Below are 57,550 nucleotides of genomic sequence, written 5' to 3' on the forward strand. Positions count from 1 at the left end.
TTACTCAGCCTGGCCGGAATTGCTTCGGCTCAGGAACCGACCACTTCCCCTACACCGCCGACCCCGACAGCATCCGCAACACCGACAGCACCGGTTCCCGACAACGCTGTCCCCGTCAGCGGCAATCTCAACAACGGCGGCACACGCCTCGAGGGCGTCACCGTCCGTGCACTCGATTCTTCCGGCACGGAAGTCGCCACCGGAGAATCGGCATCGAACGGCCGTTGGGAACTGGCCGTGGCACCGGGCACCTACACCTTCGAGATCGTTGCCGACACACTTCCCGACGGGGTCAGTGTGCAAGCCGCTGTCGAACGCGAGGTGGTGGCCGGCCGCGCGAACACCGTGATCTTCTCGTTCGGCGAGGTACGTACCGCCTCGAATGTCAGCTTCGGCGAGAAGCTGATCCGCACGACGGTCGACGGTCTGCGGTTCGGCCTCGTGATCGCGATCGCCGGTGTGGGTTTGAGCCTGATCTACGGCACCACTGGCCTGACCAACTTCGCTCACGGCGAGATGGTGACGTTGGGAGCCGTTGCTGCCTGGGTGATCAACACGTCCTTCGGCGTTCCGCTGATTCCCGCCACGATCCTCGCGATCTTCGTCGGCATCGGCATCGGCCTGCTGACCAACGGAATCGTCTGGAAACCACTGCGTAAGCGCAAGACCGGGTTGATCGCGCAATTGGTGGTCTCGATCGGTCTCGCGATTTCATTGCGCTACTTGATCCTGATCTTCTTCTCCGACCGCGCCGAACCGTTCGACGACTACCAGGGCCAGGTCGAGAAGAACTGGGGCCCGATCGCACTGACCGACGCCAACGCGATAGTCATGATCGTCAGTCTGGTCGTCCTGGTCGGCGTCGCACTGCTTCTGCAGAAGACTCGCATCGGAAAGGCCATGCGTGCCGTCTCCGACAATCGTGACCTCGCCGCTTCGTCCGGTATCAACGTCGAGCGCGTGATCATGTTCGTCTGGGGTCTCGGCGGCGGATTGGCCGCCCTCGGCGGTGTGCTGTTCGGTATCTCCGAGCTCGGCGGACGCGTCCAGTGGGAAATGGGCTTCAAACTGTTGCTGCTCATGTTCGCCGGAATCACCCTCGGTGGTCTGGGAACCGCGTACGGGGCGCTACTCGGCTGCGTCATCGTCGGACTTCTGGTCCAACTCTCGACGCTCATCATCAACCCAGACCTCAAATACATCGGCGGACTTCTCGTCTTGATCGTGATCCTCGTGGTTCGCCCCCAGGGCATCCTCGGATCCAGACAAAGGATCGGGTGACGAACATGGACATCATGGGAGCTTTCCAGGTTTCCTTCGCCCAGCTGATCGGGCCGTCGGCAATCTTCTACGCACTGTTGGCAATCGGGTTGAACCTGCACTTCGGCTACGCCGGACTGCTCAATTTCGGTCAGATCGGTTTTGCCCTTCTCGGCGGCTACGGCGTCGGCATCATGACCGTGACCTACGACCAGCCGCTCTGGCTCGGCATCCTCGTCGGACTCACCGCAGCCGGGCTCCTCGCGCTCGTGCTCGGTATCCCGACGCTGCGTCTGCGCGCCGACTATCTCGCCATCGTGACCATCGCCGCTTCGGAGATCTTGCGTCTGATCTTCCGCTCGACCGCGTCGGATTCGGTGACCGGTTCCACTAATGGCCTGTTCGGTTTCGCAGACCCGTTCACCGCACTGAGCCCCTTCGACTCGGCCAAGCAGTACTCATTTCTCGGCGTGAAGTTCTACGGAGACGACCTCTGGTCGATGGTCGTGGGGTGGACGCTGGTCTTGATCTTGTGCGGATTTGTCTACCTGTTGACGCATAGTCCGTGGGGGCGCGTCCTCAAGGCGGTTCGCGAAGACGAGGACGCAGCGCGATCGTTGGGCAAGAACGTGTTCGTGTACAAGATGCAGGCGCTGGTTCTCGGCGGCGTGATCGGTGGTCTGGCCGGGGTGTTCAACGCTTTGCAGACCAAGTCCATCAACCCGGACTTCTACTCGACCGCGCAGACGTTCTTCGCGTTCGGCGCACTGATTCTGGGCGGGGCGGCAACGGTATTCGGCCCGGTGGTCGGCGCAATGTTGTTCTGGTTCCTCCTCGCCATCCCTGATGCCTTGCTGCGTCAGGCGATCTCCGGCGAGAATCCGCTGCTCTCGCTGACCGAACAACAGGTCGGGGCCACCAGGTACGTCCTGCTCGGATTGATGATTGCTCTCCTGATGGTCTTCAGACCGCAGGGAATACTGGGTAACAAGCGGGAGGTGCAACTCAATGCTTGACGCCGATACCAGAGCACAGATCTTTGCCGACGTTCCTCACCTTCCCGGATCGGCGAAACCCGACCCGGTGTTGGTCGCTGACAACGTCTCGCGGACGTTCGGCGGTCTCAAGGCCGTCGACGTCGATCACCTCGAGATTCAACGAGGGTGCATCACGGGTCTGATCGGTCCAAACGGTGCCGGAAAAACGACGCTCTTCAACCTCCTTACCGGATTCGACCGGCCGGACACCGGTACGTGGTCGATGGACGGTCAATCGCTGGGCCGCATGTATCCCCACCAGGTAGCCAGGAAAGGAGTGGTACGGACGTTCCAGTTGACCAAGGCGCTCTCCAAACTCACCGTGCTGGACAACGTACGTCTCGGTGCCACCGGCCAACGTGGTGAACGCATTTTTGCATCTCTCGTCCCGTGGATCTGGAAAGGCCAGGAACGCGAGATCACCGAACGCGCCAACGAACTCCTCGCACGATTCAAACTCGACACCAAGGCCGACGACCTCGCCGGTTCACTCTCCGGTGGGCAGCGCAAACTGCTCGAAATGGCTCGCGCACTCATGACCTCGCCCTCGGTGGTGATGCTGGACGAACCGATGGCGGGGGTCAATCCTGCTCTGACGCAAAGCCTGCTCGGACACATCAAGTCATTGCGCGACGACGGAATGACCGTCGTGTTCGTCGAGCACGACATGGACGTGATCCGAGACATCAGCGATTGGGTGGTGGTCATGGCGCAGGGCAGCGTCATCGCCGAATCCACCCCGGACGAACTCTCGTCCAATACAGCCGTCGTCGACGCATATCTGGGCAGCCACCATGACCAGGCCCTCGAGTTCGACGACAACGGAAATCCGGTGGGCGAGACGGCCGTTCTGGCCGCCGCCCTGGCTGAAGCCGAGGTCGAAACCCTCGAGACGGGCGGGGACCTGTCGGAACCCGACATCGACAACCTTCCGGCCGATCTCGCCGCGACGCTGGAATCGAGTCCCGAGGAACCGCGCGGAAGGCACGAGAAGCCATGAGCGAGAACCACGCACGTTCACTCACGCCTGCAGAGTTCGCCGCGACGGCCGAGGAGCATCAGCGACTGTCGGCAGGTGCCCTGCTCCGCGCCGACAGCCTCGTCGCGGGCTACATTCCCGGCGTCAACATCCTGCGTGAATGCAACTTCTTCCTGAAGGAAGGGGAAATCGTCGGGATCATCGGACCGAACGGCGCAGGCAAATCGACACTCCTGAAATCACTGTTCGGACTGATACCGGTACGCGAAGGGTCGGTCACCCTACGCGAGGACAACATCACGTCTGCGCCCGCTCACGTCCTCGTTCAGAAGGGAGTCGGGTACGTCCCTCAGACACAGAACGTCTTTCAGACTCTGACCATCGAAGAAAACCTCGAAATGGGCATTTATCTGCGGCCCAAGGCATTCGCGGAACGATTCGCCTTCGTGAGTGAACTGTTCCCTCTTCTGAGTGAACGACGAAAGGTGAAGGCCGGCGCACTCTCCGGCGGCGAACGCCAGATGGTCGCGATGGGCCGGGCCCTGATGATGGATCCGTCGGTGCTGCTGCTCGACGAACCGTCCGCGGGCCTGTCCCCCATGTTCCAGGACGAGGTGTTCATCCGCTGCAAGAAGATCAATGCTGCCGGTGTCTCGGTCATCATGGTCGAGCAGAACGCGCGCCGCTGCCTTCAGATCTGCGACCGCGGTTACGTACTCGATCAGGGTAAGAACGCGTACACCGACACCGGCGCCAATCTGATGAACGACCCCAAGGTGATCGAGTTGTACTTGGGAACGCTCGCTGGAAGCAAAGAGAAGTAGGACAGACACGAGAATGGGCCAGGGTCGCGAGACCCTGGCCCATTCTCGTTGGCTGCTTACCTGCCCACGACTTACTTGCCCACCACCACGAATCCTTCTGTGGTCAGGGTGTTCTCAGGGCCGAACTTGAGCTTTCCGTACGAACCGATGGACGGCTCCCCCGAATCGTTGAAGTCCAACTCACCGGTGATGCCGTCGTAGTCAATGTCGGTTCCCGCCTTCACCAACGGCAGGCACTCGACGTAGGACGTGCACTTGGTGCCGCCTTCGGTGACGCTGTTGATGTTGGCCGCGATGTCGGTACCGGCCGTCGACTTCGCCTGCTCGGCAGCGAGCGCTGAGATCACCACCGCGTCGTATGACTCTCCGGCGTAGTTGAAGTCGATCAGAGAGGGGTTCACAGCCTTCAGACGATCCTGGAAGGCAGCTCCGACGTCCGTCAGGGGCGTCGTTCCCTGCATGGTGTCGAGCAACGGCTTCGCCACGGATTCGCCGAGAGCGTTACCCATGTTGCCGTCGACGCCGTACATCGCCATTCCGTCCGACGGGCCGATGCCCACTTCGTGCATGCGCGTGATGATCTTCGCCGACTCTTCGAAGCCCACCAGTGCCACTGCATCCGGATTGAAGTTCTTGACTTGATCGACTTCGGAGTTGAACGACTGCGCGTTCGGGTCGTAGATGATCTTCTCGATCTGATCGGAGGGGACACCCGAATCGATCAGATTCTTTTCGATGTTGTCCGCCAGACCCGTCCCGTACGGGTCGTTGAGGGCCATGATCGCTACGCGCTGACCACCGTCGTCCGAAATGAGCTGTGCGACGGCCTGAGCCTGCAGTACGTCCGTCGGAGCGGTGCGGAAGTACATGCCCTTGTCTGGGTAGCAGACGAATTGGTCCGAGGTGTTGGCAGGCGAGAACATCACGACGCCTGCGCTGGCGATCTTGTCGATCACCTTGAGCGAGACCGAAGACGACGCGGCGCCGACGATGACCTGAGTGCCTGCAGCCAATTCGCGGTCGACGGTGGTATTGGCGGTGTCCGTTGTGGTGTCACCCGAATCGCCGGGAATCAGCTGGACCGGTTGGCCGAGAACGCCTCCGGCTGCATTGACGTCGTTGACTCCCAGCTGGGTGCCCGCGACCATCGGCGGCCCGAGGAACGACAAGCTGCCTGTATCGGGAAGAAGCGTGCCGATGCGCAGCGCTTCCGTGGACGGGGTGGCGCCGGCCTTGGCCTGCTCCGGGGTGCAATCAGTCGTGACGGATGTCGTCGCGGCAGAAGCGCCGGACGTAGAGCCACTCGAAGACGAGTCATCCGACTTGTCCGAGCTACAGCCTGCAAGTGCCAGTGATGCCGCGCCGAGAACTGCAGCAGTACGCACAAGTGTTCGTCTAGCCATCCCACGCTCCTAAGATCAGCCGGTGCTCGCGCCACCCGAACTGGCGCTCGCTGTGGGATCAGACGCTAGACCTTGGAACCGTTTCGCGATCCTTCAAGAAAGCCCTGTGACCTGACTGTTATCTGAAGGTGCACAGTGTTTACACGGCTGTAGCGCTGCGCGACGTTTCGACGGTCGACGCAGCAACCGGGTAACCCGGACACTTTGCTCAAGCGTCCGGTTCACCGCCCAGAGTTTCCAGTACGACCTGTGCGACCGCCTTCATCGTGGAGCGCCGATCCATCGCGGCGCGCTGAATCCACTTGAACGCCTCAGGTTCGGTGAGCGCTTGGCGAACCATCAGAACACTCTTGGCTCGCTCGATCAGCTTGCGTGCTTCGAGCCGGTCCGAAAGATCAGCGACCTCACGCTCGAGCGCCGTCACCTCGCGGAAACGACTGACCGCCAATTCGACAGCGGGAACGAGGTCACTGATCGAGAACGGCTTGACCAAGTAAGCCATGGCGCCGGCATCGCGTGCGCGCTCGACCAACTCGCGCTGACTGAACGCTGTGAGAATGACAACAGGAGCGATGCGTTTGGCGGCAATCTCCGAAGCGGCGTCGATGCCGTCTCTCCTGGGCATTTTCACGTCCATGATGACCAGATCAGGCTTGAGCGACTCGGCCAACTCCACCGCGACCTGCCCGTCACCGGCCTCACCGACGACGTCGTAGCCCTCTTCGCGGAGCATCTCGACCAGATCCATGCGGATCAACGCCTCGTCTTCAGCGACGACAACACGACGGGGTGCGAGCTGATTGCCTTGCGGCTGCGGCGAATTCATGGCCACCATCCTCCTCCATCGAACCGCCCCGACACGAGACGCGAACGATTAGAGGGTACCGGTGTTTGACATTGAAATCGCATCTTCTAATGTAGTCATCGCAACAAGCCCTCGTATCCCAATTGGCAGAGGAAACGGATTCAAAACCCGTCCAGTGTGAGTTCGAGTCTCACCGAGGGCACCACCTGCCGCAGCTGGCCGCACCGCAAGGTTTCGGCATTCGGCTGTACCCCAGATCGACCGCCGTTAGATTCGATCCATGAACGGTCACCGGCTGATTGCTCTGCTCGGAGCCATATCGATTCTCGCGCTGCTCACCGGGTGTCAAACAGACGGCCAATCCAATACTGCCGGCGAATCTTCCACCCAGGCCGCGCTCGATGCTGCAACACAGACCGGCACCCTTCAGGTCGGCTCTCCCCCTGTCGATGCCCCATCCACCGAGATCTCCATGCCTCCCCCGTTCCCGAACGACACGGAGGTCCCTTCACCGACTCCGCGCGTCGATGTGACCGAGATCGACGTGATCGATCACGATGGTTTCACCCGCATCACCTATCGCTTCGACGGAAGCGGATCTGTGTTCTGGAAAACCGAATACGTCAGTGAAGCAATCCGAGCGGGTGACAGCACAGTCGTGGACGTCGGAAGTCGATCGATACTTCAAGTCGACCTGATGGGAGTCCAATCGGATTCGTCGCTCAACTCCGTATCTCACGAGGGCGAAAACATCACGCGCATAGACAGTGCAGCCAGGAACAGTGCGATCCTGCAGTCGTTTGTCGGCACGGTCGACATCCGTCCGGCATACACCGTATCGACATCCGATTCACCGTCCCAGTTGACGATCGACATCCCCAAGGCAGACAGCTGACTGTCGAATACCCAATTGCGCGCTCAGCTCAGCCATTCCAGCGCAGCGGTGCTCGACGCGGTAATTCGGTTATCGCGGGGCGGATGAATACTCCGTCTCGAAACCGAGGTCTCACAATCGATCCGAGGCGATTGCGGGGTCCGGTTCAACACGACTGTCATGATTCTCACTGCATGCCCGAACGTCCGCTGCTCGAACTGCTGCTGCCAGTGTTTGTTCCAGCAGGACTGCCACCGTCATGGGGCCGACGCCACCCGGCACCGGTGTGATCGCACCGGCATGTGGGAGCGCAGCGGCGTACTCCACATCTCCGACGTTGCCCTCGTTGTACCCCGCATCGATCACCACTGCCCCAGGCTTGATCCACGTCCCTTTGATCAGTTCCGGAACACCGACGGCCGCGATGACGACGTCTGCCGAGGCGACGTGTGCGGCCAGGTCGACGGTGCGCGAATGGCAGTATGTCACCGTTGCGCCTCGACGCAGGAGGAGCATTCCCATCGGCAATCCGAGTATCGGGCTTCGGCCGACCACGACGGCATGCTTTCCGGAGAGTTCGACGCCTGTGGCGTCGAGGAGGCGCAGGATGCCACTCGGTGTACATGATTCGAATCCCCCACCGGTCAACGCCATTGCCGCGAACGCTGCCGAGGTAACGCCGTCAACGTCTTTGTCGGCCGAGATGGCATCGAACGCTGCCCGTTCGTCGATGTGGCCTGGCACCGGGTGTTGCAGCAGTATGCCGTCGATCGAAGGGTCCGCCGACAACGCTCTCAGCACGTCGACCAGTTCTTCGGTGGTTGTACTCACCGGGAGTTCGACCGTCCGCGACGTCATTCCGACGGCGACAGATCGTTTGGCCTTCATCTGTACATACGCCTTCGAGGCCGGGTCCGCTCCCACGATGACGGCGGCCAGGCAAGGAACGTGCCCCGCCTCATCACGAAACTGCCTGGTGCGCACCGACAGGTCCGCGAGCGCAGCATCGGCAATTGCGCGTCCGTCGATTATTCGAGCGGCCACGTTCTGGCTGGGCAGATTTTCGGTAGACAGATTTTCGGTGGGCCGATTCTCGATAGACATGGATCCCCTTCACACAAGATGTGTGAAGCACCCAGGCGGTCGATGCCTCGCGATGTGCACTCCCCGGTGGTAATTCCCACCCGCGCCAGTCGTGCGTGGTCAGCGTACCGCGCGGTTGCTTCACCGCCACGAAACGCGTCGAGAACGCCACTCACAAAACGAGACAAATCGACATAACCTATCAATAGGTAACGATCTGACCTGCAGTTATTCCATCCTGTGCAATTAGATGGCACGATGGGGGCAACCGCACGGGCACCAAGCATTGGAGGCACCGATGGACAACGGCAAGATAAACCTGACCTATGACGGTCGGGTGTCACTGAGCTTCCAACTGGCGATTCCGCACGCACCGGACAAGGTCTGGAAAGTGATAACGGAACGCGAGTACCTCGACGCCTGGTTTCCGGCGGACGTCGATTTCGATCTCACTCCCGGCGCGGATCTACTGTTCAAGGTGACACCGGAACAAGTCGAGCGTTTCGGACTGCCCGCAGATCACGTGACGCGCGGGACGGTCATCAGCGTCCACCCGCACCGAATTCTCGAATTCCTCTGGGACGCAGACACTCTTCATTGGGAACTGGCACCGGACGGCACCGGCGGCTGTTGGCTGACTCTCACCCACACGATGGAGGACGAGGAGTCCGCGTACGCGCACGCCGCCGGTTGGCACGCGGGCTTGGAAGTTGTTGCGGCCCAACTCGATGGACGCGAAGTCGACTGGTCTCCGTGGGACCGCGCCGACGAACTCTCACCGCAATATCGCAAGTCTGCTTGATTCTGGGCCCGAGTTCGGTCTCGGGCCCGCATCTCATTCCCCTTTACGCGGGAAATGCCTGATCATTCCTTCTTGGACCACCGTCGCCAACAGCAGTCCTTCCACCGAGAAGTACCGTCCGGTTGCCAGACCGCGCGAACCTGCGGCGACCGGCGATTCGGTGGCGTACAGGACCCAGTCGGTGAACCGGAACGGGCGATGGAACCAGATCGAATGATTGACCGTCGCCGCGACGATACGATCATGACCCCAGGACAAACCATGAGTGGTCAGAATCGAATCGAGCACGGTGGTGTCGGACGAATATGCCAGCGTCGCAGCGTGAATGAGCGAATCGTCCGGCAGATCACCGTCGGGGCGCATCCACACCCGATTGTGGTTGAGTTTCTCGCCGGTGCCCTTGAGGATCCACGCCGGATCGTTGGCGTACCGCATGTCGATCGGCTTGAGCGCTGCACTGAAATGCGGCAGTTTTTCCTCGTACCCCACCAGATGATCGCCGATGGGAGGCAACGACTCCGGAAGTGGAACATCCGGGATCTCGACAGCATGGTCGAGCCCCTTGCCGGAGTCCTGGAACGCCGCGAGCATCACGAACAATTCGTTCTCACCCTGATAGGCAGTCACCTGACGGTTGGCGAACGCCCGCCCGTCGCGATGACGATCCACCCGATACTCGATGGGCGCCTTGACATCTCCGCCGCGAATGAAATGGGCATTCACCGCATGGATGGGGCGATCACCGTCGACGGTCCGCCCGGCGGCCATCAGTGCCTGAGACACCAACTGACCGCCGAACGTCCGCGAACCTACCTGTTTCGGGTGGTATCCACGGAACGCGTCTTCACCGATCTGCTCCAGATCCAACAAACCGAGGAGAGTACCGAGGTCGGTGGACGCGTTCGCGTGGGTCACTCAGTGGTCCTCTTCACCGATGCGGTGGACGTGAATGAGGTTGGTGGAACCGACAGTTCCCGGAGGGGACCCGGCAACGATGACCACGAGGTCGCCCTTGACGTACCGCCCGAGGGAGAGCAACGCACTGTCCACCTGACGCACCATCTCGTCGGTGGTGGCCACCGCATCGACCAGGAACGTCTCGGTTCCCCACGTCAGCGTCAGCTGACTGCGCACCGCGGGCAGCGGTGTGAAGGCGAGCAACGGCAGCGGCGTGTGCAGACGAGCCAGTCGACGCACCGTGTCACCGGACTGAGTGAACGCAACCAAGGCCTTGGCGTCGAGACGTTCGCCGATGTCGCGTGCTGCGTACGAGATGACACCGCGCTTGGTGCGCGGGACGTGGGTCAACGGTGGGACACGGGTCGATTCGTTCTCGACGGCCTCGACGATGCGGGCCATGGTGCGAACGGTTTCCATGACGTACTTGCCCACCGAAGTCTCGCCCGAGAGCATGACTGCGTCGGCGCCGTCGAGAACGGCGTTGGCGACATCGGATGCCTCTGCGCGAGTGGGACGTGAGTTCTCGATCATCGACTCGAGCATCTGCGTCGCGACGATGACCGGCTTCGCGTTCTCACGAGCAATCTGGATTGCGCGCTTCTGAACGAGCGGGACCTGCTCGAGCGGCAACTCGACACCGAGGTCACCGCGGGCGACCATGACGGCGTCGAACGCGAGCACGATGGCTTCGAGATTGTCGATGGCCTCGGGCTTCTCGAGCTTCGCGATGACGGGAACGCGGCGCCCGACTCGATCCATGATGGCGTGAACCAATTCGACGTCCGCCGGTGAGCGAACGAAGGAGAGTGCAATGAAGTCGACACCCAGCTTGAGAGCGAACTCGAGGTCGGCGATGTCCTTGCCCGACAGGGCTGGAACGGAGACGTTCATACCGGGCAGTGAGAGGCCCTTGTTGTTGCTGACCGGACCGCCTTCGGTGACCCGACAGACGACGTCGTTGCCGTCGATGGACGTGACGACCAGGCCGACCTTTCCGTCGTCGACCAGCAGTCGATCGCCGGCCTTGGCGTCGCGCGCCAATTCCTTGTACGTGGTCCCGACGCGATCGTGCGTTCCCTCGACGTCGTCGACGGTGATACGAACCTCTTCACCGTTGGCCCAGGTGGTCCGCTCGTCCTTGAATCGGCCGAGGCGAATCTTGGGCCCCTGAAGGTCGGCGAGAACACCGACGGCCTTTCCGGTGGCGTCCGACGCGGCGCGGACGCGAATGTAGTTTTCTTCGTGATCGGCATGCTCGCCGTGGCTGAAGTTGAGGCGCGCCACGTCCATGCCGCTCTCCACGAGCTCACGGATGCGGTCGCCAGAAGCTGTCGCAGGTCCAAGTGTGCATACAATTTTTGTCCGTCGGTTCACGGCTCGAGCCTAGTCGCTACCCCACCGCACTTCTATCCGGCATTTGCGACCTGCACTTTCTGTACTTACTCGATTCAGTTGGTCAGCTCACGAACAGCGGAAATGCCTTTGGATGAACCGGAGCCGGAAGCGCCGACTCGCCTGTGAGAAACATGTCGACGGCACGTGCGGCCGACCGTCCCTCGGCAATCGCCCACACGACCAGCGACGCCCCGCGATGCGCGTCGCCGCAGACGAATACGCCGGGTGTCCGGGTCTGCCACCCGACATCACACTCGATTCTGCCGAGTGGATCGGTGCCGACATCAAGGTCGGTGAGCAGCGGGGCGGTTTCGACGCCGTCGAAACCCAGAGCGAGCAGGACCATCTCGCACACGAGATCGATCGTGTCTCCAGTCTCCACCAAGGTTCGTTGTCCGTTCTTCGCTCGTGACACGGCTACCGGAACCATCCGGATTGCACGGACCGCACCCTTACCGTCGTCGAGAAATTCCTGCGCAGCCCATCGGAACCGTTTGTCACTGCCCTCCTCATCCGCCGGCGAGCTGCGTAGGACCCGCGGCCACAACGGCCATGGGTCGCGATCTCGATCGCGGTGTGCCGGAGGTGGGACGTGGTAATCCAACTCCGTCACTGCGTGCGCACCCTGGCGATGCACCGTGCCGAGGCAGTCGGCGGCCGTGTCGCCGCCACCGATGATCACGACGTTCTTACCTCGCGCCGAGATGCTCGACGCACCATCACCCTCGCATTCGTGGTTGGCCGCACGCAGGTACGTCATCGCACGATGGATTCCGCGAAGACTACGACCCGGTACGTCGGTGTCTCTGGCACGATCAGCCCCGACCGCCAGGACTACCGCCTCGAAATCCGTCGAGAGGTCGTGCGCGCTCACGTTCACTCCGACGGCGCAGTCAGTGACGAATCTGGTCCCCTCGGCGGTCAGTTGGTCCAGCCGCCGGTTGATGAGGGCCTTGGGCAACTTGAATTCCGGAATTCCGTAGCGAAGCAGTCCCCCGATCCGATCGCTCCGCTCGAACACCGTGACACTGTGTCCGGCTCGTGTCAGTTGTTGAGCCGCGGCCAGCCCCGCCGGTCCCGAACCGACAACCGCAACACGGTTTCCGCTGTGAACTACCGGTGCCTGCGGCCCCAACCAACCCGATTCCCAGGCGTTGTCGACGATCGCCTGTTCGATGCGCTTGATGGTGACACCCCCCGACGTGTGCTCGTCGTCGAGTGCGAGAACGCAGGCCGTTTCGCACGGTGCGGGGCACAGATGTCCGGTGAACTCGGGGAAATTGTTGGTGGAATGCAAATTCTCCGAGGCTTCGGACCACCGTCCACGCCGAACCAGGTCGTTCCATTCCGGAATGAGATTGCCGAGCGGACACCCCACGTCGGCCGAATGGCAGTACGGCACAGCGCAGTCCATGCAACGCGAGGCCTGTGCAGATACGTCTCGATTTCGCACGACGGGATCCAGCGACTCGTATACCGACGCCCAGTCGCCGACACGCACATCGGTCGATCTGGTCGGTGAGCCGGATCGTTTCACGTTGAGGAACCCGCGTGCGTCAGGCATGAGCCGGCTCCACCAGTTCGTTCTCTTCCACGACCTTCCGGTAGTCGACAGGCAAAACTTTGGTGAATCTCGGACTCTGGCCAACCCAGTCGTCGAGAAGTTTTGCCGCCACCGGCGAGCCGGTCGCAGCCAAATGCTCGCCGAGAATTTCGACCAGCTGACTGCAGTCTTCCGCCGAAGGCCGCTCCAGAACGACCATGTCGCCGTTGACCTTCTCTGCCTTCACGTCGAGTACGAAGGCAATTCCGCCCGACATTCCCGCAGCAAGGTTCCTACCAGTTGGGCCGATGATGACGACGCGACCCCCGGTCATGTACTCGCACGCATGGTCGCCGACGCCTTCCACCACAGCGACCGCGCCCGAGTTGCGCACCGCGAATCGTTCCCCGACACGCCCCCTGGCATAGAGCGCACCGCTCGTAGCGCCGTACAGCAGCGTATTGCCGGCAATCACCTGATCCTCCGCCACGAAGGGCGCGTCCTCACTCGGCCGAAGCACAATTCGTCCACCGGAGAGCCCCTTCCCCACGTAATCGTTTGCATCGCCGACGACGACCAGCGAGATGCCGGGCGGCAGGAACGCACCGAGTGACTGGCCTGCCGTTCCACGGAGCACGACGTCGATGGTGCCTTGAGGTAGCCCGACGGCGCCGTAGCGTCTGGTCACCTCTGCGCCCAGCCTCGTCCCCACCGCCCGATCCGTATTGTGTACTGGCAGTTCGATATGCACGGGTCGAGCGTCCTCGAGTGAGTTCGCGGCGCACTCGATCAGGGTGCGTTCGAGTTCGCTCGAAACAGGTACACACGGCGGGTAGGCCGCGCCGGTCGGCGCGGCCGGAACGTCGAAGAGTGGTGAGAGGTCCAACGTGCGGCTCTTCCAATGCGCCACCGCCGGAGACATTTCCAATACGTCTGCGTGCCCCAGCGCATCGTCGATACTTCGAAACCCCAGTTCTGCCAACAACCGTCGTACGTCGGCGGCGATGAAGCGAAAGAAGTTCTCGACGTACTCGGGCCGGCCGGTGAATCGCTCGCGCAGTTCGGGATTCTGCGTCGCTACTCCGACGGGGCAGGTGTCGAGATGACATACCCGCATCATGACGCACCCGGCCGCGATGAGTGGCGCCGTGGAAAACCCGTACTCCTGCGCTCCCAGCAACGCGGCGACGACGACGTCCCGCGCCGTGCGCAAACCCCCGTCACACTGGACGACGATCCGATCGCGTAACCCGTTGAGCACCAAGGTCTGCTGAGTTTCGGCCAGCCCGATCTCCCACGGCGTACCCGCGTGGTGGATGGACGAGAGTGCCGCAGCACCCGTCCCGCCGTCGTGACCGGAGATCAGCACCACGTCGGCGTGCGCTTTGGCCACACCTGCCGCAACAGTCCCGACTCCGACTGCGCTGACCAACTTCACGTGTATCCGCGCACGATCGTTTGCGCATCTGAGGTCGTAGATCAATTGGGCGAGATCCTCGATCGAATAGATGTCGTGGTGCGGGGGCGGAGAAATGAGCCCGACCCCAGGCGTCGAGTACCGGGTTTCCGCGATCCACGGGTACACCTTGGACCCCGGAAGCTGCCCTCCTTCACCGGGCTTGGCACCTTGGGCCATCTTGATCTGAATGTCGGTGGCATTGACCAGGTAATCGCTGGTCACCCCGAAGCGCCCACTCGCGACCTGCTTGACTGCGCTTCGACGCTTGTCGTCACGCAACCGCTCCGGCGACTCTCCGCCCTCACCGGTGTTGGAACGCCCGCCGAGAGCATTCATCGCAACCGCCATCGTCTCGTGCGCCTCCGCAGAGAGGGAGCCGTAACTCATCGCACCGGTGTTGAATCGAGCGAGAATCATCTCGACGGGTTCGACCTGATCGAGCGGAATCGGCGGACGAACCTCACACCGAAATCGAAACAATCCCCGCGGTGTTCCGCCCTGCGCGCTCAGTCGATCGACTTCATCGCTGTAGCGGCGAAAGATTTCACTTCGCCCCGTCCGGGTCGCGTGCTGAAGGAAGAACACGGATTCGGGTGTGAACACATGCAATTCACCATCGCGGCGATACCGGTACTGTCCGCTGTCGGTCAACTGACGATTGTCGAACTGACGATGCTGCACTGCGGACGACGAGAACGCAGCCGTGTGGCGCATCAGAACTTCGCGCGCGACTTCGGTGATACCGATCCCGCCGATCCGGCTCCGTGTGTTGCAGAAGTATTCGTCGACCAACTCTCGACCCAAGCCCACGGCCTCGAATACCTGTGCGCCCGTGTAGGAGTGAACCGTAGCGATTCCCATCTTCGACATCACTTTGAGCACGCCGAAATTTGTTGCTCTCAGGTAGTTGTCCGACGCAGTCTTCGGATCTATCCCGGGAAGTTCGTCCTGCTCGCTGAGGGCTTGGACAGATTCGAGAGCAAGATACGGGTGGACAGCCGCCGCACCGTAGCCGATCAGCAGCGCGATGTGATGAACTTCGCGCGCGTCACCCGAGTCGACGACAAGGGAAACCTTGGTCCGCAGGCCATGACGAACCAGATCGTGGTGCACGGCTGATACTGCGAGCAATGACGGAATGGGAGCCTGCTCAGGGCCTGATCCACGGTCGGAGATCACCAGAATCTCGATTCCGGCTGCGGCGGCTGTTCGGGCGGACTCACGAAGCCTCTCGACGCCTTCGGTGAGACTGCCCCTCGGATCGAAACCTGCGCGAAGGACAGCGCTTCTCGGAGTTCTTGCGCCGTATAGTTCGGCGACCTTCGCCATCTTCCCCGGTCCGATCACCGGTTTGTCGAGAACAATCCTTCGGCACGACAGCGCCGACGCTTCGAACAAGTTCTGCTCAGCGCCGAGGGTGACACCAAGCGTAGTGACGACTTCCTCGCGAATCGCGTCCAAAGGCGGGTTGGTCACCTGAGCAAAGAGCTGAATAAAGTAGTCGTACAACAGCTTCGGCCGATCCGAAAGAACGGCGAGAGGCGTGTCGACACCCATCGATCCCAACGGCTCCGATCCTGAGCTTGCCATCGGGACAAGAATGTCCCGCAGGTCCTCGGCGTGGTATCCGAAGAGCAACTGCCGTTGCAACAGCGGAGCCGGATCGCCTCGGGCAGGCGCAGTCTCGGGGATGTCCTCGAGGTCGACCAATCCCCCGTCGACCCAGTCCCGGTAGGGGGCTGTGCTCGCGAGTTCGGACTTGATCTCCGCATCGGAAACGATCCGATGGCGAGCGGTGTCCACGAGAAACATGCGTCCCGGTTCGAGGCGCCCCTTCTCCAACACCTCGGACGTGGGAGCGTCGAACACGCCGCTCTCACTGGCCAACACGATACGGTCGTTCTTCATCCGCCACCATCGCCCTGGGCGAAGACCGTTGCGATCCAACACGGCCCCGACAACAATGCCGTCGCTGAACGTCACGGACGCCGGACCGTCCCACGGTTCCATCAGACAACCGTGAAATTGGTAGAAGGCCTTTATCTCGTCGGGCATCGAAGAATCGTTCTCCCAGGCTCCGGGAATCATCATCGCGATGGCGTGTTGCACACTGCGGCCCCCGAGCGTCAAAAACTCCAGTACTTCGTCGAACGACGAAGAGTCGGATCCTCCCGGGGTGCAGATCGGAAACAGGCGATCGATGTCCCCACCTAAAAGTGTGCTCCGCAGCATCGGCTCGCGAGCGCGCATCCAATTCCTGTTTCCCACAATCGTATTGATCTCGCCGTTGTGGGCGATGCAGCGATACGGCTGAGCGAGTGGCCACGACGGAAATGTGTTCGTGGAGTATCGACTGTGCACGACTGCCAACGCAGTTCGCATTCGGTCGTCGCGTAGGTCGGTGAAGTAACCGGATAACTGCGTCGGCGTCAGCATGCCCTTGTACACGATGGTTCGGGCGGACAACGAGGGGAAATACACTGCAGTGTTGGCACAGTGAATCCGCTCGACCTGTCTCCTGAGCGCAAACACTCGTCTGTCCAAGGCAATTCCGCCCACACTACGATCTCGCGACTCGGCGCACGTCACAAAACACTGACTGACGTACGGAGCGCACTGCGCGGCAACGGTTCCGACGCAGTCTCGGTCGACCGGCACCTCTCGCCACCCGATAATCTGCAGTCCTTCTGCCGCTGCGTACCGGTGTATCCGAACTACCGCGCGCCAACGTGCTTCCTGATCCACCGGGAGAAAGCAGTTTCCGGCCGCGTAGGTGTTCTCACCCATCGCGTTGGGTGGTGGAAGCTCGAACTCGGTCACCGCGTCGAAGAACTCCGTCGGCAGCTGAATCAGAATGCCCGCGCCGTCTCCGCTGTTGGATTCGCGCCCAACTGCGCCGCGATGGGAGAGATTGCCCAGGACCGCGAGCGCATCGTCGACAATGGAATGCAGGTGGCGTCCAGAGGTGTCTGCTACCACGGCTACACCACACGAATCGGTTTCCTGATCGGGGTCGTACAGGCCCCGAGGTTCAGGTATTCGAGAAAACAGCACTCGGCGACCTCCACGCGGACATGCAGCCGACGTGCGCTAGTTTATCAGCCCATAACCGCAGGTCGCGAGAGCAAAACGGTGACCCCCTGATACCGAGGCATCAGGGGGTCACACTTGCCGAGGGTCGTTTCGATCAGCTACGCAAAGGGCGGTTGTACTGATCGCGCACACTGCCGGTCAACATCATGATTCCGTCGATGAGCGGCCAGATGCCACCGATTCCACACGTCAACCAAGTGACCGCGATCTGTGCGACAGCCATGCCGGGCTGGTTGAGATAGAAACGTCCTGCACCGAATCCGCCGAGCAGAATGCCCAGCAATCCGGCAGTCGTCTTCGACTTGTCCGAGTACGGTTCACCGGTCATCGGGTCACGTCCGTATGGTGCGGACGGGTCGACCAGGCCGTAGCCAGGCTGAGGATAACCCTGAGCTTGTGGGTACCCCTGAGGCTGACCGTAACCCGGCTGTGAGTATCCCGGCTGTGAGTATCCCGGCTGGGGGTAGCCCTGCGGCGGAGCCGCGTAGGGATTCGGAGTCTGATCTGCCGGTGCACCGTAGACGGGACCGTCCGTCGGGGTTTGGGTCGGGCTCGAGTAGTCAGGCGCCGGATAGTTCTGGGCGGCGTAACTTTCCTGCGACGTGTACGGCGCTGTCGGCTGATTCGGGGTGGAATCAGAATCGGCAGCGGGAAACGCTGTGGTCGATTCGGTTCCGGTCGGCGGCGGGTAGATGGGGTGGTTTCCCCACCCCGGACCGTTTCCGACTCCCGAATACGTGTCCCAGCCTGGACCGGTGCCGGTGGTCTCCGTCGACGGCGTCTTTTCGGTGGGTGCCGAGGTTTCCGTCAACGACGCATCCGCCGTCGCGTCGTAGTCGAACGGCGACCCGAACTGCGGTGGAACCGGCGGCTGTGATCCAGACGAGTCCCCCGACTCGGAAGGTTCCGGATTCTTGTTCAAGTTAGGCAACGTACTTTCCTTCGATTCGACGACGGTACGTAATAGCTTTTGTTATCGGACTTCGAGAAGGTTCGACCTTCTCGAGGCCAGTCCCCCACACATGTTTCCTCGGTTCGCGCTCGCGACTCATCCTCGCAATGGCCGGCGAGCACCGTCCCGCGCATTGCCCGAAAGTATCACGATGCCGTCGACGAACGCCCAGATCCAGATTCCGATCGCAAATGGAATTCCGATGAGGAACGCCGACATGAACAGCGCGAAGAACATGCCGAGCAGTTGGCACAATCCGATGCCGACACTTCCGATATAGAGGCGCCCGACTCCACAGATTCCGAAGAAGCCCAGCAAGATCTGCAACAGTCCAGCGGTGGCCTTCGACTTGTCGGAATACGGTTCCCCGGTTACCGGGTGCCGACCGTACGGGGCGTAGGGATCTCCGAACCCGTACATCGATGGAGGCGGCAATGGCTGCTGATATCCGTACGGATTGGGCGCGCCGTAGACCGGTCCCTGATCCTCGGGGAATCCCCCCTGCGAATAGGGACCTGTCACGGCTTGTCTTTCTTCGACAGCTTCACCGCGTCCGACGACTCATCCGACGCTGCCGTGGAGGCGCTTGCCTCACTGGAAGCGGATTCAGCAGCATCGGATTCAGAATCTTCAGCGTCGGCGACTTTCGCGTCGGCCTTCGCCGAATCAGTTTCGGTAACTGGCGCCGCGACTCCTGCTTCGCCGGCAGCTACCGCAGCGACGTAGTCCTTCGACTTCAAATCAGCCGGATCCTCACGACCCTTCTTCGCCAGGAAGAAGTAAGCCAGTGCGGCGAAGAACACGATCCCCGAAGTGAATGTGTTGACGCGAATGCCGGCGATCTCGTAGGCGAAATCGTCGCGCATCAGTTCGACGACGAACCGGCCCAGGCAATAGCCTGCGACGTACAGAGCAAACAGGCGTCCGTGGCCGATCTTGAATCGGCGGTCGACGAGGACCAGCAGGATCACGATCAGGACGTTCCACACAGCTTCGTAGAGGAACGTCGGGTGAACGACCCGAATGACTTCTCCGTGGGAGACACCTGCCAGTTGATCGAGCTGGCCGGAAGAGTTCACACGCTCGAAGATCTCGAGGCCCCATGGGACGGTGGTCTCGCGACCGTACAACTCCTGGTTGAAGTAGTTGCCGATACGACCGATGGCCTGCGCGAGCAAGATTCCGGGCGCAATCGCATCACCGAGCGCGGACACCGGAATGCCGCGTCGACGGCAGCCGATCCACGCACCGATGCCGCCGAGGAACACTGCTCCCCATATTCCGAGGCCTCCCTGCCACACCTTGAGTGCGTCGAGTGGCTGACCGTTCTCGCCGAAATAGGCGGGCCAGTCGGTCAAAACGTGGTAGAGCCTGCCACCGATCAGACCGAAGGGAACGGCCCAGATCGCGATGTCGAGAACGGTCCCCTTCTCGCCGCCGCGGGCGACCCAACGACGATCTCCCCACACGATCGCGACGATGATGCCGAGGATGATGAAGAGCGCGTAGGCGCGAAGCGCCACCGGTCCGACGTACCAGACGCCTTGGGGCGGGCTGGGGATATAGGCCAGCAGGTCCACAGTTGAGGTCACGACGCCACGGTAGCCGAGCGGACGCCCTCGGCGAGTTCTTCGGTGAGCGAGCGAACCGCTCCCAGGCCGTTCTCGACCGCGGAGACCAGAGCCGAGCCGACGATGACGGCATCGGCGTATGCCGCGATTTCGGCAGCCTGTGCGCCGGAGCGAACTCCCAATCCGACGCCGACGGGAATGTCGGAATGCGCGCGGATTCGTGCGGTCAGTTCCGGAGCCATCGAAGACACGGCGTCGCGAGCGCCGGTGACACCCATCGTCGAGGCCGCGTAGATGAATCCACTACTCGCATCGAGTGTCATCGCGAGTCGTTCTTCCGTCGAGGACGGAGCGACAAGGAAGATCCGGTCGAGGTGGTGCTCCTCGGATGCTTCCATCCAGGCGCCGGCTTCTTCCGGAATGAGGTTGGGGGTGATCAGTCCGAGCCCGCCGGCGGAAGCGAGGTCTCGTGCGAACTTGTCGACGCCGTACTGCAGTACCGGGTTCCAGTAGGTCATCACGACGGCCTTGCCGCCGACCGAACTGATCTGCTCGATCACGGTGAAGATATCGCGAAGGCGAACACCGTTGGTGAGTGCAGTTTCGGCTGCACGCTGGATGGTCGGACCGTCCATGACCGGATCGGAATACGCGACACCGACTTCGATGATGTCGCAGCCACCGTCGACCATCGCCTTGAACACGTCGATCGATTCGGGAACGGTCGGATAACCGGCAGGCAGGTAACCGACGAGGGCGGCACGCTTGTCAGCCTTGCACGCGGCAAAGGTGGGTGCGAGGCGTGATGGTCGTTCGCTCACTTGTCCGAGCCTTCCGTGTTGTCGTTCTCGTCTGCTGCATCATCCGGAGCGGCTGCCTGACCTGAGGCGCCGTCGAAAAGACCGAACCAGCTTGCGGCGGTGTCCATGTCCTTGTCACCGCGACCGGAGAGATTGACGACGATGATCGCGCCCTCACCGAGTTCTTTGCCCAGTCGGAGTGCGCCGGCGACGGCGTGGGCCGATTCGATGGCCGGGATGATGCCCTCGCGGCGCGAGAGCAGCAGCAGCGCATCCATGGCTTCACTGTCGGTGACGGGTTCGTAGGTCGCGCGCCCGATATCGCTCAGGTAAGCGTGCTCGGGTCCGACGCCCGGGTAGTCCAGACCAGCAGAGATCGAGTGCGATTCGATGGTCTGACCGTCTTGGTCCTGGAGGAGGTAGGAGTAGGCACCCTGGAATGCGCCAGGGGTACCGCCGGCGAACGTTGCTGCATGCCTTCCGGTTTCGACACCGTCGCCGGCTGCTTCGTAGCCAACCAGCCGTACCGACAGATCGTCGATGAACGGGTGGAAGATTCCGATTGCGTTGGAGCCGCCTCCGACGCAGGCTGTGACTGCATCGGGCAGGCGGCCGGTCAGTGCCTGAACCTGGACGCGTGTTTCGAGGCCGACCACTCGCTGGAAGTCCCGAACGATGGTGGGGAACGGGTGCGGGCCTGCCGCGGTACCGAAGCAGTAATAGGTGTTGTCCGCGTGGGAAACCCAGTCGCGCAAGGCTTCGTTGATCGCGTCCTTGAGCGTGCGCGAACCGGTCTCGACCGAAACGACCTCCGCGCCGAGCAGGCGCATGCGTGCGACGTTCAGTGCTTGACGTTCGGTGTCGACAGCACCCATGTAGATGACGCACTCGAGACCGAGCAGTGCACAGGCGGTGGCCGATGCCACACCGTGCTGGCCCGCTCCGGTCTCGGCGATGATGCGGGTCTTGCCCATACGCTTTGCCAGCAGAACCTGACCGAGAACGTTGTTGATCTTGTGAGAACCGGTGTGGTTCAGATCTTCACGCTTGAGAAGGATGCGCGCACCGCCGGCGAACTCGCTCATTCGCGTTGCCTCGAAAATCGGCGACGGGCGCCCGGTGTAATCGCGCTGCAAGCGATCGAGTTCGTTCAAGAACGTGTCGTCCGCGCGAGCCTTTTCGTACTCCGCAGTGACTTCCTCGATAACCGCCATGAGGGCTTCCGGCACATGCCGTCCGCCGTAGACGCCGAAATGGCCTCCGGCGTCGGGATCGTGGGAGCGCTCGGTGAGTCCCGCGCTGGCCGGCGGCAGATTGCCGCCCTTGAATATTGCACCGGAGCCTGGTTCCTGAGTACGTGAAGTCACCCCACCAGTCTGCCCCAACGGTGTCGCTGGTCACCGCCCGGGTGCATCAAAGCACGCCGGGCGGGTGAAGCGATTTATCGAGATGGTTTGGGGCAGGACGGGTGCGCACCTGCATTGACCAGATCTGCGACGGCCTTGCGAGGGTCGCCGCTGGTCACGAGGCCTTCACCGACGAGCACTGCGTCGGCGCCCGCCCCGGCGTACGCCAACAGATCGGCAGTTCCGCGAACACCGGACTCGGCAATCTTGATCGTCTCGGTCGGAAGACCGGGAGCGATGCGACCGAAGGTGTTCTTGTCCACCTCGAGAGTCTTGAGATTGCGGGCGTTCACACCGATCACCTTGGCGCCGGCTTCGAGCGCGCGGTTGGCTTCTTCCTCCGTGTGCACCTCGACGAGGGCAGTCATTCCCAGAGATTCGGTGCGATCGATCAACGAGGCTAGCGCCTGCTGCTCGAGTGCCGCGACGATCAGCAAGATGACGTCGGCGCCGTGAGCGCGAGCCTCGTGAATCTGGTACGGCCCCACGATGAAGTCCTTGCGGAGCACCGGAATGGTGACCGCTTTACGGACTGCGTCCAGGTCGGCCAACGAGCCGTGAAAACGGCGCTCTTCGGTGAGAACACTGATGATGCGTGCGCCACCGGCTTGGTACGCCGCGGCAAGCTCAGCGGGATCGGCAATGTCGGCCAACGCACCCTTTGACGGGCTCGCTCGCTTGACCTCGGCGATGACGCCGATGCTCGATTCCAGAAGTGCTGCTGCAGCATCGAGTGCAGGCGGTGCAGCGGCCGCAGCAGCCTTGACTGCAGCGAAGTCGAGTACGGCTTCGCGGGCGGCGACATCAGCGCGCACCCCGTCGAGAATCGAGTCGAGTACGGTCATCGTGGCCCGAATCCTTTCTGGGCAAGAGCCCGATGTGAGATACGTCATCAGGGTGGTCTCAGCCTAGTGGGACGAAATTTTGCTACTCCGTCGGGGTACCCACGCAGGTGAGGGTTCAGTCTTACTCAGTGGGACGACCCCGGTTTCGCGCCGTTGTCTCCCCCAACTCCGTCGTCCCCGTCAGTCGCTGTCGGGTCCTCTCCGGCGTCGAGCGCATCCCACAACATCCGTTGTGTCACAGGCTCGTCCGATGCAGGTTTGTCTCCCTGACCAAGCTTGGCCGCGGCCTCGCGGCGCGCGGCAGGGTTGTCGTATTTCGACGACAACCCGCCTCGCACTGGAGGTTTGCGCATCAGAAGTACTGCCGCGCCGAGCGCCGCCACCGCTCCGACCAACGCAAGCAAGGCAGGCAGTACCGAAACAGTCGTCGAGAGATCTTCCGGGTGACCGGACAACTCGGCCAACTCCACCGCTCGGTCCGCAGAGGCTCCGGACACCAACAACTGCACTGCCGGAACCGCTACCGCGACGGCGACGAGGGCAACCAACAGTCCGACTACCCGAAGTGCCCAACCTCGCACCGCAAACGACGCCGCGATCGCCGCCAGAAGCGCGAGCGCGAGCGGAGTCATCGCCGCCGCCCAGGTGCTGCCGTCGAGATCCGTCGTCCTCTCCAGCGTCTTGCCGTCGCTCGAGGTCAGATGAACCCACGTCATTCGTGAGCTGCCCCACAGAGCTGCTGCCGACAACGCCAGCAGAAGCGTTCTCGGCACGGCGGTGCCACGAGAAACGCTTGTAGGCTCCGCTGCACTCGACTCGTTCTCACTCACTGATCGTCACCTCCGATGGTGCGCAGGGTGTGCGCCGACGCAATCGCGCTCAGCACTGCCATCGCCTTGTTGCGGGCCTCGGTGTCCTCGTAGACCGGATCCGAGTCGGCGACGACGCCGGCGCCCGCCTGGACGTATCCGATCCCGTCCTTGATCAATGCCGTTCGGATCGCGATCGCGGTGTCGGCGTCGCCGGCGAAGTCGAGGTAGCCGACGATGCCGCCGTAGATACCGCGCCTGGTCGGTTCCAGTTCTTCGATCAGCTGCATCGCTCGGACCTTGGGTGCCCCCGAGAGGGTTCCAGCGGGGAAGCATGCGGTGACGGCGTCGAGAGCGTGCTTTCCCTCGGCCAGATGACCGGTGACGGTCGATACGAGATGCATCACGTGGCTGTACCGCTCGATGTGCCGGTAGTCGTGCACCTTCACCGTGCCCGGGCGACAGACACGACCCAGATCGTTTCGCCCCAGATCGACGAGCATGAGGTGCTCGGAGTTTTCCTTCTCGTCGGCGAGGAGGTCCTTCTCGAGCAGGATGTCGTCCTCCTCTGTGGCACCGCGCCATCTGGTTCCAGCGATCGGGTGTGTTGTCGCGACGCCCTCAGCAACCGTGACCAGTGCTTCCGGGCTCGAACCGACGATCGAAAACGCCGTCTCTCCATCACCGTTCGGCACGTTGAGCAGATACATGTACGGGCTGGGGTTCGACGCTCGCAGCATCCGGTACACGTCGATCGGCGCTGCAGTGCAATCGATCTCGAATCGCTGCGAGAGAACTACCTGGAATGCCTCGCCCGCTTCGATGTCGCCGATCAACTTTTCGACGTCGACACCGAAGCTCTCGGTGGTGCGCTGACGGCGGTAGTTCGGAGTCGCTTTCGAAAATGTCGACACCGTCGATTTCGCCGGCGCCGCGAGAGCACGAGTCATCGCGTCCAACCTGGCGACTGCGTCGTCGTACGCCGTGTCGACGCGCTCGTCCGTGCCGTCCCAGTTGACGGCATTGGCGATGAGGGTGATCGCCCCTTCGTGGTGATCGACTGCGGCGATGTCGGCGGCAAGCAGCATGACCATCTCGGGGATCTGCAGGTCGTCGACCGCGGAGTCACCCAATCTCTCGAGGCGCCGCACCGCGTCGTAGCCGAGGAATCCGACCATTCCGCCGGTCAGCGGGGGCAGGTCGGGCAGCCGCTCCGAACGAAGCAGCTCGAGGGTGGCACCGAGCGCGTCGATCGGGTCGCCGCCGGCCGGAGCGCCGGCCGGAACGTTGCCGTACCAGGCCGCCTCTCCGTCCACGACGGTCAGTGCAGCCGGACTCCCGACGCCGATGAACGACCACCGCGACCACGAACGACCGTTCTCGGCCGACTCGAGCAAGAAGGTGCCGGGACGATTGCCGGCCAACTTCTCGTACGCCGAGAGCGGAGTTTCGGAGTCCGCCAACACTTTCCGAGTGACCGGAACGACCCGATGCTCAGCTGCGAGAGCTCGGAACTGCTCCCGGGTCGTGGTGGAATCGGACGCGTCACCGACGATCGCGGTGTCGGACGACCGTGCGGACATGGAGGTGGGCTCGCCGTGCATGGCTCCATCATCCCAGGCTCCCCCATGTGGCCGTCGTGCGCGGGTAACCTCGGCCGAATGAAACCAGGCCAACTCGCTCCCGATTTCTCACTGCCCGACCAGGACGGGACTCCGCGCTCGCTGACGAGCCTGCTCGAGAACGGACCCCTGGTCCTCTTCTTCTACCCGGCAGCCTCGACGCCGGTGTGCACCGCCGAGGCGTGCCACTTCCGTGACCTCGGCAGCGAATTCGCCGCGGTGGGCGCTTCGCGAGCGGGCATCAGCACCGATACGGTCGAAGCTCAGTCCACCTTTGCCACCGCACAATCCTTCGACTACCCCCTACTCGCCGACACCGACGGCAAGGTAGCCGAACAGTTCGGCGTCAAGCGCGGACTCCTGGGCAAGTTGGCTCCGGTCAAACGCTCGACTTTCGTGATCGACACCGACCGCACCGTCCTCAAAGTCATCTCGAGTGAACTACGCGCCAACACCCACGGCGACCAGGCGCTCGAGTTCCTTCGCAATCGAAGCTGACTCACCTGGGCGACCTGATTCTCTGCGCGATTTGAGATCTCTAGGCGACCTGAATCGAGCGCTTCGCAAGCCCCATCCAGAATCCGTCGATCACCTGGGTGGGCACCTGTTCCGGATCGGATGACGCACCGAGCGTGACGAACAACGGGGCGAAGTGCTCGATGGTCGGATGCGCGTACGGCATCCCGGGAGCTTGAGCGCGGAAGTCGATCAAGGAATCGACGTCACCGGCAGCGAACCTCTCCCCTGCCCACGCGTCGAATTCCGCCGACCATCCCGGGGCCTGCGCCTCCGGTGACGGATCGCGCAGGAACGGTAGCCCGTGCGTGGTGAATCCGGATCCCACGATCAGTACACCTTGCTCACGGAGTGGCCGTAGGCGCTGTCCGAGATGGAGCAAACGCTCGGGATCGAGGGTTGGCAGCGAAATTTGCAGTACCGGGATGTCTGCGTCCGGGTACATCACCGTGAGCGGCACGTAGGCACCGTGATCCAGGCCTCGATTCGGCTGCTGAACCACGCGTTCGTTGTCCGGCATCAACGCGGCAACCTGGGCGGCGAGTTCCGGAGCGCCGGGAGAGTTGTACTTCGCGCGGTAGAACCTCTCGGGAAAACCACCGAAGTCGTAGATGAGCGGGGTGCCCGTGGTCGTCGATCCGATCGTCAGCGGTGCTGATTCCCAGTGCGCCGATACGACGAGGATTGCCGTCGGCCGCGGAAGATCGCCGGCCCACGCCCCCAACTGGTCGACCCACAACGCGCTGTCCACCAGCGGCGGAGCACCGTGGCTGAGATACAGCGCAGGCATGGTTGTGGTGGACATACGGACTCCTCGGGATAGACATTCGTCGTAAGTTGAAGATTCAACCTAATATAGAACTCAACACTTGCGTCCCGCAACTATTCCCCGCAGGATTCTTCTGGACATGCGTCTGAGACGCTGTACACAAGCACGCTCCGTGCACGAAGAATGCTCGACCCGAAGGAGAAGTCACCGATGAGTGAACCGACCGCGCAGCCCGACGCGCAGTCTCAGACGAAGTGGCTCACAGCCGAGCAGCAGGAAGCATGGCTGACACTGATCGCTCTCGTGACACGGTTGCCTGCCGCACTCGACACTCAACTACAACGCGATTCGGCACTCACACACTTCGAATACTTCGTACTCGCGGCACTCTCGGACGCCCCCGACCACAAGCTCCAGTTGTCGGTACTGGCCCAGCGCGCGAACGCGTCCCTGTCCCGCCTCTCGCACGTGATCACGAAGATGGAGAAGGCCGGCTGGGTGAAACGGGAAGTCATTCGTGGCAGCCGCGGCTCCAACGCAGTGCTCACCGACGAGGGAATGGCAAAGGTGGTCGCGGCCGCGCCGCCGCACGTCGCCTCAGTTCAAGGTCTCCTCTTCGAGGGCCTCGACGATCGCCAGGTCGCCCAGCTTTCGTCGTTGGGTACAGCAATGCTCACCCAACTGGACAAGGGAATCGCCGCCGGACTCGGCAAGGCCTGACCACATCCCCGAGACGAGCGACTGATGATCAAGACGGCAGCTTCGCGAGGTCGAGTGCAGCCAAGTGACTGAACAGCATGCTCGCTCCGATCGGGTTTCCACCGCCGGGGTACGTAGTCCCGCTGGCCGCTGCCATCGTGTTCCCCGCCGCGTACAACCCGGCAATCGCCGTACCGTCGGCTTTGAGCACCCTCCCGGTCGCGTCGGTGCGTAGACCACCTTTGGTCCCGAGGTCGGAGATGCCGAACGCGGCAGCGTGAAACGGCCCTTGGTCGATCGGTACGAGCGGCGAAGCCCCCTCGGAGAAGGCGCGGTCGTACGCAGTGTCTCCTCGACCGAAGTCCGTGTCGACGCCAGTCGCCGCAAACGCGTTGAATCGCTTCACGGTCTCCACCAGTTCCGCTGCGGGAACATCGATCTGGGCAGCGAGGTCTTCGAGTGTCTGTGCACTCTTCCACAACCCCGCATCCACATACTGCTCCGTCTGTGCCATGGGTACGTTGGGTGCCTTCACCGGCGGCACTGCGCCTTCTCTGTTGTCGTAGATCATCCAGTACGGCGTGGTTACTTTCCCTGCCCGCATGTGTTCGATGACGGCGCGACCCAAGCGGTCGTACGGCGCTGATTCGTTGACGAATCGGCGACCGTCGTCGTCCACGAAGATTCCGCCGGTGAACCACAGCGCAAACGCGGAGCGCCCATCTGGATGGGTGAGTCCCGGCGACCACCAGGCCTCTCCCATGAGGTCGGTGTCGGCGCCCGCGGCGATGGCCGCCTGGTGTGCCTTCCCGAGGTTGCCGGGGCAGCCCATCGTGTCGAGAGCGGATCCGGGGACACCGAATTCGGCCCGCATGGTCTCGTTCTGCTCGAATCCACCGGCGGCGAGGATCACTCCTCTGCGTGCCTGAATGGTTCGACGCCGACCATCTCGGTCGACGACGGCTCCGACCACCACTCCGTCCTCGACAACCAGTTCCTCGAGAGTGGTCTTCAGGTGCATGGTGGCGTTCGGGAGTTCCGCAAGAGCCAACAGGAATCGACCGATCAACGACTGGCCGCCGACGAGGTACTTCGGCAACTCCTCCCCCAGCCGTTCCGTCGCCAGCGGCGGACGAAGCGAATCACGAAGCGCACCCAGCTTGTTCGCGTTCATCGGCTTGGGAACAATGTGCCGTCCGCTCGCTCGAGCCTTGGGCTCTTCACCGAAGTAGTCGGGCCACGGCAGTATCTGGAACTCGAAGTTCGAGTCCTCTTCGAGGTAGTCGATCAACCCGGCGCCACCTCGAACGTAGGCTTCCTGAACGTCGGCGGGTGTACGATCACCCACCACTGATCGGTAGTACTCCAGCGCATCCTCGATGGTGTCGACGTCCCCGCCCCGACGAAGAACGGCGTTGCACGGGAACCACATTCCGCCGCCGCCCGAGTACGCCGTTGTTCCGCCGTACTTGTCGGTTGCTTCGATCGCAATGACGTCGAGGCCTTCGCGGGCTGCCGTGTACGCGCCGGTGAGTCCGCCGCCTGATCCCACAGCGAGTACGTCGCACGTCTCGTCCCACTTCGTCATCGTCAGCCTCTCTGATTCTGGGCACAGTTTCCGAACATGTTCTAGAAATCGTTCTAACACATGGACTTAGCGATCGCGGGGGTTCGAAATTCTGTCCCACCGAGCGGGAGCGAGACGTGACACCGAGCGGGGAGCGAGACGTGACACCGAGCGGGGAGCGAGAACGAGCAGCGATAGCGCACACTTTGCTCGCACGGGCCTGATCCCGTAGTGTCTGGACACATGTCTGGTAAGACCAAGTTCGAGTCCACTCGTCGACGGCTCACACAGCAGCAAGCCGAAACCGTCGATCGATTGACCGCGGCAGCGATCACGGTCCTGCGCGACAAAGGGTTTGCCGATCTGACTGTGCGAATGGTGGCAGCGGAAGCCGGTGTCGCCGCAGCCACGGCATACACCTACTTTTCGTCCAAGAGTCACCTTGTGGCAGAACTGTTCTGGCGTCGCCTCGACGCGGTACCCCACGAGCCCTCCCCGGAGGCGGAACGGGAAGCGCAGGTCTGTTCGGTCCTGCGCAGCGTCGCACTGCTCGTCTCCGACGAACCGGAGCTGGCGGCGGCAGTGACCACGGCGATGATGGGCAACGATCCCGACGTCGAACACCTCCGCGGACGTATCGGCAAGAACATCCGCGAGCGGCTCATCGAGGCGCTGGGGCCGTCATACGATCCCGACGTACTCGAAGCACTCGAAATCTCCTGGTCCGGAGCGCTTGTCCGAGCCGGCATGGGTTACGAGTCCTATTCGCAGATCGCAGACCGGCTCGAAGTCACTGCAAGGCTGATCATGGCGGGCCGCGACAACCTTCACTAGACGGGGGTCATGGCACTCACCAGCCATGTGCCGTCGACTCGATCGAGTGTCACCTCGACTCGGCTCGACGTCGACGCTGGTGCCGGCCGCGCGATACTCGTCGTGATCTGATCGACGAACAGGAGCAATTCCGCTCGGTCTGCAGCAGCGGAGAGCACTCCCACGTCGACTACTCGCGCCTTCGTGCTGATTCCTTGCTCCTTCGACTGGGGTGCAACGGTTTTCGATCCGAATTCAGCGAAGCGGTCCTGAAATGTTCCACTTGCGCCCTCGGCAGCATGTGCAAGATCCTCGTCCACCGTGTCGCTGTTGTAGCTCAAGAGATTCTCGACGAGCATCGGCGCCACACCGATCACCTCGACACGTGCGGTTTCAGCGGCTGCCGAACGGTGGTGACTCCAGAGCAGAGTCCCGCCGACTCCCACCAAGATCAGCGCTGCAAACGCCAAGACCGCGCGCTTCACGGGACGAACTCCACACTCGACATCAGTACCCGACCGTCGACCTCTTCGACACCGACGCGCAGACGGTAGGTTCGCGCCGAAGACTCTCCCGCTGAATTGGCGACCTGAGCCGATGCCGCGATCAGTACCACCCCCGAGGTTCCGGATTCCGATGCCAGGGCTGCGGTGTCGACACGCCCGTCGGAATCGACGGCAAAATCACGGATGGACGCGACGAACGCAGATTCGCCGGACTTCAGTTCGTCGGCAAAGGCTCCCGTACTCAGGGCCTGTAGCGTCGCGAGATTCTCGTCGACTGTGGCAGAGTGAACGTCGATCAGAGCGAGGGCTCCTGCGACCGCACCGTCGACGTACTCTTGACGCTGGGTCTCGCGCGCCCGGTCGGATTGAACTGCCAGAGCACCGAAGACCACAACGACGCTCAGAGCCGCGAGTGCGATCCATGCCAAGGCAGTGAGAACACCGCGTTTCCCTAGGACCGGCTCGAGCACCTCGCCTCTCAACGATTCGTCGGCGTCAGCAACTGTTGCCACGGCTCACCCTCCCCCGAATCGGAAGCAGCAGGAGCTAATTCCGTGTGTTGATAGTCGACACCGTCAGGCCCGGTGTACAACTCGCCGGGAGCATTGGTCCCCGACGGCACGTACGCTTCGGGGCTCCGACAGATCTCCGGGCTCGGTGCTCGTTTGCCCGGTACCTCCATACAGGGAATGTTCCGGGATCCACGAACTGCGAAGACCGAGTTCTGCGGAACTTTGCAGTACAGATCAGCCGGGGTGTCCGGCACACTCATCTGGGTCGGGTCCCGTCGCTGATCGGCCGGAAGGTAACCGGTCGAGCACGCCGCGGGGTCCTGCGCTTGGAGGTGGAAGTTGACGTTCGCGGCGCCGTCCACCTGCCCGCGTTGGACAACGGTTTCCTGTGCCGCAACCAGTGGCGGCAAGATGACGAGCACCTGCTCCAACCCGGCGTTGTACGTCAAAGCCACCTGAGCGGTGCTGGTGAAATTGGCAAGCAGCACAGGCAAAGTGGGCTTGAGGCCTTGAAACAGCAGGTCGGCTTCAGTCGCGAAGCCCGGTCCGGTCTCGAGGATATTGCGCACGGACCCGTCGGCGACCGCCAACTGTCCACTGAGTTGAGCGACACTGGACGCCCACTGGCGAATCTGATCGCCCGTCACCACCTGTGTCTGCAGGAGCGGATCCAACTGCTGTACGAGCGTCGTGGCCGGGGTTGTGGCAGCAGACATCTGATCGACGAACGAAGTGGTCGAATCCAGCAGACGAGCCAGATCCTCTCCCCTGCCTCCGAAAGCTGCCGCGGACTCGTCGATCACCGATCGCAACTTGTCCTGCGGTACCGATGCGAGCATCGCCTGCGCCTGATCGAGGACCGGTCCGATCTCGGTCGGGATCGTGACAGCGTCGGGGCCGATCACGTCTCCGTCGGCCAGAAACGGTCCGTCCGCGGTTCTCGGTTGCATGTCGACGTATTGCTCGCCGATGGCCGACACACTTCGCACCGCTACTGCGAGCCCGCTGGAGGGAACGGGAACCGCACTCTCCAAAGATAATTCGGCGCGTACCACTCCCGGAGACAGACGCACCGATCTGACCTGACCGATGGTGTCGCCGCGATAGGTCACGTTCGCGTTCCGATACAGGCCACCGGCGTCCGGCAGTTCGACTGTCACCGAATAGCGCCCGATTCCGAGCATGGTCGGAACTCTCAGGTACGAGATAGCCGCTGCGCTCATGCCTATCACCGCCAGGATCGCGAAGATCGTCAATTGCCTTCGCACCAACTTCGTGAGAATCATCGTCCACCTCCCTGGGCAGGCTGCGCTGTGCCAAGTGGGCCGGGCTGCCCTGTGCCGAGTGGGGCGGTCAAAGGATCGACCAGTACTCCGTTCTCCACCGGAGTTTGCGGCGCCCCGAACGGCGTACCGAAGCCGAGACCCGACTGGAGGCGATTACTCGTGAGGTCGATCAGCGCCCACAAATTGGTGTAATCGCCGCGCATTCCGTCGTCGATGGTCGTCTGGGGGAAGGGGAAGGTACTCAGGTTGCCCAAATTGTTGATCAGGTCCGGTCCTGTTTCGACCACCTTCTGCAGCGTCAATTCCAAGGCGCTCAAATTGGCTTTCAAATCGTCGCGGGTCCGGTCGACCAGATCGGTCCCGACGTCCCCGAACCTGCCGACCGCATCGAGGGCGGTGGTCAGGTCGACGCGTTGGGCGCTGAGTTCCGCCAAGGCCGGATCAAGGGTCTCCAACGCCTCACCGAGAACGTCTCGCTGAGCCGTGATCTCGCCGGCGAAGACGTCGAGATTCTCCATGGTCGTGACCATCGCATCACGTTGGCGGTCGAGTGTTTCGGTCACGGTATCCATCTGACTCAGCAGGTCGCGCGCCGCATCCGTCCGTCCGCCGAGCGCCGTGTTCAGCTCCGTGGTGATGCTGTGAATCTGAGCGAGCCCGCCGCCGTTGAGGACCAATGACAGTGCCGTCAACGCTTCCTCGGTGGTGGGATAGACGCCGGCCGACGCGAGGGGGATCACCGATCCCTCCGACAACCGCCCTTCCGGCGCAACATCGGTAGGCGGCGCAAGCGCGACGTGTTTGGACCCGAGCAGGCTGGTTTGGCCGATCGTGGCAGTCGCATTGGCGGGCAGGGACACCGAACCGTCGAGTGCAACCGTCACCCGTGCGTGCCAGTTGTCGGTCTCGATCGCACTGATACTTCCGACCGTCACGTCGTTGACCATGACCGGAGAGTTGGGACTTATCGACGTGACGTCCGGCATCTCGATCACGACTGCGAAACTCCCCTCACCGCGCCCAGCCGCGCCTGGCAGCGAAACCGAATTCAGCCCGCTCCATTGGCAACCCGCCAGAACCAGCACGGTGCTCGCCCCCACACAGACTGTCACCCACCTCCGGGTAGTCATCGGGGTTCCGTCGACGGCATGAGCAGTCCGGCCAGGTCAGGCGCCGGGGGCATGATCGGAAAGCTCAAGGCGCCAGTCGGTTCCAGATCAGGCTCGCTGTACACCAGTTGGTCCGGAAGAGCCCCGAGCGCCCGGGTCGGATTGATGCTCAGGTCCGGGTAGTTCGCCTTGATCGTGTTGAGCAACGGGCCGAGGTATTCGATGCACAAATCCGCGCCCTTCTTCGAGGTGTCGTTGGCCAGGCCGGCGATTCCGCCGCAGATCAAGTCGATCGGGTTGCCGACGTTCTGGAATGCGGGCACACCCACCATCGCTCCTTGGGCCGGCCGGTAGACGTTGTAGTAGTTCGACAACGCTGTCGGAGCCAGATGCAGTACCTTCTCGAGACCTGCGCGCTTGTCGACCAATACCTGGGACACGTCGGCCAACTTCGCGATCTGCTCCGTCAAGCCGGTTCGGTTCTGTTCGACGAACCGCTGTACGTCGACGACGGCGGCGTCCAGATCGGCGAGAGCCGGAGCCAATTGCGTCCGGCTCTCGGCGAGCACACTCGAGACATTTGCCAGTCGTCCTTGGAACTGAACGATCTGTTCGTCGCTTGCGGCGAGTGCGGTCGTGAAGGTCTGCAGGCCGCGGATGGTGCCGAACAGATCGGCTCCGCCTTCGTCGAGTGTGCTCATAGCCTCCGAGAGTTCGGTCACCGAGCGCCCCAGCGCTTCCCCGTTGCCAGCCAGTGCGGATCCGGCACCGTCGAGGAAGTTGGCGGCGGGACCGCGATCGTCCCCGACGGGGCCCAAAGCGTCGGCAGCCCGGCCCAGCTGTTCCTTGATCTGGTCCCACTCGACCGGGACGGCCGTTCTGTCGAGTGGGATCTCCGCACCGTCATTCAGTGCGTCGGCGCCGTCCGTCACCGCCGGCGTCAACTGCACGAAGCGGGCCGAGACCAGCGACTGGGCAACGATCACCGCTTTCGCGTCCTCGGCGACGGGAACCTCGCGCGCCAATTTCAGTTCGACGCGCATTCGATCTCCCTGTGGGGCGATCGCGGTGACGCGGCCGACGTCGACTCCCACGACACGAACGTCGTCACCGACATACAGACCGGTCGTCGAGGTGAAGTAGGCCGTCACGTTGTAGTAGCGCAGATGTTGCACCGCAAGGTATCCCGACACGACGACGATCGCCGCACCGATGACGCTTCCACCAACGACGGCGATTCGGCGCCAGTTCACCGGTTTGCGAACTCGTAAGGCACCCATCATCGAACCTCCGGAATCGGTAGCGGCGCAGGTGGTAGCCCGAACATCGCGTTGATCAACGGTTGGGTGTATTGCGCCGGCACCAGGTTCTGGACGTAGGCGTAGTAGAAGGGGCCGCTGGCCACGGTGTCACCGAGCGTGCCCACGTACGTACCGAGACCGTCGATTCCCTGAGAAAGGTTGTCCTTGTTGTTCTGCAGAATTCCGACAACCGTGTCGAGTTTGCCGAGGACCGGCTGCAATTGCGCCTCGTTGTCGTGGACGAGTCCGCTCAGCTGGGTCGACAACGCCGAGATGTTCGTGATCACTTCCCCCAGCGCCGCCTGTCGCCGATCCAGTTCTCCCAACAAGGCGTTGCCGTCGACGAGTAGCGCGTTGACCTGTGGTCCACGCTCGGCCAGCGTCCCGGCGACGTCGTTTGCATCGGACAGCAAGGTGCGCAACATGTCGTCGCGTCTATTGACGCTCTCGGAGATCCGTGCGACACCGTCCAGCGCCGGCCTCAGGTTCGGCGCACTGTCGGACATCACCTGCCCCACTGCGTCGAGCGATTCGGAGAGTTGGTCGAGATCGATGTCCTCGACCGTCGTGGTGAGGTCACCGAGCACGTCGGGCAGCGAGTACGCCGATCTTGTTCGCTCGACCGGGATCTCGCCGCCGACCGCGATCCTTCCCGGACCGTCCAGATCGAGCGATACCGCTCGCTTGCCGAGCAACGACATCGTGGTGACGGCCGCCGATGTGCTTTCTCCCAAACCGATCGAGCCTTCCAGTGTGAAATCCACGCGCGCGAGTCCGTGCTCGACCTCGATCCGATCCACCGTTCCGATTTTCACTCCGGCGGCGTTGACTTCGTCTCCCGGCGCGAGACCGCTGGCGTCGGCGAACACCGCGCTGTACCCGACACCCGATTTCAGGAACTGCAGATTCTGATACTGGAGCGATGCCAATACGACGGCGGCCGTGACGACCAATCCCACGACCCCCACGCGTACGGCCTGGCTCTGTGCCATCTCTCTCATCGTGGTGCGCACCTTCCGGTCGTCTGATCCACCAGGTCGACAGTGAGCGGCGTACCGTCGGCACCGTCGACCTTCAGTGCGATTCCGCACAGATAGAAGTTGAAGAACGACCCGTACGAGCCGACTCGGATCAGCTGCTTGTAGTTCGAGGGCATGGACGCGAGAATCCGATCGAGCTCACTTTGTTGCTCGATCAGCGGATTCAGGCTTGCGTCCAGCTTCGACAGGTTTCCCGCGATGTCCGGGCGAACTCCGGCGAGGAGATCGGCGAAGGTGCCTGATGCGGCGTTCACACTCTCGACGGCAGTCCCGATCATCTCCCGGTCCGCCGCGAGCCCGCTGACCAGCTGTTGTAGGTGATCGAGAGTGTCACTGAACTGACCACCGCGGCTGCGCAATTCGCTGAGCACACCGTCGAGGTTGCCGATCACTCGACCGATCAGTTGGTCGCGGTCTGCGAGAGTGTTCGTAATCGATCCGGTGTGCGCCAGCACCGATGCCACAGTTCCGGACTGGCCTTGAAACACCTCGAGCAAGGACATCGACAACGCGTTGACCTGCTCCGGGTCCAGGGCTTGAAACAGCGGCTTGAAACCACCGAGTAGCGCATCGAGGTCGAGTGCCGGTGCGGTGCGATCGACAGGGATGCTCTCGCCCTCCGGTTGCGGTTCCGCGATCCCCGGATCGTCGAGCAATTCGAGGTATCGATTACCCACCAGATCCTGATATCGAACAGCGGCTCTGGTCGATACGGTCACGGTGTCACCCGTATCCACACTGAAACTCACGTGGGCACGGTGATTCCCACCGAATTCGACGGAGCCGACAGAACCGACCGGCACACCGGCGATGCGCACCTTGTCGCCGGCTCTGAGCCCGGAGGCGTTGACGAACTCCGCCGAGTACGACCTCGCCTCGCCACCTCGCATCTGGCCGAACACGAGGATCAGCCCGGCGTTGACGAGGATCATCACCAGAACAAAAATTCCGAACTTGACGGTGTACCCACGAACTTTCATCGGATCTCCGTCCCGAACAGGTAGCTCATCAGATCCGGAACCGTGTTCATCGGTTGCCCACCATTCGGCTGACGCTCGGGCGCAAACGGATTCACCCCGGTATCGGTCACCAGGTACGGCGCATTGATGTTCGGGTCGCGCAGTGGAAGGCCCATACACTGCGGGCCACCGGTTGCCGCGACCTTCGGGAGGTCGTCGGGATATCGGTACGGTTCGGTTCCGGCGATCAGACCGATCGACATCTTGATTCCTGGTTGTCCGTTGTAGGCGCCGTCGCCGATCTTCTTGCTCTCCTGAAGTCCGTGGAACATGCAGGGAATCACCGGGGAGTATTCCTCGAGCAGTGCGGTGGTCGGCCGCAGTAACGACAGAACGGTGTCGATACCGTCGGCGTTTTCTCCCAGTACGTCTTCTCCGGTGCGGGCGACCCCGATCACGTTGAGCAAGAGGAGATCAAGATTCTGCTGCTCGTCGAGAACAGTGGTTCCCGTAGTCGTGAGCGAGTCGAGGGTGTCCATCAAGTCGAGAACAGCGTCGCGGTAGGTCTGCGTGACGGCTGGCAGGTCAGTCAACACGTGATCGAGAGCCTCACGTGCAGTGTTGAATTCGAGCAAGGAGGAATCTGCTTGTTCGAGTGCGACCCCGAGCCGTTCGCCGCGTCCTTGCAGAGCAGTCGAGAGGGCACCCAATGTCGAATCGAGTTTGCCCGGGTCCACCGTCCGGAGCACGGCGGTGAGTTTCTCGAACACCGTGTTCAGCTCGACAGTAACCCGGGATGCGTCGATCGTCGCCCCGGCGGCAAGTCGCGCGCTGCTCGGCTGCTCCGGCGAGGACAGGCTGACGAACTTCGCGCCGAAGGCCGTGTTCGACGTGATCGCCACATCCACGTTTGACGGAATCGATTCGAGCGCTTCGGGATCGATCGACAACGACAGTTGTGCGGTGGCGTCGTCAGTCGGCGTGATGGACTCCACCGAGCCCACGGTCACCCCGGCCATCTTCACCCGCGCGCCCGGATCCATCACGAGCCCCACGCGCTCCGCGATCACCGTGATCGGGACGCGAGCGACAAACACCTGGTTGAAAGACGCGACCGACAAAGCGATGACCCCGACGATCGCCGCAGCCAAGCCCAGAGCAGCCAACTTGTAGCCGTATCTGTGCACGCAGTCCCCCTAACCGGACAGATTGAAGTTGCCGGAACCGCCGTAGAGCGCGAGTGAGACGAGCAGGGTCACCGCCACGACGCAGATCAGCGAGAGCCGAACCCCGCGGCCCACTGCAGTTCCCACGCCCGACGGTCCCCCGGACGCGTTGTATCCGTAGTACGTGTGGATCAGCATCACCAGTAGTGCCATCACGAGCACTTGAACGAAGGACCATGCGACGTCGACCGGATCGAGGAACGTCGTGAAGTAGTGGTCGTAAAGACCGGAGGACTGACCGAACAGCACGACCGTGGTGAATCGTCCGGCCAGAAAAGATCCTACGAGCGCCAATGAGTACAGCGGCAAGATCGCGATCATCCCTGCGGTGACGCGGGTGCTGACGACGTACGGGACCGAACTGATCGCCATCGATTCGAGGGCGTCGATTTCCTCACTGATGCGCATGGCACCGATCTGCGCGGTCGAACCTGCGCCGATCGTGGCCGACAGGCCGATTCCCGCGATGACCGGCGCAGCGATACGAACATTGATGAAGGCGGAGAAGAATCCGGTGAGCGCTTCGACTCCGATATTTCCCAGTGAGCTGAAACCTTGGATCGCAATGGTGCCGCCCGAGGCGAGAGTCAAAAATCCTACGACCGCAACCGTGCCGCCGATCACTGCCAAAGCTCCGGTGCCCATGCTGATCTCGGCTACCAGCCTCAACACTTCTTTCGGGTGTTTGCGAATTGCCCACGGGATGTGAGCGATGGCGCGCGCGAAGAAGACAGCTTGTCGCCCGACGTCGTCGATCGAGCGTGACGTTCGAGCCACCCGCGCCCGCGTGCGTCCGAACTTGCCGATTTGTGCCAGCGAATCCGACAGCGTCACCTCGATCACCCCGCCGTCAATCGGATGCCGACCGCGGTGACGATGGTGTTGACGACGAACAACGCCATGAATGCGTACACCACCGTTTCGTTGACGGCCTCCCCCACGCCTTTCGGCCCACCCCGTACCGACAGTCCGCGATAGCAGGCCACCAATCCCGCCAGCATCCCGAACAGTGCAGCTTTGACCATCGACAACGCCACCTCGGGCAGGCCGGTCAGCAACGTGATTCCCTCGACGAAGGCGCCAGGGTTCACGCCCTGGAGAAACACCGAGAAGGCGTAACCGCCGGCGATGCCGATGACGCAGACGAGTCCGTTGAGCAGCAAAGCCACCACGGTCGACGCGACCACCCGAGGAATCACCAGCCGAGTGATCGGATCGATCCCGAGCACCTCCATGGCGTCGATCTCTTCACGAATCGTTCTCGATCCCAGATCGGCGGCGATGGCAGTCGCGCCCGCACCTGCCACGATCAGCACCGTCACCACCGGACCGACCTGAGTCACGGCGCCGAGCGCGGCCCCGGCGCCGCTGAGGTCGGCGGCACCGATCTCACGGAGCAGGATGTTGAGCGTGAAACTCACCAGGACCGTGAACGGCACGGCCACCAATACGGTCGGCACGATCGACACCCGGGCGATCATCCAACTCTGCTCGAGAAACTCCTGCACCTGAAAGCGGGTGCGGAACAAGCCCACTGCGACATCGGCGCCCATCCGGTAGAACTGGCCGAGTTCGCGCATCGGGCCCGCAAGTGCAACTCTTCCGCTGTACACGTCAATGCCCCGAAGGACATGACGTGGAGTTGCCGTAGTCGACCTTGAATTCCTTGATCCCGTTGAGCCAACCGGACGAGAGCCTGCTCGGATCGCCGAGCTTGCTGATGTCGGGCATGTGATCGGCGATCTTGCCGAAGATCAGATCGACCTCCATTCTGGCCAGGTTGGCGCCGACGCAGTAGTGCGGCCCGGTTCCTCCGAACGCGAGGTGCGGGTTCGGGTCTCGGGTGATGTCGAAGACGTCGGGGTTCCCGAAGACGGTTTCGTCGAAGTTCGCCGAGCCGTAGAGCAGTACGACGCGCTGCCCCTTCGCAATCGCAGTGCCGGCAATCTGTGTGTCCACCACTGCTGTTCGTTGCATCGACGTCAGTGGCGAAGCCCAGCGGATGATCTCGTCCGCGGCGGTGCGCGGACGCTCGCGCTTGTACAGTTCCCACTGATCCGGATGCTCGAGAAATGCCATCATGCCGAGTGTCGTTGCGTTTCGCGTCGTTTCGTTGCCCGCGACAGCCAACATGATGACGAAGAAACCGAACTGTTCCGGGGTGAGTTTCTGCCCGTCGATGTCGGCATGCACCAAGCGCGAGATGATGTCGTCGAGCGGTTCCTCCCGTCTCGCCTCAGCCAGTTGATAGGCGTAGCCCAATATCTGCGCCGACGCCATCCGAGACTCGCCGGCGAGTGACTCGTCGTCGTATCCCGTCATCTGATTCGACCATTCGTACAGCTGACGGCGCCCGTCCTGCGGTACACCGATCAGCTCCGAGATCGCCTGCATGGGTAACTCGCTGGCGACCTGGCTGACAAAATCACCGCTACCTTCCGCCACGGCAGCCGACGCTATGTCTTCTGCCCGCGCTTCCAACCCGGCCCGCATCGCTTCCACCGACCGCGGAGTGAACAAGCGTGCCACCAACTTGCGCAGCTGTGTGTGCTCAGGGGCGTCCTTGTTGATGAGGACGTGTTTTGTCGCCTCCAACTCCTCCGCCGAGATGTTGTCTTCATGCCGCGGAATGCAGCCGTTGACGTTGCTCGAGAACTCCTCGCTGCGCAACGAGACGTCGCGGACGTCTGCGTGGCGGGAGACAACCCAACAACCACCGTCGTGAAATCCGCCGGTACCCGGTTCCTGGGCGTTCCACCAGACCGGAGCGCATCGTCGTAGTTCGGCGAACTCGGCAAGCGGGACGCGCTCGCCGTACAGATGTGGGTCGGTCACGTCGAACCCGTCGGGAAGGTCGATCTCAGGCATTGCAGATGCTCCTTTACGGATGGGTGCCGGGTGCCGGGTGTTGCGTGTGAGCGCTAGTCGATCCGGTGGACCGGGTCGCTGTTCTGTGAGAACTCCTTGGCCCAGCGGTAGTCCGGCTTGCCGCTCGGCGCTCGAACGACCTCGTCGGCGATCCAGAAGGAACGCGGAATCTTGTAGCCGGCGAGGTGACTGCGGGCGTGCTTCTCGATGGATTCGAAATCCGGTTCCACACCGTCGCGGATGCGAAGCACTGCCGCCACCCGATTGCCCCACCGCTCGTCCGGAACACCGATCACTGTCGCGTCGTAGATGTCGGGATGGGCCTTCACCACGGCTTCGACTTCTTCCACGAAGACCTTCTCGCCGCCGGTGTTGACCACCATGTTTCCCCGTCCGAGGAGGGTGACCGAGCCGTCGTCCTCGATCCGCGCCCGGTCTCCGGTCACCACTGCCCGTGCGCCGTTCACCTCGCGGAATATCTCGGCCGACTTCACCGGATCCTTGTAGTAGCCGAGTGGAACGTTTCCGAGTTTCGCCAGCCATCCTTCGGCGCCCGAGCCCGGCTCCAACACACGGTTGTCGTCGTCGACGACGACCGTGAATCTGTTGGCACCCACTTTGGGTCCGCCACGCTGCTCGAGCCCTTTGGTTGCGAATCCGATTCCGCCGAAGCCTGTTTCGGACGATCCAACCGAATCGGAGATCATCAGATTCGGAAAGACGTCGAAGAACGCATCTTTGACCGATCCGGAGAAGAGCGCAGCGCCAGAGGCGAGCACAGCCAGGCTCGACCCATCCGGTTGCAATTCGTGATGGGCTTCGACCAGTGGACGGCCCATGGCGTCGCCGGTGATGACCATGACCTGCGGCCGATACTCGGCGACGACTTTCCAGACCTGCGCCGCATCGAACTTCGGTTCGAAGATGACGGTGTTTCCGGAGAACAGAGCGTTGAACGTCGGCATCAGTGCCGAGGTGTGGATCAGCGGTGGAAGCATGCACCACCGCATCGGTTCGGCTGCCGCGGCGCCACCGCGCGACTGCTGGTACTCGTCGGCGATCGGCTCACCCGAATAGAAGTCGTAACCGCCGGCCAACACGCGCCAGATGTCTTCCTGCCGCCAGACGACGCCTTTCGGTCGTCCGGTTGTTCCGCCGGTGTAGAGAACGTAGACGTCGTCGCCGGAACGCTCGGGAAAAGCATGTTCACCTACGCGCAGCGGGGATTGGTTGCCGAGCGCATCCTCGTACGCCACTGCCCCCGGAATCGACGGTTCGTTCCCGAGAGCGAGTTCGTCCGCCACCTCGATCACGTACTTGACCCGCGGCGCGGACACCAACGCCTCGGCAACCCGCTCAGCGAAACCACGATGGAAAACCAACGCCGTGAGATCCGCGTTCTCGTACAGGTAAACCAATTCGTCGCTCGTGTAGCGGTAGTTCACCGTGATGGGAACGCCGCGGATCTTGAAGGCCGCGAGGACAGCAACCATCGCCTCGATCGAGTTGTGCAGTTGAATACCGATGTGCGAACCGACACCTAACCCGACGGACTGGAAGTAATGCGCCAATCGGTTGGCCCGCTCGTCGAGCTCACGGTATGTCACCTCGTCGCCGGAAACGATCAGCGCGAGGCGATCGGGCATCGCATCGACGGAATGCTCGAACAGGTCTGCAAACGTGTACGCCATAGGTTGAGTCCTTCGGGTTCGGCCGGTCAGACGACGAAGAGAGGCAAGGGGATTCCGCGATCTTCGAATACGAATGCCGCGCCGGTACTGACCTTCGTGATGGCGACTTCGACGCATTCCGGAGCGGGAGCTTCGGTGATGTCGACGGCCAGAAGAAGCCCCGCGGCATCTTCGGCCACCACTCTCACGGTGAAGTGCGGATTCACGCCGCGGACCAAAGCTTGGAGAGGATCGAGGTGCTCGCTGCCGAGCAAGGTCGGCCAACCGCCGTCTCGGTCGACAAGAGCTTCTCGCGAGATCCGCAGCTCCAGAGCACCGCCGTCCTGTCGAATCTCGCTCTCCACATACTGCTTCGGATTCAGCAAGGGATGCACGGACAGGACCAATGCCAACGATTCCAGCGTCGAAGGAAGCCCGAGCGCATCTCGAATACGCTGTGCCGCAACTCCCGCGATTCCGGTCAATTGCTTTCGCGTGATCTCGCGAGCCTTGTCTTCGTCGGCACGGCGGCGAACCGCTGCCAGAAAGCCCAACGCCAACAGATGATGCTGCACGCAGATCTCCTCTGCGATACGAACCAAGGCTGATCGCGAGAAGTCGGAAAACCTCAGGTCGGACAACAACGGACCCGAGTAGTCCGCCCTACCGTCCCCACCGTGATCGATCGGGCTCAGCTCGACCGTCACCGCGGCGGTGCGTCCGATCTGCTCGGTGTGCGCGGTCATCACGGGAGGCGTGTGCGACGGGTCGATGGACACGGTCCAGGCGCAGTGCGGATGTCGGTCGGCGGGCCTGCGCGGTGGTCGGTGAATCGGCCGGATCTGGGCGCGCGGGTTGGTCGCGATGGCCGTTGCATCGAAAGTCGGATCCTCGATGTCGTGACACATCGAGGTCACGAACTCATCGCCCAACGGCTCGACGTCCATGAGTGCTCCGCAATGGTCGAGCCAGAATTCACCGTGCAGCGGATCGTCGACCCGGTATCGGAAGTCCATGAACTGTGGAGGAGCGCCGATGTCGAGTTGTAATCCTTTGAAGATCGTCACGACGTCGTCGCCCTCGTATCCGAGAGCCTTCTGCATGCGGCGGGTGTACCAGGGGCTGGCCGACTCCCACTCCTCGACGGCCACCTGTGCCATACCCTCGCGTCCGAATTCGACGATCAGATGCGCCATGCCCGAGCGATCGATCAGCTGCCCGCACAGGAGCAACTCGGGCACCAGCACGGCAAGGTCGCGCTGCGAGAGTGCCTCGAAGGAATCGCGCACCGACATCGGACTCACCACAGCGAAACCGGCGCGGTGCCCACCGGATACCAGCCCGGTAGCGGGTCGCCCGAGATCGATCGCTGGATCCGGCCCTGCATCCCCTTCGAGAGAGCGTTGTTGCCGATCATCTCCATGAACAGTGCCGACACGTTCCCGAAGTCGAAGAAGTCACGCTGCCACGACCATTGGAAATCCCCGCCGTAGCGGAACCAACTACCACCGATACCGTAGACGGAGTAGTTGCTACCGTCCTCACGCTTGGCATCGGAAATCTGCTTCCACAAGCCGATCACGTTTCCGCTACGGTCGTCGATCACAAAGTCTTGATACGGATACTCCCAGCCTTCGAGGCCCTTCATCTCGAGACCGAGCGCGACTTCGCGAATCTCCTCGCGCCCCACCGCCATGAAATCCTGCTTGGGGCCGTAGTTCCACCCGTACGTGGCGTCCTCGGTATACATGTCCGCCAACGGTTTCCAATCGCCGGCGGCTTCGGCCTTTTTGTTCGCCTCGATCCAGCGTTGGACCATCTCGTCGAGCTCTGCGCGGTCGAAACCCGTCATCTGAACTTCCTCCCTCGAGCACATGAATTCGCTGCAATCAATCGACAATTCTCAGGGCGCCGGTCGGGCAGTACCTGACCGCCATCTCGGCTTCACCGCGGAGCGACTCGGGTGGGTCCGAGTCCAGAAGACTGACCTTCCCCCGCTTCGGGACGACAAAGATCTCCGGTGCCTCCAGCTCACACGCCGCATGGCCTTGGCACAGGTCGAGGTCGACTTCGACGTGCATGATCACCCCTCACGCCCGGGACGTGTTCGGCGCCGGTACCTCACCGCGCACGGCTGCTGCAACTGGACGACCATCTTGCTGTGGTCGTTTCGGTAGGATTCCGACGGCTGCGCCATCTCGAACTCGAAGTCCCGCAGCAGGATCGAGAAGATCGCTTTGAGCTGCATCTGGGCGAACGCAGCGCCGACGCAGCGATGCCGGCCGGCTCCGAACGGAATCCACGTCCAGCGGTTGACGATGTCCTCTTGATTCGGGTCGATGTACCTCCCGGGATCGAAGGTGTCCGGCCGGGGAAAGTCCTCGGCGATTCGATTGGAGATCGCGGGTGTCGCGGCGACAAGATGGCCCTCTCGGATCTCGAAGCCGCCCACTTCGAAATCTCCACGTGCCACCCGCAACAGGATGATCAACGGCGGATGCAGTCGAAGGGTTTCCTTGACCACAGCCTCGAGAACCGGAATCTGGCGCAGGGCATGAAAACTGATGTCGGCGCCGTCGGAGTACAGATTGTCGAGTTCGTCGACGACGTCCGTCATGGTGTCGGGATGCCGCAACATCTCGATCAGCGACCACGCTGCCGTGCCGGAAGTCGTATGGTGGCCGGCGAACATCATCGAGATGAAGATTCCGGTGATCTCGTCGGCACTGAACCGGAGGTCGCCGTTCTCGTCCTTGACCGAGACCAACACGTCCAACATGTCGCGGTCATCCTTGCCATGCGGAGGATTCGCGATGCGCCCGTTCATGATGTCCTGTACCAGAGCGACCAACGCCAACCGGGCCTCGTCGCGGCGGCGGAAACTATCGATCGGCGCGTACGGATCCACGAAAGCCAATGCATCCGTTCCCTGTTCGAGCTCGTGATACAGCTTGGCGAAGCTATCATCCAGTTCGTCGCGGAACTTCTTGCCGATCAGGCACGCCGACGAGGTATAGATGGTCAGCTCGGCGAAGAAGTCGAGCAGATCGATCTCGCCTTCGTCTCCCCACTGCGCGACCATCGCCTCGACTTCGCGGCCGATCGTGGCGGCGTGCCCGCGCATCTGTTCGCCGCGCAGAGCCGAGTTGTGCAGCATCTCTTTACGCCGCTCCGGGCTGGCGTCGAAGACGACGCCTTCACCGAATATCGGCTTCATGAAGGGGTAAGCCGCTTGTTGGTCGAGATCCTCGTCGGTGGAGCGGAAGAAGAACTCGTTTGCCTCGGCTCCGGACAGCAAGATCACTGTGCGGTCGGCAAGTTGAAAGGCGCCGACGTCACCACATTCCTCACGCACCCGGCGCATGAGCGCTATCGGGTCGGTTCGCAGTTCCTCGAGATGCCCGTGCGGGAGATCCCCGCCGGACACCCGCGGCGGCTCTGGCAGTGTTCGCGACGTCTCTTGCACTCCGTGCGTCATGTCGTCTCCTGTGAGTTCGCAGTGGGAAGTTTGTCCAGTGGCGCCTCGGGCTGAACTTCGACGAGCACGATGTGTGCTCCTCGCGGCGCCGACACAACGGCGACGATGGCATTGGCGATGTCCGAGGCGCGCAGAAAGTAACCATGGCGGGCGAACCCCCACTTGCTCCACGATTCCCCGACCGGTCCGATGATCTCCGGCGTCGTGTCCATCCCCATGCCGGTCAGTGTCGGCCCGGGTCGCACGATCGACGCGCGAATGCCTGTTCCCTCGAGCTCCATTCGCATCTGACGCCCCATTGCCTCGAGCCCGGCCTTCGCTGCGTCGTACGCACCCATGAGTGGACGCTGGCGCTCGGCACAATCCGAGCCGATCAGTACGAAGTCACCGCGCTGTCGTTGCCTCATACCGGGGAGAACACGATGCGCCAATCGCTGCGCACCGACGAGGTGAACTTGGATCTGCCGTAGAAACGCCTCAGGATTCATCTCGTCCGCAGCCCCGAATTCGAGGTCTCCGGCACCGGAGACGACGATTTCCGCGGGGCCGTGGACTGCCTCTGCGGCCGAGACGAACCCGTCGACCGAATCACCGTCCGTGACGTCGAGGAAGTGGGCGAACGCTTCACCACCGTTGCTGCGGATCTTCTCGGCGATGGCTTCGCATTCGGCGACTCGACGCGCACCGAGTGCAACCGGATGCCCGAGTTCGGCCAGGGCATACGCGGTGGCTGTGCCGATTCCCGACGACGCACCACTGATCAGTGCCGGCCGGCGAACAGGATTGGGTTCGAAACGAGGCATCAGCGCACCTGCACTTTCACCGGCAGGGCCGCAAAGCCCCGGACATTTGTCGAATGAACACGCTCGATTCCGGACTCGACGACTTCGTAGTCGCTGACCCGACGCCCGAACTCCGCCAGGGCGATCTTGGCTTCGAGCTTGGCAAGGTGGGCACCGAGGCAGAAGTGCACGCCACCACCGAAACTCGCGAGTTTGCCCGACGAACTCCGGCCGATCTGGAAGCTGTCGGCATCGTCGAAGACGTCGGCGTCTCGGTTGGCCGATCCGATCAGGAGCAGGACCTTCTCCCCCGCCGGAATCGTGCGCCCGTGGTATTCGAGGTCGACAACCGAAGTCCGAGCCACGATCTGACTCGACGTGTCGTAGCGAAGAGTCTCTTCCACCCATTCCGAGGCTCGTTCGGGATCGTCGAGGACCGGTGCGATCTGCTCCCGGTGGTGCGAACCCCAGTACAGAGCGTTTCCGAGAAGCTTGGTCGTGGTCTCGTTTCCGGCCACGACCATCAGAAACATGAATCCGAGGATCTCCTGGTCCGAAAGCTTGTCTCCGTCGATCTCGGCGTCGAGCAAGGCCGAGGTCAGATCGTCCGTCCGCGATCGGCGACGCTGCGCGATCATCTCCTTGTAGTAGCCCATCAAACTGATCGAAGCCTCCACCGCAGGTTGCGGCACGTCGAGAACACCCGCCTCTCGATGCACCACCAGATCCGCCTTGCGCCGCAGTTCGGCTCGGTCGGGTTCGGGGACACCCATGAGTTCGGAGATGACGTCCATCGGCAGCTTTCCCGCCACCTCCGTAATCCAGTCGAACTCCCCCGCGCCCAGCGCGGGTATCAGATGTTGCTTCGTCAGTTCGAGTATCCGGCCGTCGAGCTCCGCAACACGCCGCGGTGTGAATCCGCGAGAAACCAACTGGCGCAACCGCATATGGCGGGGATCATCCATAGCGAGAAACGACATCACATAATGCGCGTGTGGACCGTAGGCTGCGGGGTCGAGTGATACTCCGTTTGCGCTCGACAGACGCTTGTTGTCCTTGAATCCGTCGACCACGTCCGCATATCGCGACAATGCCCAAAATCCCACGTCCGGATTGTGATACAGGGGTGATTCTTCGCGCAGACGCTTGTACGTCGGATACGGATCGTCGTGAAAGTGGTAGTCGTACGGATTGAAGACCACCGGATCGATCAAAGCTTCTGTCATGATTTCTCCAGGATCAGTAGAGCTGAGGCCTCGAGGCGTCCAGCGATTTGCGCGTAGGTTCCGTAGCCGATCCCTGCCCGCAGAAGCGCCCCGGCATAAAGCATTTCGAGCGCTTCCAACACTTCGGGTTCGCCATTCGGATCCAACGCCGAGGCGAGTCGTTGATGGATCTCGAGCCCGATCCGGCCGCGAAGATGTTCCACTTCAGGGTCGGATCCGAGCAGTGCATTGGTCACGGCGGCCGATACCTCCGGTTCGTCCGCGAGAAGCAGCGCGATATTTCGAAGTACAGACAGCACGTGCGCGGTGCGATCCAACCCTGAGCCATCAGGCGCCGACGAGTTCTGAAGTCTTCGCCAGAAAACCTCTGCGACGAGATGCTCCTTGGACGCGAAATACGTGTAGGCGGTCGCAGTTCCTACACCCGCTTCGGCCGCAACCGAACGGACAGTCAGCCCGGAAAACTCTTGTTTGCGTAGAACTTTCACTGTTGCTTCGGCAAGCCTGGCCACAGTTTCCGCCTGTTTGCCCGTGAGGCGCCTGCGAGTGGATTCGTAGACAATCGATCCCCCGCCACTTGAATCGCCCCGTTTGCTGGACACGTGTCTGGACGTTACTACAGCGTCCTGTCCAGGGCAACGAAATGGGGAAACTTGGAGAATTCACCACGAACAGGCAGCAGCGACGCGAAAAGTTCTACTACAGACCGATCTTCATCCCGGCACCAGCGTCCACGCGCAGTTGCTGGCCGGTGACGAATCGCGACTCGTCCGAGGACAGGTACACGACTGCATGCGAGATGTCCGCGGGTTCGACCCACGGGATCGGCATCGCCTGCATGAACGGGAACGTCACAGCCGCATCCTCGGCGGTCGGATTCTCGAGGTCGGGACGGAACGTCCGGTACATCGGCATGCTCTGCAACATGTCGGTGTTCACATTGGTCGGATGAATCGCGTTGACGCGAATGGAACTCGGCCCGAGGGTCAGCGCCAACGAACTGGTGTAGGCCTGAATCAGCTTCTTGGCCAGGCCGTATCCGTCGCCACCCGGACCCTGGAGCGCCTGTTGCCCGTTGAATCCGGTCTGCGGCACCAGACCGGCAACAGAGCCGATCGCGATGATCGAACCCCCTTCGCCGAGGTATTCCATCGACGCGTGCACTGTATTGATGACACCGAGAAAGTTCACATCGAAGGCGTCGACGAAACCGGCGGTCGACACGTGTTTGCCCAGCGGACAGATACCGGCGTTCGCCACGACGACATGCAATCCGCCCAACTGCCCTACCGCCTCGGCAAGTGCTGTTTCGAGTCCGGCGCGATCACGGACGTCGACACGCGCCGTCACCACCTGCTGCCCGGCCTCTTTCACCAGGCGAGCGGTTTCCTCCAGATCGGCTGGACTGGCGAGCGGGTATTCGTTGCTGGCGATGTCTGCGCACAGATCGAAGGCGATGATGTGCGCGCCCTCCTCCGCGAGACGGACGGCGTGACTGCGCCCCTGACCTCGAGCAGCGCCGGTCACCAACACCACTTTTCCGTCAACTCTGTTCATTTCGACCTCTCTCCTGTGGATGTGAAGACGTGGTTGTGAATGTGCGGTGAACCGTAGCGGCGCCGCACCGGACACGAGGCGCTTTTCGTCGAAGCAGATCCGAGACCCTCTCAAGACCGCTGGGCTCTCGAAATCTCTTATGCCCCAAAAACCATTGCCTCAACCACAAGTGTGAACTAGAGTCCAGACACATGTCCAGAAAGAGAGGGTTTGCGCTATGACGCTTCGACCCGCAGACAGTTCTGCACTTCTCGTCGACGGAAAACTGGTTCCCGGATCCGGCGGGACCTTCGAAGTTTTCAACCCGGCGACCGAGGAACTGATCGGCCGTGCGGCCGAAGGCACCGCCGCGGACATGGACGCGGCCATCGCCGCTGCGCGCCGTGCGTTCGACGACACCGAATGGGCACGCGATCACGGGTTTCGCGCTCGCTGCCTGCGCCAACTGTGCGATGCACTCCAGTCCCACATCGAGGAGTTGCGTGAGATCACCGTCGCCGAGGTCGGCGCACCGGTCATGCTGACGAGCGGTCCGCAACTCGAAGGCCCGATCGAAGATCTTCGCTACTGGGCCGATCTGATCGAAACCTATTCGTGGGAACAAGATCTCGGGCACGCGTCACCCATGGGGATTCCGACCCATCGCCGACTGCTCAAGGAAGCCGTCGGCGTCGTCGGCGCAATCACACCGTGGAACTTTCCGCACCAGATCAATTTCGCCAAGCTCGGTCCCGCCCTCGCAGCCGGCAACACCATCGTTCTCAAACCCGCGCCGGACACGCCCTGGTGCGCCGCGCTGGTCGCCAAGGTGATTGCAGAAGAAACCGAGATCCCGGCCGGCGTAGTCAACGTCGTGACGTCGACGGATCACTCCCTAGGCGCGCAGCTGTGCAGCGATCCGCGCGTCGATCTCGTGTCCTTCACCGGTTCCACCGCCACCGGACGCACAGTGATGGCCACGGCCGCGCAAACTCTCAAGAAGGTCTTCCTCGAACTCGGGGGTAAGTCCGCATTCATCGTCCTCGACGATGCGGACATCAAGGGTGCATGCTCGGTTGCCGCGTTCTCCGTCTGCGTTCATGCCGGTCAGGGATGCGCGCTCAGTACCAGACTTCTGGTGCCGCGCGCTCGGTACGACGATGCTCTGGCCGCGGCATCTGCCGCGATGGCGGGTATCCGAGCCGGCGACCCCAGCGCGCGCGGAACGGTGTGTGGCCCGGTCATCTCGGCGCGCCAGCGCGCCAGGGTGGAGAGCTACCTCGCCCTCGCGGTCGAAGAGGGCGGCACGATCGTGACAGGTGGGGGCCGTCCCGACGATCGCGAGAGGGGATTCTTCGTCGAGCCCACTCTCATTGCGGGGCTGGATAACTCGTCTCGCGTAGCGCAGGAGGAGATTTTCGGGCCCGTCCTCGTGATCCTTCCGTACGACAACGACGACGACGCTATCCGGATTGCCAACGATTCCCCATACGGCCTGTCCGGGTCGGTGTGGGGCACCGATCCCGATCGCGTCGCGCACGTCGTTGCCGGTGTCAGAACCGGAACGCTGAGCGTCAACGGCGGCGTCTGGTATTCGGCCGACGCACCGTTCGGCGGCTACAAACAATCCGGGATCGGCCGCGAAATGGGCCTCGCGGGTTTCGAGGAATACCTCGAAACCAAGCTCGTCGCTTCACCTTCCTGACATTCCACACCCTCACCACAGGATCATCACCACGAAAGTAGGTCGACATGGGACGTTTCGACGGTCGCACCGCGATAGTCACCGGAGCAGCGCAGGGTATCGGAGAGGCGTATGCCCGCGCTCTGGCCGCGGAGGGGGCCAACGTGGTCGTGGCGGACCTCAATCGCGAACTCGGTGAAGCAGTCGCCAAGCAGATCAACGCGGACGGCGGAAATGCCGTGTTCAAGGACGTCGACGTCGCCGACGGGGAGTCGACTGCGGCACTCGCCGACTTCACGATCGAGCAGTTCGGCAGCATCGAGCACCTGGTGAACAACGCTGCCATCTACGGCGGAATGAAGATCGATTCCCTGTTGACGGTGGACTGGGACTACTACCGAAAGTTCATGAGCGTCAACATGGACGGCGCATTGCACGTGTGCCGGGCGGTAGTACCTCACATGCGAGCGAAGGGCGGTTCGATCGTCAACCAGTCCTCCACAGCAGCCTGGCTGTACTCGAATTACTACGGACTCGCGAAGGCCGGCGTCAACAGCCTGACACAACAACTCGCGACCGAACTCGGCTGGTCGAACATCCGGATCAACGCCATCGCTCCCGGCCCTATCGACACGGAGGCGACTCGAACCGTCACCCCCGGCAACATCGTCAAGGACATGGTGAAGCGAATCCCGTTGCAGCGCATGGGAACACCGGACGATCTCGTCGGCATGTGCCTGTTCCTCCTCTCCGACGACGCAGGCTGGGTGACCGGGCAGATCTTCAACGTCGACGGAGGCCAGGTGTACCGGTCATGACGCAATCGGCGCCGAAAGCCAGCGCTTCGAAAACCAGACTGGGATACATCGGCCTAGGCAACATGGGCGCGCCGATGGCGCAGCGCCTCCTGGACTGGCCGGGCGGACTGGTGGTGTGTGATGCCCGCGCAGAAGCGCTCGAACCGTTCACCGCTGCGGGCGCGAGCGCAGCATCGACGCCCGCCGACGTTGCAGCGCAGGCGAGCATCATCTCCGTCACGGTGCTCGACGACGCGCAGGTACGCGAGGTTGTGTGCGGGCCGCACGGGATTCTGTCGACCGCACAGCCAGGCACTGTCGTCGCGATTCACTCCACTATCTCGGACACCACGGCGGTGGAACTCGCTGACATCTGTCAACAGCGTGGTGTTCTGCTGGTCGACGCGCCGATCAGTGGCGGTGCCGGCGGCGCAGCGCAGGGCAGGCTGGCAGTGATGATCGGCGGCTCCGACGAGGCGTTCGAAGCCGTCCGCGAGCCCTTCGGATCCTGGGCCGAGCTGGTGGTTCATGCCGGTGACGTCGGCGCGGGAACGCGAATGAAGCTCGCACGCAACCTTCTTCACTTCGTCTCGTTCACCGCCACGACCGAGGCCGCGCGACTCGCCGAAGCAGCAGGACTCGATCTCCGCACGCTCGGAAAGGTCGTCAGGCACACCGATGCGATCACCGGTGGCGCGGGCGCGATCATGCTCCGCGACACCACCGCACCGGTCTCGGAGGACGACCCGTGGTTCTCGATACTGCGGCATGTTCGCAATCTCGGGGAGAAGGACTTGGCCTTGGCCATCGACCTCGGTGATCGGCTGAATCTCGACCTGCCGCTCGCGCACCTTGCGCTCGCCGGACTCGGTGCCGGTCTGGGCGTCGGGAATGACAGCGAAGACAGGTCGGCCGAACCTTCAACGGCATCTACTATTCGGGAGCACGCATGACCGACACCACTCACATGACCGATGCCGGTGGAACCGACGAAAGCCGCATCTCCGAGGCCCGTGCTCGTGGCGTCGCGAAGATGAACGAGGTGTACGGCTGGGAGCTTCCCGCCGACGTTCCCGGCGACTTCTTCGCGGTCACCGCCGACCACCTCTTTGCCGACATCTGGACGCGACCGGGACTGTCGGTACGTGATCGACGACTACTCCTGATCGGTGCCATCACCGCCCAGGGGCAGAACGATGTGGCGAAGATCCAGATCAACGCTGCTCTCCACAACGAGGAGTTGACCGAGCAGCAGTTCGAAGAGGCCGCAATCTTCCTGTGCCACTACGTCGGCTGGCCGCTGGCCACCGGGCTCAACAATGCGCTGATCGCCGTGAAGGCCGACAGACGTAAGGCCGCGCGCGCCAAGGAGAAGGCCGCGGCCGATTCCGCGAAAACGGACACCGACTGACTTTCGGTCGAGATACTGCCATCAGGGCATCGATCACACCCACCGATTCCCCCACCAACCAACCAGAAGAACGAAGGATCCGAATCCATGGCCGAGGCCAGCTCAATCCGTCCGCAGTCCTCCGCAAACATCGAGCAGTGGCACTTCGAGGCTGACGTCGTCGTCGCCGGCTACGGCATTGCCGGAGTGAGTGCTTCGATCGAGGCCGCGCGAGCGGGCGCCGACGTGTTGGTGCTCGAGCGCACGAGCGGCTGGGGCGGCGCTGCGGCGCTGGCAGGCGGATTCATCTATCTGGGCGGCGGGACCCCGCTGCAGCAGGCACTCGGGTTCGAGGACTCCCCCGCCAACATGAAATCGTTCATGATGGCCGCACTCGGTCCCGGCGCCGACGAGGAGAAGATCACCGACTACTGCGAAGGCAGCGTCGAGCACTACAACTGGCTCGTCGACAACGGTGTGCCGTTCAAGGAGAGTTTCTACGGCCAACCCGGCTGGGAAACACCCTTCGACGACGGACTCATGTATTCCGGCGGCGAGAACTCGGCACCGTTCAACACGATCGCGACACCGGCCCCTCGCGGGCACGTTCCACAGATGAGCGGCAAGCGCACCGGGGAGAAGGGCGGTGGTTTCATGTTGATGAAGCCACTGATCGAGACGGCCGAAAGCCTCGGCGTACGAGCCGAATACGACATGCGAGTCCAGCGCCTGGTCGTCGACGGAGATCGAGTGGTCGGCATCATCGCCAAGCAGTACGGCAAGGAAGTGGCAGTTCGAGCACGCACGGGTGTCGTACTGGCGACGGGAAGCTTCGCCTACAACGAAGCGATGATCCAGTCGTACGCCCCACGGCTGATCGGGCGCCCCGGTGCGGCTATCGAAGAGCACGACGGAAAGTCCATCCAGATGGCGCAGGCTCTCGGGGCCGACCTCGCGCACATGGACGCCACCGAGGTCGCATTCTTCGGCGACCCCCAGTTGATGATCCGCGGCATTCTCGTCAACGGACGCGGCCAGCGCTACGTCAACGAGGACACGTACCCGGGACGAATCGGCCAGGAGACGCTGCTGCGCAACGAGAATCAGGCCTACCTGATCATCGACGAAGCTTCCTACGAAGAGGGCTGCGCCGCCGACAGTTCCACACCGTTCTTCAGATTCCAGCCCAAGTGGGTGGCCGAGACCGTCGAGGAACTCGAATCCGACATGGGTCTGCCGGAAGGCACACTCCAGTCGACCGTGGAGGTCTACAACCGCCACGCCGCCCGTGGTGAGGACCCGGTACTGGGAAAGAAGAAGGAGTGGGTCAAGCCGATCGGCTCACCCGTCGCTGCGCTCGATCTTCGCAATTTCACCGCCGGATTCACGCTCGGCGGTCTGCGCACGTCGATCAACTCGGAGGTCATGCACGTCTCCGGCGAACCGATCCCGGGTCTGTTTGCCGCTGGACGATGCACCGCCGGTGTCTGCGCTGGAGGGTATGCCTCCGGAACGTCCCTCGGAGACGGCAGCTTCTACGGGCGACGCGCGGGAATCAGCGCTGCCAAGGGCTGAGCGTCTCTTCTCAGATGTCAGCGTCCTCGCTGCGACGTTCGAGGAACAACGTGTCACGCCACCGCCCACCCAGTTGAGCGATACGCGACCGAGTGCCGACGACTCGGAATCCGACGGCCTGATGCAAGGCGACGCTTGCCCGGTTCTCCGGGAAAATCGACGACTGCACTGTCCAGATCTCACTGGCGTCGGCGGCTTGCACCTGTCGGCGAAGCAGCAGCTTGCCCACGCCGCGCCCGCGAGCGCCGCTACCGATGTAGATGGAGTTCTCGGCGACCCCGCGGTAGCAGTCTCGCGAGGACACCGGGCTGAGGCTCGCCCAGCCTTCGACGCGGCCGTCGATCTCGGCCACCCATCGATGATCGGGTAACCATTGCGCGTCGAGCTTCTCGGCGGATGGCACCGAGGTGGTGAACGTCGCGGTTCCGGTGTCGATTCCTTCGCGGTAGATCGAGCGGACGGCATCCCAGTCGCCGGATTCCATGCGGCGCACCACCACGTCATCGGGAAGAACTCCCAGTGTGTCTTCGACCGGACCACGAGCAGCCACGACGGCGGCCGCTGCCATCAGATCGGAGTATGCCGTTCCGGCAACACTGACAACCGAAGTGCCTTCGCGCACCGAAGCCTCGACAAAACCGACCTCGATCAAGGCCTCGAGGTGGGCACTCAACGCCGACGGCTCGAGTGATGCGGCGTGTGCAATCGTCTCGACGTCGATCGGACCGCCGGCAGCAAGTCGGAGCACTCGCAGCCGCGTCGGATCACCCAGGCACGCAAACCTGCGCGCAAGTACGTCGGTGTCGAGGGGAGCGAGTGTTTCTGAACTCATGAGGCGACTATAACGCCGCTGACCTGCAGTTCGGTCGGCTAGGTTCGGCAAGAGTGTCCCGGAGTGAGAAACAACTCAGCCACCGACCCCAGGGTTCGCCGGCTAACGTGCACCGATCGACGCGGCAATCATCGACCACGAGTTGTGAAGATCGTCCTGCCAGTAACCCCAAGAGTGAGTGCCAGTTGCCCGGAAATCATAGGTGGCCGGGATGCCCAAGGAGTCGAGCCGCTCGGCCAAACGCTGGGTGCACTGGTTCGTCCCGGCCTCGATGACTCCACCCACGATCACCTGGTTCGCCAGAACGCCGAGGTCGCCGTTGACCATCGGTCCGCCCAGATTCTCGTGTGGGCCGGGCAGGCCCGATCCATTGCTGATGTAGAGGTCGACCCCCCGCAATCTCTCGGCGTTGACCACAGGATCGTTGGCTACCCAGCCCGGACCGCCGGGAGGACCCCACATGTTGTCCACGTTGCCGCCGCGGAATCCGACCACGAATCTCACGTAGTCCTGACCGGGTTGAGTACTCGTCTCAGCACACCCGCTGAAAGCACCGACGGCACGGTAAACGGATGGCGCCGCCTCGGCCAGGCTCAGAACCGAGGTACCTGCCATCGACAATCCGGCAACGGCATTCGTACCCGTAGTCCCGAGCGTGGCATCGACGATCGGTGGCAACTCCTGGGTGAGAAATGTGGTCCACTTGTTCAGTCCGAGAACAGGATCGGGCTTCTCCCAGTCGGTGTAGTAGCTGTAGGCACCGCCGATCGGGTTGACGACGTTGACGTTCTTGTCGCCGAAGAAGTCGACGACGTCTGTCCGTGTCTGCCACGTCGCCGTGTCCTCGCCTCCGCCGGCGCCATTGAGTAGATAGAGGGTCGGCCGGGGCGCACTCGTGTCTGCCGGCCGAATCACCTCGAGCGGAATCACCTTGTCCATCGCAGCCGAGTAGACGTACATAGTCAGCTGACGGGCGTTGATCTCCTCGACGTGATCGAGAGCTGAACCGCCTGAAGGGGATGTCGGGGCCGGGTCAGCCGAGGCCAACGCTGCTTCGCCGAACAGTCCCGTCCACGCGACGAGTGCGACGACAAGCATTGCCCGAGTACGTCCGATTCTTCTCATTGCCGCTCCTCGTGCTCGATTGCGGTGCCCGGCAACAGCTCGGTGGCGCTCGCTTCGCGGGCGTGCGGCTTGGTGGCTTGAAGTTGTCATGCCCGTTCGGAGTATCCGGAAAACATCGAGAGCACCCGGGCGAGCTCCGGTCCGATGACCGCCATGGCCGGAGGTTCGATCATCTCGTTGTGTTCGCAGCGCACGGGCACCTCCACGATCCGGCCCGTCACGAGTGGGCTCCATTCCTGCGGCGACCTGTCGCGCGGAATTGTGTCGTCTTCTCCGGATGCCAGGAAGATCAGCAGATCTCCTTCGTAGACCTGGGGAACGAACTGGTGCGTGATTCTCTGTGAAGTCTCGTACCCTCGGGCAATCCGTTCGAGGTCCCGACCGTCGACTCCCGTCTCGGGCCCGAGCCTCCGGGCCAACACGGCCGCCGCCTCGTCGAAGGTCAGATCTCGGTCGGTCTGGGGTTCGAGGCCGAGTCCTCGCAGTAGGTCTCGGACGTCGAGTTCGGCTGACGCAGGGGCATCGCCGTTGTCGGGGTAGCTGTCCATCATCGCCAGTGTGGCGACGTCGCGGCCGGACGATTGCAGTTCGACGGCCATGGCGTGCGCGATGACTCCGCCGAGGGACCATCCGAGTAAGTCGTACGGCCCGTCCGGCGAAACGGCCTCCACCTCTTCGACGTAGCGATGGGCTAACTGTTCGATCGACTGATAGTCACCGTCGTCGCTGAGAGCGGGGAGCTGAAGTCCGTACACGGGTCTG

The 57,550-nt window shown here is 62.5% G+C and carries 54 protein-coding genes and 1 tRNA gene (2 of these 55 only partly in view); 15 read left to right on the forward strand and 40 right to left on the reverse strand.

Annotated elements, in window-relative coordinates; genetic code table 11:
• The 4 genes in view from ASU23_RS05865 to ASU23_RS05880 are tightly spaced (at most 5 nt apart) and all read left to right on the forward strand, a layout consistent with a single transcriptional unit that may run on beyond the window.
• Positions 1-1,281 carry the 3' portion of a branched-chain amino acid ABC transporter permease gene (locus ASU23_RS05865; RefSeq protein WP_037126618.1) on the forward strand. 30 nt of this gene lie to the left of the window's left edge, so only the last 1,281 of its 1,311 coding nucleotides appear in the window; its start codon lies off the left edge, out of view; its stop codon occupies positions 1,279-1,281.
• Between the two features lie 5 nt (positions 1,282-1,286).
• Positions 1,287-2,276 (forward strand): branched-chain amino acid ABC transporter permease, encoded by a 990-nt coding sequence (locus ASU23_RS05870; RefSeq protein ID WP_003944088.1) that lies wholly within the window; start codon positions 1,287-1,289, stop codon positions 2,274-2,276.
• The gene (locus ASU23_RS05875; protein ID WP_054781295.1) at positions 2,269-3,297 is read left to right on the forward strand and encodes an ABC transporter ATP-binding protein; all 1,029 of its coding nucleotides are present in this window, start codon (positions 2,269-2,271) and stop codon (positions 3,295-3,297) included. Before ASU23_RS05870 ends, ASU23_RS05875 begins: the two co-directional genes overlap by 8 nt.
• Complete coding sequence (locus ASU23_RS05880; protein ID WP_007728720.1) at positions 3,294-4,100, forward strand: ABC transporter ATP-binding protein; 807 nt, start codon at positions 3,294-3,296, stop codon at positions 4,098-4,100. Before ASU23_RS05875 ends, ASU23_RS05880 begins: the two co-directional genes overlap by 4 nt.
• 71 nt (positions 4,101-4,171) lie before the next feature.
• Here ASU23_RS05880 and ASU23_RS05885 read toward each other — a convergent pair whose 3' ends face one another.
• Together ASU23_RS05885 and ASU23_RS05890 are read right to left on the reverse strand one after the other, a co-directional pair.
• A complete protein-coding gene (locus ASU23_RS05885) occupies positions 4,172-5,503 on the reverse strand; it encodes an ABC transporter substrate-binding protein (protein WP_003944031.1) in 1,332 nt (443 codons plus the stop codon).
• Positions 5,504-5,711: 208 nt separating this feature from the next.
• Positions 5,712-6,329, reverse strand: a complete 618-nt coding sequence (locus ASU23_RS05890) for an ANTAR domain-containing response regulator (protein WP_003944029.1) — start codon at positions 6,327-6,329, stop codon at positions 5,712-5,714.
• Between the two features lie 107 nt (positions 6,330-6,436).
• Between ASU23_RS05890 and ASU23_RS05895 the strand changes: the two genes are divergently transcribed.
• A tRNA-Leu gene (locus tag ASU23_RS05895) sits at positions 6,437-6,513 on the forward strand.
• 75 nt (positions 6,514-6,588) lie between these two features.
• Positions 6,589-7,203 (forward strand): hypothetical protein, encoded by a 615-nt coding sequence (locus tag ASU23_RS05900; RefSeq protein ID WP_058037522.1) that lies wholly within the window; start codon positions 6,589-6,591, stop codon positions 7,201-7,203.
• A gap of 111 nt (positions 7,204-7,314) precedes the next feature.
• Here the strand turns inward: ASU23_RS05900 and ASU23_RS05905 are convergent, their stop codons facing one another.
• The gene (locus ASU23_RS05905; protein WP_058037523.1) at positions 7,315-8,286 is read right to left on the reverse strand and encodes a bifunctional 5,10-methylenetetrahydrofolate dehydrogenase/5,10-methenyltetrahydrofolate cyclohydrolase; all 972 of its coding nucleotides are present in this window, start codon (positions 8,284-8,286) and stop codon (positions 7,315-7,317) included.
• 277 nt (positions 8,287-8,563) lie between these two features.
• On the opposite strand from ASU23_RS05905, the gene ASU23_RS05910 reads away from it, so the two are divergent.
• Positions 8,564-9,067 (forward strand): SRPBCC domain-containing protein, encoded by a 504-nt coding sequence (locus ASU23_RS05910; protein WP_042923025.1) that lies wholly within the window; start codon positions 8,564-8,566, stop codon positions 9,065-9,067.
• A 33-nt stretch (positions 9,068-9,100) separates the two neighbouring features.
• Here ASU23_RS05910 and ASU23_RS05915 read toward each other — a convergent pair whose 3' ends face one another.
• From ASU23_RS05915 to ASU23_RS05970, 12 genes are all read right to left on the reverse strand, one after another.
• The gene (locus ASU23_RS05915; protein ID WP_003944096.1) at positions 9,101-9,982 is read right to left on the reverse strand and encodes an acyl-CoA thioesterase II; all 882 of its coding nucleotides are present in this window, start codon (positions 9,980-9,982) and stop codon (positions 9,101-9,103) included.
• On the reverse strand, positions 9,983-11,401 hold the full coding sequence (pyk, locus tag ASU23_RS05920; protein WP_003944038.1) for a pyruvate kinase: 1,419 nt from the start codon (positions 11,399-11,401) through the stop codon (positions 9,983-9,985).
• Positions 11,402-11,483: 82 nt separating this feature from the next.
• A complete protein-coding gene (locus ASU23_RS05925; protein WP_058037524.1) occupies positions 11,484-12,986 on the reverse strand; it encodes a glutamate synthase subunit beta in 1,503 nt (500 codons plus the stop codon).
• Complete coding sequence (gene gltB, locus ASU23_RS05930) at positions 12,979-17,478, reverse strand: glutamate synthase large subunit (RefSeq protein ID WP_058037525.1); 4,500 nt, start codon at positions 17,476-17,478, stop codon at positions 12,979-12,981. Before gltB ends, ASU23_RS05925 begins: the two co-directional genes overlap by 8 nt.
• Before the next feature lie 133 nt (positions 17,479-17,611).
• A complete protein-coding gene (locus ASU23_RS05935; protein WP_058037526.1) occupies positions 17,612-18,439 on the reverse strand; it encodes a TM2 domain-containing protein in 828 nt (275 codons plus the stop codon).
• Between the two features lie 126 nt (positions 18,440-18,565).
• Complete coding sequence (locus ASU23_RS05940; RefSeq protein WP_030536756.1) at positions 18,566-18,991, reverse strand: TM2 domain-containing protein; 426 nt, start codon at positions 18,989-18,991, stop codon at positions 18,566-18,568.
• The gene (gene lgt, locus ASU23_RS05945; protein WP_172827026.1) at positions 18,988-20,061 is read right to left on the reverse strand and encodes a prolipoprotein diacylglyceryl transferase; all 1,074 of its coding nucleotides are present in this window, start codon (positions 20,059-20,061) and stop codon (positions 18,988-18,990) included. The genes ASU23_RS05940 and lgt overlap by 4 nt, the downstream gene beginning before the upstream one ends.
• Positions 20,058-20,861, reverse strand: a complete 804-nt coding sequence (gene trpA, locus ASU23_RS05950) for a tryptophan synthase subunit alpha (protein ID WP_003944010.1) — start codon at positions 20,859-20,861, stop codon at positions 20,058-20,060. Before trpA ends, lgt begins: the two co-directional genes overlap by 4 nt.
• Positions 20,858-22,207, reverse strand: a complete 1,350-nt coding sequence (trpB, locus tag ASU23_RS05955) for a tryptophan synthase subunit beta (protein WP_058037527.1) — start codon at positions 22,205-22,207, stop codon at positions 20,858-20,860. The genes trpA and trpB overlap by 4 nt, the downstream gene beginning before the upstream one ends.
• A gap of 74 nt (positions 22,208-22,281) precedes the next feature.
• Complete coding sequence (trpC, locus tag ASU23_RS05960) at positions 22,282-23,091, reverse strand: indole-3-glycerol phosphate synthase TrpC (protein WP_003944016.1); 810 nt, start codon at positions 23,089-23,091, stop codon at positions 22,282-22,284.
• Positions 23,092-23,216: 125 nt separating this feature from the next.
• Complete coding sequence (locus ASU23_RS05965) at positions 23,217-23,807, reverse strand: TIGR02234 family membrane protein (protein WP_230587583.1); 591 nt, start codon at positions 23,805-23,807, stop codon at positions 23,217-23,219.
• A gap of 110 nt (positions 23,808-23,917) precedes the next feature.
• Positions 23,918-25,504 carry an anthranilate synthase component I gene (locus ASU23_RS05970; RefSeq protein WP_007728697.1) on the reverse strand — a complete coding sequence of 529 codons (1,587 nt, stop codon included), beginning with the start codon at positions 25,502-25,504 and terminating at the stop codon, positions 23,918-23,920.
• Positions 25,505-25,561: 57 nt separating this feature from the next.
• Here ASU23_RS05970 and ASU23_RS05975 point away from each other — a divergent pair, with 57 nt between their 5' ends.
• The gene (locus tag ASU23_RS05975) at positions 25,562-26,020 is read left to right on the forward strand and encodes a peroxiredoxin (RefSeq protein ID WP_007728696.1); all 459 of its coding nucleotides are present in this window, start codon (positions 25,562-25,564) and stop codon (positions 26,018-26,020) included.
• Positions 26,021-26,060: 40 nt separating this feature from the next.
• Here the strand turns inward: ASU23_RS05975 and ASU23_RS05980 are convergent, their stop codons facing one another.
• Complete coding sequence (locus ASU23_RS05980; protein WP_003944012.1) at positions 26,061-26,843, reverse strand: dioxygenase; 783 nt, start codon at positions 26,841-26,843, stop codon at positions 26,061-26,063.
• A gap of 174 nt (positions 26,844-27,017) precedes the next feature.
• Between ASU23_RS05980 and ASU23_RS05985 the strand changes: the two genes are divergently transcribed.
• On the forward strand, positions 27,018-27,527 hold the full coding sequence (locus ASU23_RS05985; RefSeq protein ID WP_030536759.1) for a MarR family winged helix-turn-helix transcriptional regulator: 510 nt from the start codon (positions 27,018-27,020) through the stop codon (positions 27,525-27,527).
• 28 nt (positions 27,528-27,555) lie between these two features.
• On the opposite strand, the gene ASU23_RS05990 is transcribed toward ASU23_RS05985, so the two are convergent.
• Positions 27,556-29,094, reverse strand: a complete 1,539-nt coding sequence (locus ASU23_RS05990; protein ID WP_058037528.1) for an FAD-binding protein — start codon at positions 29,092-29,094, stop codon at positions 27,556-27,558.
• Between the two features lie 222 nt (positions 29,095-29,316).
• Between ASU23_RS05990 and ASU23_RS05995 the strand changes: the two genes are divergently transcribed.
• On the forward strand, positions 29,317-29,907 hold the full coding sequence (locus ASU23_RS05995) for a TetR/AcrR family transcriptional regulator (RefSeq protein ID WP_003943994.1): 591 nt from the start codon (positions 29,317-29,319) through the stop codon (positions 29,905-29,907).
• Here ASU23_RS05995 and ASU23_RS06000 read toward each other — a convergent pair.
• The 20 genes from ASU23_RS06000 to ASU23_RS06095 all read right to left on the reverse strand — a co-directional run bounded on the left by ASU23_RS06000 (position 29,904) and on the right by ASU23_RS06095 (position 49,406).
• Positions 29,904-30,371: a hypothetical protein gene (locus tag ASU23_RS06000; RefSeq protein ID WP_030536761.1), complete on the reverse strand. Its 468-nt coding sequence runs from the start codon at positions 30,369-30,371 to the stop codon at positions 29,904-29,906. The genes ASU23_RS05995 and ASU23_RS06000 overlap by 4 nt on opposite strands.
• Positions 30,368-30,904: a hypothetical protein gene (locus tag ASU23_RS06005; protein ID WP_231783418.1), complete on the reverse strand. Its 537-nt coding sequence runs from the start codon at positions 30,902-30,904 to the stop codon at positions 30,368-30,370. Before ASU23_RS06005 ends, ASU23_RS06000 begins: the two co-directional genes overlap by 4 nt.
• Complete coding sequence (locus tag ASU23_RS06010) at positions 30,871-32,190, reverse strand: MCE family protein (RefSeq protein ID WP_042923040.1); 1,320 nt, start codon at positions 32,188-32,190, stop codon at positions 30,871-30,873. Before ASU23_RS06010 ends, ASU23_RS06005 begins: the two co-directional genes overlap by 34 nt.
• The gene (locus tag ASU23_RS06015) at positions 32,187-33,320 is read right to left on the reverse strand and encodes an MCE family protein (protein WP_172827027.1); all 1,134 of its coding nucleotides are present in this window, start codon (positions 33,318-33,320) and stop codon (positions 32,187-32,189) included. Before ASU23_RS06015 ends, ASU23_RS06010 begins: the two co-directional genes overlap by 4 nt.
• Entirely contained in the window at positions 33,317-34,579 is a 1,263-nt protein-coding gene (locus ASU23_RS06020; RefSeq protein WP_030536765.1) for an MCE family protein, read from the reverse strand. The genes ASU23_RS06015 and ASU23_RS06020 overlap by 4 nt, the downstream gene beginning before the upstream one ends.
• Entirely contained in the window at positions 34,579-35,592 is a 1,014-nt protein-coding gene (locus tag ASU23_RS06025) for an MCE family protein (RefSeq protein WP_058037541.1), read from the reverse strand. The genes ASU23_RS06020 and ASU23_RS06025 overlap by 1 nt, the downstream gene beginning before the upstream one ends.
• Before the next feature lie 5 nt (positions 35,593-35,597).
• The gene (locus tag ASU23_RS06030; protein WP_058037530.1) at positions 35,598-36,620 is read right to left on the reverse strand and encodes an MCE family protein; all 1,023 of its coding nucleotides are present in this window, start codon (positions 36,618-36,620) and stop codon (positions 35,598-35,600) included.
• The gene (locus tag ASU23_RS06035) at positions 36,617-37,786 is read right to left on the reverse strand and encodes an MCE family protein (RefSeq protein WP_054782099.1); all 1,170 of its coding nucleotides are present in this window, start codon (positions 37,784-37,786) and stop codon (positions 36,617-36,619) included. The genes ASU23_RS06030 and ASU23_RS06035 overlap by 4 nt, the downstream gene beginning before the upstream one ends.
• 9 nt (positions 37,787-37,795) lie before the next feature.
• Positions 37,796-38,668 (reverse strand): ABC transporter permease, encoded by an 873-nt coding sequence (locus ASU23_RS06040; RefSeq protein ID WP_003944051.1) that lies wholly within the window; start codon positions 38,666-38,668, stop codon positions 37,796-37,798.
• The gene (locus tag ASU23_RS06045; protein ID WP_007728660.1) at positions 38,665-39,378 is read right to left on the reverse strand and encodes an ABC transporter permease; all 714 of its coding nucleotides are present in this window, start codon (positions 39,376-39,378) and stop codon (positions 38,665-38,667) included. Before ASU23_RS06045 ends, ASU23_RS06040 begins: the two co-directional genes overlap by 4 nt.
• Before the next feature lie 61 nt (positions 39,379-39,439).
• Complete coding sequence (locus ASU23_RS06050) at positions 39,440-40,693, reverse strand: cytochrome P450 (RefSeq protein WP_030536770.1); 1,254 nt, start codon at positions 40,691-40,693, stop codon at positions 39,440-39,442.
• A 53-nt stretch (positions 40,694-40,746) separates the two neighbouring features.
• A complete protein-coding gene (locus ASU23_RS06055) occupies positions 40,747-42,384 on the reverse strand; it encodes an acyl-CoA synthetase (RefSeq protein WP_058037531.1) in 1,638 nt (545 codons plus the stop codon).
• Positions 42,385-42,410: 26 nt separating this feature from the next.
• A complete protein-coding gene (locus ASU23_RS06060; protein WP_087503877.1) occupies positions 42,411-43,658 on the reverse strand; it encodes a hypothetical protein in 1,248 nt (415 codons plus the stop codon).
• Between the two features lie 5 nt (positions 43,659-43,663).
• Positions 43,664-44,215: a hypothetical protein gene (locus ASU23_RS06065; protein ID WP_007728648.1), complete on the reverse strand. Its 552-nt coding sequence runs from the start codon at positions 44,213-44,215 to the stop codon at positions 43,664-43,666.
• A 37-nt stretch (positions 44,216-44,252) separates the two neighbouring features.
• Positions 44,253-44,444 carry a ferredoxin gene (locus ASU23_RS06070; protein WP_020907945.1) on the reverse strand — a complete coding sequence of 64 codons (192 nt, stop codon included), beginning with the start codon at positions 44,442-44,444 and terminating at the stop codon, positions 44,253-44,255.
• A gap of 2 nt (positions 44,445-44,446) precedes the next feature.
• Positions 44,447-45,841, reverse strand: coding sequence for a cytochrome P450 (locus tag ASU23_RS06075; protein WP_058037532.1), 1,395 nt, complete (start codon positions 45,839-45,841; stop codon positions 44,447-44,449).
• On the reverse strand, positions 45,838-46,644 hold the full coding sequence (locus tag ASU23_RS06080; RefSeq protein ID WP_003944110.1) for an SDR family oxidoreductase: 807 nt from the start codon (positions 46,642-46,644) through the stop codon (positions 45,838-45,840). Before ASU23_RS06080 ends, ASU23_RS06075 begins: the two co-directional genes overlap by 4 nt.
• On the reverse strand, positions 46,644-47,849 hold the full coding sequence (locus tag ASU23_RS06085) for a cytochrome P450 (protein WP_003944019.1): 1,206 nt from the start codon (positions 47,847-47,849) through the stop codon (positions 46,644-46,646). The genes ASU23_RS06080 and ASU23_RS06085 overlap by 1 nt, the downstream gene beginning before the upstream one ends.
• Positions 47,846-48,412, reverse strand: coding sequence for a TetR/AcrR family transcriptional regulator (locus tag ASU23_RS06090; protein WP_024487471.1), 567 nt, complete (start codon positions 48,410-48,412; stop codon positions 47,846-47,848). Before ASU23_RS06090 ends, ASU23_RS06085 begins: the two co-directional genes overlap by 4 nt.
• A 136-nt stretch (positions 48,413-48,548) precedes the next feature.
• A complete protein-coding gene (locus ASU23_RS06095; protein WP_058037533.1) occupies positions 48,549-49,406 on the reverse strand; it encodes a mycofactocin-coupled SDR family oxidoreductase in 858 nt (285 codons plus the stop codon).
• A 217-nt stretch (positions 49,407-49,623) separates the two neighbouring features.
• Here ASU23_RS06095 and ASU23_RS06100 point away from each other — a divergent pair, with 217 nt between their 5' ends.
• The 5 genes from ASU23_RS06100 to ASU23_RS06120 all read left to right on the forward strand — a co-directional run bounded on the left by ASU23_RS06100 (position 49,624) and on the right by ASU23_RS06120 (position 54,831).
• Positions 49,624-51,090, forward strand: a complete 1,467-nt coding sequence (locus ASU23_RS06100) for an aldehyde dehydrogenase (RefSeq protein ID WP_003944082.1) — start codon at positions 49,624-49,626, stop codon at positions 51,088-51,090.
• Between the two features lie 47 nt (positions 51,091-51,137).
• Complete coding sequence (locus ASU23_RS06105; RefSeq protein ID WP_030536773.1) at positions 51,138-51,887, forward strand: SDR family oxidoreductase; 750 nt, start codon at positions 51,138-51,140, stop codon at positions 51,885-51,887.
• Positions 51,884-52,819, forward strand: a complete 936-nt coding sequence (locus tag ASU23_RS06110) for an NAD(P)-dependent oxidoreductase (RefSeq protein WP_054187433.1) — start codon at positions 51,884-51,886, stop codon at positions 52,817-52,819. Before ASU23_RS06105 ends, ASU23_RS06110 begins: the two co-directional genes overlap by 4 nt.
• Before the next feature lie 14 nt (positions 52,820-52,833).
• Positions 52,834-53,277 carry a carboxymuconolactone decarboxylase family protein gene (locus tag ASU23_RS06115; protein ID WP_042450544.1) on the forward strand — a complete coding sequence of 148 codons (444 nt, stop codon included), beginning with the start codon at positions 52,834-52,836 and terminating at the stop codon, positions 53,275-53,277.
• Positions 53,278-53,364: 87 nt separating this feature from the next.
• On the forward strand, positions 53,365-54,831 hold the full coding sequence (locus ASU23_RS06120) for an FAD-dependent oxidoreductase (protein ID WP_058037534.1): 1,467 nt from the start codon (positions 53,365-53,367) through the stop codon (positions 54,829-54,831).
• A gap of 10 nt (positions 54,832-54,841) precedes the next feature.
• Here the strand turns inward: ASU23_RS06120 and ASU23_RS06125 are convergent, their stop codons facing one another.
• The 3 genes from ASU23_RS06125 to ASU23_RS06135 all read right to left on the reverse strand — a co-directional run.
• Positions 54,842-55,663, reverse strand: coding sequence for a GNAT family N-acetyltransferase (locus ASU23_RS06125; protein WP_030536776.1), 822 nt, complete (start codon positions 55,661-55,663; stop codon positions 54,842-54,844).
• A 102-nt stretch (positions 55,664-55,765) separates the two neighbouring features.
• On the reverse strand, positions 55,766-56,788 hold the full coding sequence (locus ASU23_RS06130; RefSeq protein WP_003944025.1) for an alpha/beta hydrolase family protein: 1,023 nt from the start codon (positions 56,786-56,788) through the stop codon (positions 55,766-55,768).
• A gap of 86 nt (positions 56,789-56,874) precedes the next feature.
• The coding region annotated (locus ASU23_RS06135; RefSeq protein WP_156423105.1) for a non-ribosomal peptide synthetase crosses the window boundary (this coding region is incomplete at its 5' end): on the reverse strand, positions 56,875-57,550 show 676 of its 12,566 nt. The annotated region continues 11,890 nt past the right edge of the window.

Origin of the sequence: Rhodococcus sp. KB6 (genome assembly GCF_001445685.1) — a bacterium.
GTDB lineage: Bacteria > Actinomycetota > Actinomycetes > Mycobacteriales > Mycobacteriaceae > Rhodococcus_F > Rhodococcus_F qingshengii.

Excerpts from the sequence above, each read along its gene's own strand:
- ASU23_RS05870 (WP_003944088.1), top strand. The coding sequence starts at position 1,287 with ATGGACATCATGGGAGCTTTCCAGGTTTCCTTCGCCCAGCTGATCGGG.
- ASU23_RS05875 (WP_054781295.1), top strand. The coding sequence starts at position 2,269 with ATGCTTGACGCCGATACCAGAGCACAGATCTTTGCCGACGTTCCTCAC.
- ASU23_RS05880 (WP_007728720.1), top strand. The coding sequence starts at position 3,294 with ATGAGCGAGAACCACGCACGTTCACTCACGCCTGCAGAGTTCGCCGCG.
- ASU23_RS05885 (WP_003944031.1), bottom strand. The coding sequence starts at position 5,503 with ATGGCTAGACGAACACTTGTGCGTACTGCTGCAGTTCTCGGCGCGGCA.
- ASU23_RS05890 (WP_003944029.1), bottom strand. The coding sequence starts at position 6,329 with ATGAATTCGCCGCAGCCGCAAGGCAATCAGCTCGCACCCCGTCGTGTT.
- ASU23_RS05900 (WP_058037522.1), top strand. The coding sequence starts at position 6,589 with ATGAACGGTCACCGGCTGATTGCTCTGCTCGGAGCCATATCGATTCTC.
- ASU23_RS05905 (WP_058037523.1), bottom strand. The coding sequence starts at position 8,286 with ATGTCTATCGAGAATCGGCCCACCGAAAATCTGTCTACCGAAAATCTG.
- ASU23_RS05910 (WP_042923025.1), top strand. The coding sequence starts at position 8,564 with ATGGACAACGGCAAGATAAACCTGACCTATGACGGTCGGGTGTCACTG.
- ASU23_RS05925 (WP_058037524.1), bottom strand. The coding sequence starts at position 12,986 with ATGCCTGACGCACGCGGGTTCCTCAACGTGAAACGATCCGGCTCACCG.
- trpC (WP_003944016.1), bottom strand. The coding sequence starts at position 23,091 with ATGACCGTACTCGACTCGATTCTCGACGGGGTGCGCGCTGATGTCGCC.
- ASU23_RS05965 (WP_230587583.1), bottom strand. The coding sequence starts at position 23,807 with ATGACGTGGGTTCATCTGACCTCGAGCGACGGCAAGACGCTGGAGAGG.
- ASU23_RS05970 (WP_007728697.1), bottom strand. The coding sequence starts at position 25,504 with ATGCACGGCGAGCCCACCTCCATGTCCGCACGGTCGTCCGACACCGCG.
- ASU23_RS05975 (WP_007728696.1), top strand. The coding sequence starts at position 25,562 with ATGAAACCAGGCCAACTCGCTCCCGATTTCTCACTGCCCGACCAGGAC.
- ASU23_RS05980 (WP_003944012.1), bottom strand. The coding sequence starts at position 26,843 with ATGTCCACCACAACCATGCCTGCGCTGTATCTCAGCCACGGTGCTCCG.
- ASU23_RS05985 (WP_030536759.1), top strand. The coding sequence starts at position 27,018 with ATGAGTGAACCGACCGCGCAGCCCGACGCGCAGTCTCAGACGAAGTGG.
- ASU23_RS05990 (WP_058037528.1), bottom strand. The coding sequence starts at position 29,094 with ATGACGAAGTGGGACGAGACGTGCGACGTACTCGCTGTGGGATCAGGC.
- ASU23_RS05995 (WP_003943994.1), top strand. The coding sequence starts at position 29,317 with ATGTCTGGTAAGACCAAGTTCGAGTCCACTCGTCGACGGCTCACACAG.
- ASU23_RS06010 (WP_042923040.1), bottom strand. The coding sequence starts at position 32,190 with ATGATTCTCACGAAGTTGGTGCGAAGGCAATTGACGATCTTCGCGATC.
- ASU23_RS06015 (WP_172827027.1), bottom strand. The coding sequence starts at position 33,320 with ATGACTACCCGGAGGTGGGTGACAGTCTGTGTGGGGGCGAGCACCGTG.
- ASU23_RS06020 (WP_030536765.1), bottom strand. The coding sequence starts at position 34,579 with ATGGGTGCCTTACGAGTTCGCAAACCGGTGAACTGGCGCCGAATCGCC.
- ASU23_RS06025 (WP_058037541.1), bottom strand. The coding sequence starts at position 35,592 with ATGGCACAGAGCCAGGCCGTACGCGTGGGGGTCGTGGGATTGGTCGTC.
- ASU23_RS06030 (WP_058037530.1), bottom strand. The coding sequence starts at position 36,620 with ATGAAAGTTCGTGGGTACACCGTCAAGTTCGGAATTTTTGTTCTGGTG.
- ASU23_RS06045 (WP_007728660.1), bottom strand. The coding sequence starts at position 39,378 with ATGGGCGCCGATGTCGCAGTGGGCTTGTTCCGCACCCGCTTTCAGGTG.
- ASU23_RS06050 (WP_030536770.1), bottom strand. The coding sequence starts at position 40,693 with ATGCCTGAGATCGACCTTCCCGACGGGTTCGACGTGACCGACCCACAT.
- ASU23_RS06055 (WP_058037531.1), bottom strand. The coding sequence starts at position 42,384 with ATGGCGTACACGTTTGCAGACCTGTTCGAGCATTCCGTCGATGCGATG.
- ASU23_RS06060 (WP_087503877.1), bottom strand. The coding sequence starts at position 43,658 with ATGTCGGTGCGCGATTCCTTCGAGGCACTCTCGCAGCGCGACCTTGCC.
- ASU23_RS06065 (WP_007728648.1), bottom strand. The coding sequence starts at position 44,215 with ATGACGGGTTTCGACCGCGCAGAGCTCGACGAGATGGTCCAACGCTGG.
- ASU23_RS06070 (WP_020907945.1), bottom strand. The coding sequence starts at position 44,444 with ATGCACGTCGAAGTCGACCTCGACCTGTGCCAAGGCCATGCGGCGTGT.
- ASU23_RS06075 (WP_058037532.1), bottom strand. The coding sequence starts at position 45,841 with ATGACGCACGGAGTGCAAGAGACGTCGCGAACACTGCCAGAGCCGCCG.
- ASU23_RS06080 (WP_003944110.1), bottom strand. The coding sequence starts at position 46,644 with ATGCCTCGTTTCGAACCCAATCCTGTTCGCCGGCCGGCACTGATCAGT.
- ASU23_RS06085 (WP_003944019.1), bottom strand. The coding sequence starts at position 47,849 with ATGACAGAAGCTTTGATCGATCCGGTGGTCTTCAATCCGTACGACTAC.
- ASU23_RS06095 (WP_058037533.1), bottom strand. The coding sequence starts at position 49,406 with ATGAACAGAGTTGACGGAAAAGTGGTGTTGGTGACCGGCGCTGCTCGA.
- ASU23_RS06100 (WP_003944082.1), top strand. The coding sequence starts at position 49,624 with ATGACGCTTCGACCCGCAGACAGTTCTGCACTTCTCGTCGACGGAAAA.
- ASU23_RS06105 (WP_030536773.1), top strand. The coding sequence starts at position 51,138 with ATGGGACGTTTCGACGGTCGCACCGCGATAGTCACCGGAGCAGCGCAG.
- ASU23_RS06110 (WP_054187433.1), top strand. The coding sequence starts at position 51,884 with ATGACGCAATCGGCGCCGAAAGCCAGCGCTTCGAAAACCAGACTGGGA.
- ASU23_RS06115 (WP_042450544.1), top strand. The coding sequence starts at position 52,834 with ATGACCGATGCCGGTGGAACCGACGAAAGCCGCATCTCCGAGGCCCGT.
- ASU23_RS06120 (WP_058037534.1), top strand. The coding sequence starts at position 53,365 with ATGGCCGAGGCCAGCTCAATCCGTCCGCAGTCCTCCGCAAACATCGAG.
- ASU23_RS06125 (WP_030536776.1), bottom strand. The coding sequence starts at position 55,663 with ATGAGTTCAGAAACACTCGCTCCCCTCGACACCGACGTACTTGCGCGC.
- ASU23_RS06130 (WP_003944025.1), bottom strand. The coding sequence starts at position 56,788 with ATGAGAAGAATCGGACGTACTCGGGCAATGCTTGTCGTCGCACTCGTC.